This is a genomic window from Streptomyces brasiliensis (assembly GCF_014647875.1).
GTDB classification, from domain to species: domain Bacteria; phylum Actinomycetota; class Actinomycetes; order Streptomycetales; family Streptomycetaceae; genus Streptomyces; species Streptomyces brasiliensis.
This window is the reverse complement of record NZ_BMQA01000011.1, coordinates 170,072-227,061: the sequence shown is the minus strand read 5'-3', so window position 1 is coordinate 227,061 and position 56,990 is coordinate 170,072. Positions and strand designations below refer to the sequence as shown.

47 protein-coding genes and 6 pseudogenes (2 of these 53 running past the window's edge) are annotated in these 56,990 nt (G+C 71.3%); 22 read left to right on the top strand and 31 right to left on the bottom strand.

Annotated features, from left to right (window positions below):
• The 3 genes from IEZ19_RS19765 to IEZ19_RS19755 form a co-directional block, all read right to left on the bottom strand.
• Positions 1-928, bottom strand: partial view of a DUF5719 family protein gene (locus IEZ19_RS19765; RefSeq protein ID WP_189312535.1) — the 5' portion only. 599 nt of this gene lie to the left of the window's left edge; 928 of the gene's 1,527 nt are visible here — the first part of the coding sequence; it begins with the start codon at positions 926-928; the stop codon falls past the left edge of the window.
• Positions 925-4,620 carry a glycosyltransferase family 2 protein gene (locus IEZ19_RS19760; RefSeq protein ID WP_189312534.1) on the bottom strand — a complete coding sequence of 1,232 codons (3,696 nt, stop codon included), beginning with the start codon at positions 4,618-4,620 and terminating at the stop codon, positions 925-927. The genes IEZ19_RS19765 and IEZ19_RS19760 overlap by 4 nt, the downstream gene beginning before the upstream one ends.
• 268 nt (positions 4,621-4,888) lie before the next feature.
• Positions 4,889-5,152, bottom strand: coding sequence for a WhiB family transcriptional regulator (locus IEZ19_RS19755; RefSeq protein ID WP_003975777.1), 264 nt, complete (start codon positions 5,150-5,152; stop codon positions 4,889-4,891).
• A gap of 690 nt (positions 5,153-5,842) precedes the next feature.
• On the opposite strand from IEZ19_RS19755, the gene IEZ19_RS19750 reads away from it, so the two are divergent.
• From IEZ19_RS19750 to IEZ19_RS19735, 4 genes are all read left to right on the top strand, one after another.
• Entirely contained in the window at positions 5,843-6,361 is a 519-nt protein-coding gene (locus IEZ19_RS19750) for a cysteine dioxygenase (protein WP_189312533.1), read from the top strand.
• A 58-nt stretch (positions 6,362-6,419) separates the two neighbouring features.
• Positions 6,420-7,379 carry a 2-phospho-L-lactate transferase gene (gene cofD, locus IEZ19_RS19745; RefSeq protein WP_189312532.1) on the top strand — a complete coding sequence of 320 codons (960 nt, stop codon included), beginning with the start codon at positions 6,420-6,422 and terminating at the stop codon, positions 7,377-7,379.
• A complete protein-coding gene (locus tag IEZ19_RS19740; RefSeq protein WP_189312531.1) occupies positions 7,376-8,683 on the top strand; it encodes a coenzyme F420-0:L-glutamate ligase in 1,308 nt (435 codons plus the stop codon). Before cofD ends, IEZ19_RS19740 begins: the two co-directional genes overlap by 4 nt.
• 188 nt (positions 8,684-8,871) lie before the next feature.
• Positions 8,872-9,918, top strand: a complete 1,047-nt coding sequence (locus IEZ19_RS19735; protein ID WP_373297010.1) for a DNA-3-methyladenine glycosylase family protein — start codon at positions 8,872-8,874, stop codon at positions 9,916-9,918.
• 338 nt (positions 9,919-10,256) lie between these two features.
• Here the strand turns inward: IEZ19_RS19735 and manB are convergent, their stop codons facing one another.
• Both manB and IEZ19_RS19725 read right to left on the bottom strand, forming a co-directional pair.
• On the bottom strand, positions 10,257-11,339 hold the full coding sequence (gene manB, locus IEZ19_RS19730) for a mannose-1-phosphate guanylyltransferase (RefSeq protein WP_189312529.1): 1,083 nt from the start codon (positions 11,337-11,339) through the stop codon (positions 10,257-10,259).
• Positions 11,340-11,508: 169 nt separating this feature from the next.
• Positions 11,509-12,939 carry a peptidoglycan recognition protein family protein gene (locus IEZ19_RS19725; RefSeq protein ID WP_189312528.1) on the bottom strand — a complete coding sequence of 477 codons (1,431 nt, stop codon included), beginning with the start codon at positions 12,937-12,939 and terminating at the stop codon, positions 11,509-11,511.
• Positions 12,940-13,049: 110 nt separating this feature from the next.
• Between IEZ19_RS19725 and IEZ19_RS19720 the strand changes: the two genes are divergently transcribed.
• From IEZ19_RS19720 to IEZ19_RS19705, 4 genes are all read left to right on the top strand, one after another.
• A complete protein-coding gene (locus IEZ19_RS19720; protein WP_189312527.1) occupies positions 13,050-13,805 on the top strand; it encodes a TIGR03089 family protein in 756 nt (251 codons plus the stop codon).
• Positions 13,806-13,993: 188 nt separating this feature from the next.
• On the top strand, positions 13,994-15,157 hold the full coding sequence (locus tag IEZ19_RS19715; RefSeq protein ID WP_189312526.1) for an LCP family protein: 1,164 nt from the start codon (positions 13,994-13,996) through the stop codon (positions 15,155-15,157).
• Positions 15,158-15,390: 233 nt separating this feature from the next.
• A complete protein-coding gene (locus tag IEZ19_RS19710) occupies positions 15,391-17,127 on the top strand; it encodes an LCP family protein (RefSeq protein WP_189312525.1) in 1,737 nt (578 codons plus the stop codon).
• Between the two features lie 132 nt (positions 17,128-17,259).
• Entirely contained in the window at positions 17,260-18,861 is a 1,602-nt protein-coding gene (locus IEZ19_RS19705) for an LCP family protein (RefSeq protein ID WP_189312563.1), read from the top strand.
• Between the two features lie 70 nt (positions 18,862-18,931).
• Here the strand turns inward: IEZ19_RS19705 and IEZ19_RS19700 are convergent, their stop codons facing one another.
• A complete protein-coding gene (locus IEZ19_RS19700; protein ID WP_189312524.1) occupies positions 18,932-19,960 on the bottom strand; it encodes a glycosyltransferase family 2 protein in 1,029 nt (342 codons plus the stop codon).
• Between the two features lie 135 nt (positions 19,961-20,095).
• Here IEZ19_RS19700 and IEZ19_RS19695 point away from each other — a divergent pair, with 135 nt between their 5' ends.
• Positions 20,096-21,595 carry an LCP family protein gene (locus tag IEZ19_RS19695; protein WP_189312523.1) on the top strand — a complete coding sequence of 500 codons (1,500 nt, stop codon included), beginning with the start codon at positions 20,096-20,098 and terminating at the stop codon, positions 21,593-21,595.
• 113 nt (positions 21,596-21,708) lie between these two features.
• Here IEZ19_RS19695 and IEZ19_RS19690 read toward each other — a convergent pair whose 3' ends face one another.
• Positions 21,709-22,257: an acyl-CoA thioesterase gene (locus IEZ19_RS19690; RefSeq protein ID WP_373297009.1), complete on the bottom strand. Its 549-nt coding sequence runs from the start codon at positions 22,255-22,257 to the stop codon at positions 21,709-21,711.
• 119 nt (positions 22,258-22,376) lie between these two features.
• On the opposite strand from IEZ19_RS19690, the gene IEZ19_RS19685 reads away from it, so the two are divergent.
• Positions 22,377-23,726 carry an LCP family protein gene (locus IEZ19_RS19685; protein WP_189312521.1) on the top strand — a complete coding sequence of 450 codons (1,350 nt, stop codon included), beginning with the start codon at positions 22,377-22,379 and terminating at the stop codon, positions 23,724-23,726.
• A 91-nt stretch (positions 23,727-23,817) separates the two neighbouring features.
• On the opposite strand, the gene IEZ19_RS19680 is transcribed toward IEZ19_RS19685, so the two are convergent.
• From IEZ19_RS19680 to IEZ19_RS19670, 3 genes are all read right to left on the bottom strand, one after another.
• Entirely contained in the window at positions 23,818-24,162 is a 345-nt protein-coding gene (locus tag IEZ19_RS19680) for a four-helix bundle copper-binding protein (RefSeq protein ID WP_373297012.1), read from the bottom strand.
• 142 nt (positions 24,163-24,304) lie between these two features.
• Complete coding sequence (locus tag IEZ19_RS19675; protein WP_189312519.1) at positions 24,305-24,967, bottom strand: hypothetical protein; 663 nt, start codon at positions 24,965-24,967, stop codon at positions 24,305-24,307.
• Positions 24,968-25,120: 153 nt separating this feature from the next.
• Positions 25,121-26,278, bottom strand: coding sequence for an acyl-CoA dehydrogenase (locus IEZ19_RS19670; RefSeq protein WP_189312518.1), 1,158 nt, complete (start codon positions 26,276-26,278; stop codon positions 25,121-25,123).
• Between the two features lie 199 nt (positions 26,279-26,477).
• Between IEZ19_RS19670 and IEZ19_RS19665 the strand changes: the two genes are divergently transcribed.
• Positions 26,478-27,821, top strand: coding sequence for a UDP-glucose dehydrogenase family protein (locus tag IEZ19_RS19665; protein WP_189312517.1), 1,344 nt, complete (start codon positions 26,478-26,480; stop codon positions 27,819-27,821).
• 162 nt (positions 27,822-27,983) lie between these two features.
• Here IEZ19_RS19665 and IEZ19_RS19660 read toward each other — a convergent pair whose 3' ends face one another.
• The gene (locus IEZ19_RS19660; RefSeq protein ID WP_189312516.1) at positions 27,984-28,490 is read right to left on the bottom strand and encodes a CGNR zinc finger domain-containing protein; all 507 of its coding nucleotides are present in this window, start codon (positions 28,488-28,490) and stop codon (positions 27,984-27,986) included.
• An 83-nt stretch (positions 28,491-28,573) separates the two neighbouring features.
• On the opposite strand from IEZ19_RS19660, the gene IEZ19_RS19655 reads away from it, so the two are divergent.
• Positions 28,574-28,933, top strand: coding sequence for a VOC family protein (locus IEZ19_RS19655; RefSeq protein ID WP_189312515.1), 360 nt, complete (start codon positions 28,574-28,576; stop codon positions 28,931-28,933).
• A gap of 55 nt (positions 28,934-28,988) precedes the next feature.
• Positions 28,989-29,381, top strand: a complete 393-nt coding sequence (locus tag IEZ19_RS19650) for a VOC family protein (RefSeq protein WP_189312514.1) — start codon at positions 28,989-28,991, stop codon at positions 29,379-29,381.
• A 25-nt stretch (positions 29,382-29,406) separates the two neighbouring features.
• On the opposite strand, the pseudogene IEZ19_RS50775 reads toward IEZ19_RS19650, so the two are convergent.
• The 4 genes and pseudogenes from IEZ19_RS50775 to IEZ19_RS19630 all read right to left on the bottom strand — a co-directional run.
• Positions 29,407-29,556: pseudogene (locus tag IEZ19_RS50775) on the bottom strand (Txe/YoeB family addiction module toxin); the annotation flags it as partial.
• Positions 29,557-30,753, bottom strand: coding sequence for a dipeptidase (locus IEZ19_RS19640; RefSeq protein ID WP_189312513.1), 1,197 nt, complete (start codon positions 30,751-30,753; stop codon positions 29,557-29,559). It lies immediately after the preceding pseudogene.
• Positions 30,754-30,758: 5 nt separating this feature from the next.
• A complete protein-coding gene (purE, locus tag IEZ19_RS19635; protein ID WP_189312562.1) occupies positions 30,759-31,256 on the bottom strand; it encodes a 5-(carboxyamino)imidazole ribonucleotide mutase in 498 nt (165 codons plus the stop codon).
• A 20-nt stretch (positions 31,257-31,276) separates the two neighbouring features.
• Positions 31,277-32,428, bottom strand: a complete 1,152-nt coding sequence (locus IEZ19_RS19630; protein WP_189312512.1) for a 5-(carboxyamino)imidazole ribonucleotide synthase — start codon at positions 32,426-32,428, stop codon at positions 31,277-31,279.
• 217 nt (positions 32,429-32,645) lie between these two features.
• Between IEZ19_RS19630 and IEZ19_RS19625 the strand changes: the two genes are divergently transcribed.
• Complete coding sequence (locus IEZ19_RS19625) at positions 32,646-33,149, top strand: GtrA family protein (RefSeq protein ID WP_189312511.1); 504 nt, start codon at positions 32,646-32,648, stop codon at positions 33,147-33,149.
• Between the two features lie 30 nt (positions 33,150-33,179).
• Here the strand turns inward: IEZ19_RS19625 and IEZ19_RS19620 are convergent, their stop codons facing one another.
• Together IEZ19_RS19620 and IEZ19_RS19615 are read right to left on the bottom strand one after the other, a co-directional pair.
• Positions 33,180-34,457: a sensor histidine kinase gene (locus IEZ19_RS19620; RefSeq protein WP_189312510.1), complete on the bottom strand. Its 1,278-nt coding sequence runs from the start codon at positions 34,455-34,457 to the stop codon at positions 33,180-33,182.
• 150 nt (positions 34,458-34,607) lie between these two features.
• Positions 34,608-35,285, bottom strand: a complete 678-nt coding sequence (locus tag IEZ19_RS19615) for a response regulator transcription factor (RefSeq protein WP_037628240.1) — start codon at positions 35,283-35,285, stop codon at positions 34,608-34,610.
• A 489-nt stretch (positions 35,286-35,774) separates the two neighbouring features.
• Here IEZ19_RS19615 and IEZ19_RS19610 point away from each other — a divergent pair, with 489 nt between their 5' ends.
• Positions 35,775-37,271: an oligopeptide:H+ symporter gene (locus IEZ19_RS19610; protein WP_189312509.1), complete on the top strand. Its 1,497-nt coding sequence runs from the start codon at positions 35,775-35,777 to the stop codon at positions 37,269-37,271.
• A gap of 78 nt (positions 37,272-37,349) precedes the next feature.
• On the opposite strand, the pseudogene IEZ19_RS19605 reads toward IEZ19_RS19610, so the two are convergent.
• The 7 genes and pseudogenes from IEZ19_RS19605 to IEZ19_RS19580 all read right to left on the bottom strand — a co-directional run bounded on the left by IEZ19_RS19605 (position 37,350) and on the right by IEZ19_RS19580 (position 42,484).
• A pseudogene (locus tag IEZ19_RS19605) lies at positions 37,350-38,658 on the bottom strand (hypothetical protein).
• A 2-nt stretch (positions 38,659-38,660) separates the two neighbouring features.
• A complete protein-coding gene (locus IEZ19_RS19600) occupies positions 38,661-39,731 on the bottom strand; it encodes a hypothetical protein (RefSeq protein WP_189312561.1) in 1,071 nt (356 codons plus the stop codon).
• Positions 39,728-39,928, bottom strand: coding sequence for a hypothetical protein (locus IEZ19_RS53080; protein ID WP_308428977.1), 201 nt, complete (start codon positions 39,926-39,928; stop codon positions 39,728-39,730). Before IEZ19_RS53080 ends, IEZ19_RS19600 begins: the two co-directional genes overlap by 4 nt.
• Before the next feature lie 53 nt (positions 39,929-39,981).
• Positions 39,982-40,284, bottom strand: coding sequence for a hypothetical protein (locus tag IEZ19_RS53075; protein ID WP_308428976.1), 303 nt, complete (start codon positions 40,282-40,284; stop codon positions 39,982-39,984).
• A 322-nt stretch (positions 40,285-40,606) separates the two neighbouring features.
• Positions 40,607-41,293, bottom strand: a pseudogene (locus tag IEZ19_RS19590) (LPXTG cell wall anchor domain-containing protein).
• 169 nt (positions 41,294-41,462) lie between these two features.
• Positions 41,463-41,909: an ATP-binding protein gene (locus IEZ19_RS19585; protein WP_189312508.1), complete on the bottom strand. Its 447-nt coding sequence runs from the start codon at positions 41,907-41,909 to the stop codon at positions 41,463-41,465.
• Between the two features lie 197 nt (positions 41,910-42,106).
• The gene (locus tag IEZ19_RS19580; RefSeq protein WP_189312507.1) at positions 42,107-42,484 is read right to left on the bottom strand and encodes an STAS domain-containing protein; all 378 of its coding nucleotides are present in this window, start codon (positions 42,482-42,484) and stop codon (positions 42,107-42,109) included.
• 249 nt (positions 42,485-42,733) lie between these two features.
• Here IEZ19_RS19580 and IEZ19_RS19575 point away from each other — a divergent pair, with 249 nt between their 5' ends.
• Positions 42,734-43,609, top strand: a complete 876-nt coding sequence (locus IEZ19_RS19575) for an RNA polymerase sigma factor SigF (RefSeq protein WP_189312506.1) — start codon at positions 42,734-42,736, stop codon at positions 43,607-43,609.
• Between the two features lie 226 nt (positions 43,610-43,835).
• The gene (locus IEZ19_RS19570) at positions 43,836-45,371 is read left to right on the top strand and encodes a ricin-type beta-trefoil lectin domain protein (RefSeq protein WP_189312505.1); all 1,536 of its coding nucleotides are present in this window, start codon (positions 43,836-43,838) and stop codon (positions 45,369-45,371) included.
• Between the two features lie 108 nt (positions 45,372-45,479).
• Here the strand turns inward: IEZ19_RS19570 and hutI are convergent, their stop codons facing one another.
• From hutI to hutU, 4 genes are all read right to left on the bottom strand, one after another.
• On the bottom strand, positions 45,480-46,655 hold the full coding sequence (gene hutI, locus IEZ19_RS19565) for an imidazolonepropionase (protein WP_189312504.1): 1,176 nt from the start codon (positions 46,653-46,655) through the stop codon (positions 45,480-45,482).
• Between the two features lie 32 nt (positions 46,656-46,687).
• On the bottom strand, positions 46,688-48,031 hold the full coding sequence (locus IEZ19_RS19560; RefSeq protein WP_189312503.1) for a formimidoylglutamate deiminase: 1,344 nt from the start codon (positions 48,029-48,031) through the stop codon (positions 46,688-46,690).
• Positions 48,028-49,227 carry an allantoate amidohydrolase gene (locus tag IEZ19_RS19555; RefSeq protein ID WP_189312502.1) on the bottom strand — a complete coding sequence of 400 codons (1,200 nt, stop codon included), beginning with the start codon at positions 49,225-49,227 and terminating at the stop codon, positions 48,028-48,030. Before IEZ19_RS19555 ends, IEZ19_RS19560 begins: the two co-directional genes overlap by 4 nt.
• A 185-nt stretch (positions 49,228-49,412) precedes the next feature.
• Positions 49,413-51,077 (bottom strand): urocanate hydratase, encoded by a 1,665-nt coding sequence (gene hutU, locus IEZ19_RS19550; RefSeq protein ID WP_189312501.1) that lies wholly within the window; start codon positions 51,075-51,077, stop codon positions 49,413-49,415.
• A 146-nt stretch (positions 51,078-51,223) separates the two neighbouring features.
• Here hutU and IEZ19_RS19545 point away from each other — a divergent pair, with 146 nt between their 5' ends.
• The gene (locus tag IEZ19_RS19545; protein WP_189312500.1) at positions 51,224-52,603 is read left to right on the top strand and encodes a type III PLP-dependent enzyme domain-containing protein; all 1,380 of its coding nucleotides are present in this window, start codon (positions 51,224-51,226) and stop codon (positions 52,601-52,603) included.
• Positions 52,604-52,722: 119 nt separating this feature from the next.
• On the opposite strand, the gene IEZ19_RS19540 is transcribed toward IEZ19_RS19545, so the two are convergent.
• The 3 genes from IEZ19_RS19540 to IEZ19_RS19530 all read right to left on the bottom strand — a co-directional run bounded on the left by IEZ19_RS19540 (position 52,723) and on the right by IEZ19_RS19530 (position 55,742).
• Positions 52,723-53,307, bottom strand: coding sequence for a hypothetical protein (locus IEZ19_RS19540; RefSeq protein ID WP_189312499.1), 585 nt, complete (start codon positions 53,305-53,307; stop codon positions 52,723-52,725).
• Positions 53,308-53,394: 87 nt separating this feature from the next.
• Positions 53,395-54,237 carry a MurR/RpiR family transcriptional regulator gene (locus IEZ19_RS19535; RefSeq protein ID WP_189312498.1) on the bottom strand — a complete coding sequence of 281 codons (843 nt, stop codon included), beginning with the start codon at positions 54,235-54,237 and terminating at the stop codon, positions 53,395-53,397.
• Complete coding sequence (locus IEZ19_RS19530; protein WP_189312497.1) at positions 54,234-55,742, bottom strand: aromatic amino acid ammonia-lyase; 1,509 nt, start codon at positions 55,740-55,742, stop codon at positions 54,234-54,236. The genes IEZ19_RS19535 and IEZ19_RS19530 overlap by 4 nt, the downstream gene beginning before the upstream one ends.
• A 118-nt stretch (positions 55,743-55,860) precedes the next feature.
• On the opposite strand from IEZ19_RS19530, the pseudogene IEZ19_RS19525 reads away from it, so the two are divergent.
• From IEZ19_RS19525 to IEZ19_RS19510, 4 genes and pseudogenes are all read left to right on the top strand, one after another.
• Positions 55,861-56,034 (top strand): annotated as a pseudogene (locus tag IEZ19_RS19525) (ATP-binding cassette domain-containing protein); the annotation flags it as partial.
• Positions 56,028-56,462, top strand: a pseudogene (locus tag IEZ19_RS19520) (glycine betaine ABC transporter substrate-binding protein); the annotation flags it as partial. The pseudogenes IEZ19_RS19525 and IEZ19_RS19520, both read left to right, overlap by 7 nt.
• Positions 56,463-56,627 (top strand): annotated as a pseudogene (locus IEZ19_RS19515) (cytosine permease); the annotation flags it as partial. It abuts the pseudogene before it with no gap.
• A 184-nt stretch (positions 56,628-56,811) separates the two neighbouring features.
• Positions 56,812-56,990, top strand: the 5' portion of a protein-coding gene (locus IEZ19_RS19510; RefSeq protein ID WP_189312566.1) for a hypothetical protein. It continues 22 nt past the right edge of the window; 179 of the gene's 201 nt are visible here — the first part of the coding sequence; the start codon lies at positions 56,812-56,814; its stop codon lies off the right edge, out of view.

The following is a 56,990-nucleotide window of genomic DNA, read 5'->3' as shown; positions in this document are numbered from 1 at the left end:
TCAGATCGGCGTCGGCGTCGCCCGGGGTGAAGGCGACCAGCCGGACGTCCGTGGCGTCCTTCGGGATGCCGGGCAGGATCAGCGAGCCCGCCGGGTCGGTGGACGCGGCCAGCCAGTCGCCGCCCAGCTTGTCGTCGAGGGCCTGCACGGCCGCGCCGACCCGTCCGCTGCGGACGCTGACGTGGACCGTGAGGTCGGTCTGGCGCTCGTCGGTGAGCGTGGACAGCAGGACCGGCTCACTGACGTGGGGCGGCACCGTGATGCCCTCCCCCACCGTGGACTTGATCGCGCCGTCCTTGCCGTGCAGCTCGACGTCGACGACCGCGGCGCTGTCGTCCGGGTTGGTGAGGTGCACGTAGTCGCTGCGGTCGGCGGACGTGCTGGCACCCGGGAACCAGAACTCCGTGTCTGGAGCTGTGCAGTTGACGCCCTGCAGGCCGCGGCCGGTGCCCGCGGCGACCTCGGTGGTCTCCTGGACGGTCCAGCCGGGCGCGAACTTCCCGTCGGCGATGCCGACGAGGGCGGGTGCGTCGCCTCCGGAGTAGTCGCCGGTGGCGGGGGTGCCGGGCTCCTTGGGCGTGAGGACGGGCTTGGCGGCCTTCTTCTTGCCGCCCTTGCTGTCCTTGGCGCCCGCGCTCGGGGAGGGGCTGCTCGTCCCGTCCGCCGACTGCTCCGTGGCGGACTGGAGTTCGGCCTTGCCGCTGCCCGCCGTGCCCTTCGTGACCGGGGTGAAGGACGTGTACGACATCTCGGCGATGTCGGAAAGGCTGGGCGCCGGGCAGAGCAGGCTCGTGCGCTCCACGGGAAGCCGGGCGGCCGCCTTCGCCGTGCCGGCGCCGGACGCGTCCGGCGTGGTGAGCGCGGCGAACCCGGTCACGGCCGCGAGGGCGACCGTGCTGGCGATCAGGGACAGGGTCGTGCGGTTCACTGCTGGCTCCCGTCGGGGCGCTCACTGCCGGTGCCGTGGGAGTGGGGCTGTCCCGGGTCGTAGTCCTGCTGGTACGTCGGGTCGTACACACCCTGCCGGCTCTGGTCGCCGTACCCGTACGGGTCGTACTGGCCGTTCTGGTACGGGTCGGCCTGATACGCCTGCTGGTCGTAACCGCCCTGGTACTGGCCCGCGTTCTCGTACCGGCCGGCGCCTTCGTACTGCTCGCCGCCGTAGGTGCCGTACTCGGCGCCCGCGTAGGTCGCGGCGTCCGTCTCCCGGACTCCGACGTCCTCGCCCGGTGGGACCCCCGTGTCGTACGACTGCTGGTGGGGCACGGCGACCGGAGTCTCCTCCGCGGGAGGAGGCGTGCCGGGGTCGTATGCGTCCGGTTCGGAGGACTCCTCGGCCTCGGCCTCCGCCTGGGCGCGCAGGCGGCGGGCACGGCGGCCCTCCCCTGGGGCGGCCTCGGCGAGGACGGCCTCCTCCTCGGGCAGGTCGTCGTCGATGTCGCGGCGGCGGCCCGGCAGGGCGAGCACGACCAGGACGACGGCGAGCAGGCCCTGGGCGAACAGCCAGCCTGTGTGCCCGATCGGGTCTTCGTAAGCGACGTCCAACGTGCCGCCGTTCGCAGGCAGTTCGAAGCCCTGGGCCCAGCCGTCGACCGTGGTGCGGGTGAGTGGCGTGCCGTCCAGGGTGGCGGTCCAGCCCGCGGCGGCGGTGTCGGCAAGGCGCAGGACGCGGCCGTCGGCGCCGGACGGGATCGTGGTGTGGATCTCGACGGGACCCGCGGCGACGGACTGCGCGCTGCCCGAGCCTCCGGCCGGGACGATGGCGGCGCGCGAGACCTGCTGGTCGACGCGCCACAGAGCGCTTCCGTGCTGCTGGCTGAGCCGGGACAGGCCGGGCGTGGCGTCCAGGACGCGGCTGACCTCGCGCGGCGCGCCCTTGTGGACCAGGACGTAACGCACGGCGAAACCGCCGAGCTGGTTCGCCTGGTCGGCGCCGGAGCCGGCGACAAGGTTGGCGACGACCTTGTCGAGTGTGCCGTTCTCCTCGTCGGACGCGGCGAGTTCGGCGTCACCCATGCGGGCGCCGGAGCCGCGCACCAGCGTGTAGCGCACGTGGGCCTCGGAGTCGCTGTCGAGGATCAGGGTGCGGGCTTGGTCGCGGGTGCTGCTCTCCTCGGCGACGAACGCGGGCACCTGCACGGGGTCGCGCCGCTCCACCGGCCCGTCGGCGCCGCCGATGATCCAGCCGACGGCGACGAGCAGCGGGCCCGCGGCCGAGGCGAAGGCGATCAGCGCGGCCACCGGCTGGCGCCAGCCGAAGCTCTGCTCGGCCACACGTGCGCGTGCCCCGTCGGCGCCGAGCGCGGCTGCGGCCAGCAGCGCGATGCCGTAGACGAGGGTGGCGGGCCCGGCCCACGTGGAGCTGTTGGCCAGGACCGCGAAGACGAGGCCCACCAGGGCGGCGGCCCAGGCGATCCGGATTCCCGGCTGACGCTCGCCGCGCAGCAGTGCGGCCAGCGCGGCCAGGACGATGCCGATGAGCATCAGCCCCTGCACCGTGCCGGGTCCGCCTGGGCTGGCGCCGAGCAGGTCGAGGGCGGAGGCGGCAGAGGAGCCGTACTCCAGTCCCGCCTCCTTGAAGAAGCCGAACGGGAGCAGCGACAGCGACCAGGGCGCCAGGATCAGCAGCGGGGTGCCCAACTGGGCCAGGAACCGCGAGGCGTAGGCGACGATCTCGGCGCGGCGCACGGCCAGCACGCCGATGCCGAGGACCAGCGCGATCGGCCACACGATCGGTGTGAACGCGGTCGTGATGGTCAGCAGCAGCGCGTACGCCCAGGTGGCGCGCCAGCTGCCGCGCGCGCCCGACGAGTTCGCGAGGCCGCTCGCTGCGATGCCCGCGCGCGCGATGAGCGGCAGGAACACGGCGAGGACGGCGGTGCCGATGCGGCCGCCGGCGAGGGCGCCGGTGGCAGCGGGAAGGAAGGCGTAGGCGACGGCCGCCCACGCGCGCAGGAGCCGCGAGGTGACGAGCGGCCGGGAGGCGAAGTACGCGGTGAATCCGGCCAGTGGCACCGAGCCGACCAGCAGGACGGTTACCGCGAGACCGGTCGAGCCGAACAGCGTCGAGGCGAGCATCGCCACGAGCGCGAGGTAGGGCGGCGCGGACGGGGTGCCGCCGGCGCCCACCGGGTGCCAAGCGTCCAGATAGCGCGACCACAGCTCGCCGGAGTCGGCGGGTGCGGGCAGCAGGGCACCGCCCGAGAGCGCGCCGCCGCCCAGGAGGTTGCGGCAGGCGGCGAGCGAGACGAGCAGCAGGACCAGGAAGAGGACCGGGCCGGGCTTGCGGGCGATGCGCTTGAGGCGGGCGAACTGCTCGATCTCCAGGAACTCGGCGTCGTCGCCGCCGGGCCCCGACTCGACCGCTCCGCCGTGCCGTCCGGCCGAGGAGACCTCGGGGTCGGTGCCGCCGAAGAAGTTGCCCGCGACCTGTTCCACGGTGGCCCGCACGGTCGCGCCGGGCGGCGGGAACAGCGGCCGCAGCTCGCCCTTGTCGACGACCGGACGGCCGCGCCTGCGCCGCCCGGCGATGATCCGCTCGGGCCGCAGCAGGACGCCCAGGAGGCCGCGGATCTCGTCGAGGGCCTGGCCGGGGACCTTGCCGACGAGGTAGGCGAAGGTCCGCAGGAGCGTGCCGAGCACGAGGCGCAGCAGGACCCAGGGCAGCGTCGCCGTACGGGTGTTGACGAGGAGGGTGTAGACGGCGCCCGCCTTGTCGACCTTGTGCGGGGAGGCGGCGGTGCGGCCCATGCAGTCGACGGTGCGGCGCTCGCGGGAGGCCGCCTCGGCGTGCCGTACGACGGCATCGGGGGCGATGAGGACGCGGTGCCCGGCGGCGTGGGCGCGCCAGCACAGGTCGACGTCGTCGCGCATCAGCGGCAGCCGGCGGTCGAAGCCGCCGAGTTCCTCGAAGACGTCGCGCCGGATCAGCATGCCGGCGGTGGACACCGACAGCACAGGTCCCACGTGGTCGTGCTGTCCCTGGTCCTGCTCGCGGCGGTCCAGACCGGTCCAGCGGCGGCCGGAGTTGGCGATGGTGACGCCGACCTCCAGGAGCTGGCGCCGGTCGTACCAGCCGCGGAGCTTGGGGCCGACGACCGCGACGTCGTCACGGCCGAGTTCGTGTTCGTTCTCTACGACGCGCAGCAGTTCGGCCAGGGCGTCGGGTTCGGGGGCGCAGTCGTCGTGCAGCAGCCACAGCCACTGGACCGGCTCGCCGTGCGGGAGCTCCGGCATGTCGTACGCGTCGTCGCGCCACGTGCGCGTGACGGGGTCCCAGCCGCTGGGCCGCTTCAGATACGGCAGCTCGTCCGGGGTGAGGAGCGGCGCCGTGCGGTTGGCCTCCTCGACGGCCTGGCCGAAGCCTGTGCGCCTGGCCAGGTGCAGCACGCGGTCGGGACCGAGCACCTCGGTGACCAGCCGGGCGGAGTCGTCCGCGCTGCCGGTGTCGGCGGCCACGGCGTACTGGACGGGGCGCTCCTGGCCGAGCAGCCCGGCGAGCGCATCGGGCAGCCAGCGGGCGCCGTCGTGCGCGACGAGGACCGCGGTCACCACATGACGCGGGAACTCAGGTGTGGCAGCGGTGTCGTGATGGGCTGCCGTATGGCTGTGCACGGACATCGAGGTGCGGACCCCGGTTCGATGGACTGCGGTGGACGCTTGCGCCCACTGGGGGCCGCGTGGCGTCTCGGACGAGCGACCACACTATCGGCTGGGCATGACCACGGCCCGCCGCCTGTGGACAACCCACCTGCAACGGGCCGTTCGTACCGTGTGTACGTGAAGGTTCCGTGCCGTTCGGACGCGAATGGGATGGAACGAGCCAGATCGGATACGTCGGTTCGAACGAGTCGGATCCGTTCGGATCAGGAGTGCCGGGCCGGACGGCTCAGACGGCCGCCTTCTTCAGCCGGCGACGCTCCCGCTCGGACAGACCGCCCCAGATGCCGAAGCGTTCGTCGTTGGCGAGGGCGTACTCGAGGCACTCGGAGCGAACCTCGCAGGCGAGGCAGACCTTCTTGGCCTCTCTGGTCGAGCCGCCCTTCTCGGGGAAGAAGGACTCGGGGTCGGTCTGGGCGCACAGCGCGCGCTCCTGCCAGCCGAGTTCCTCGTCCGCGTCGTCGACCAGCAGTTGCTGCACCAGCTCGGTCATGTGCGCCCCTCGTCTGTCTTTCGCGTCCCCGTGATGTAGCCGTTACCGATTCCGGCTGAACGACACGAGTGAAATTACAAGTGTGCTGCTCCGGGCGAGTCAAGCCGAGATCTGCTATTGGCCCCGTTATTCACCCTCCGGAACCAAGGCCGAGCGGAAAGTGTTCAAATCGCCATAAACCTTGACACGCAGAGATGGCCCGCGAGGGGTACCGACTCCGTACAGGCCCCTCACGGACACCTGTACGGAGAAGGACGCCCAGGAGTTCGATCGCGTTCCGAACGAGGCTCGTGCGCCCGGTTGTGCGCCATGTGTCCGGGGCGGTGGACGCACAAACCTTTCGCCTCGAAGGTCAACCGGATGGGGTGAAACATGTCCCACGATCCGGGACCCGAGTTGACAGTGCGGGTGTGAACCGATGTTCTTGTGGGCATGCTCGCGAACTTGGCGCTCACCTCGACCCGCTCCGCCGGGTCCCTCGGTGCTGCCCGCGCTCGCTGTAGCTGTTGTTGCTGTTCCAGCTGTTGAGCCGACCGCGCTCCGGCTGTCCCCGAGTCCATCCCGACTCGGTGTGCTGCTGCCCTTGCCGGCCCCTCATCCAGGGCCACTCACCCGCTCGTGACCCGGGCGGACGGCGCATGACACCCAGCAAGCCCCCCCACTCTTTCACCGAGGACCGACCACACCCCGATGAACAGCGACAACGACCTCCAGATCGCCGGCGACATCCTCGAAGTCCCGCATCTGCTCCAGCCTCCGCGCGAGCACCCGGCCACCGTCGCCGAGTTCGCCGGCCTGGCCCGCTCCATCGCCGCCGACCGCTCCCAGTGGGAGCACCTCGTCCAGTACGACGCCACGACGCGCTGGTACCACCGGCTGCGCACCGGCCCCGGTTACGAGGTGTGGCTGCTGTCCTGGGTGCCCGGGCAGGGCAGCGGGCCGCACGACCACGGCCGTTCCTCCGGGGTGCTGACCGTCCTGGAGGGCACGCTGACGGAGCGGACCGAACGGGGCACGCGCGTGTTGACCCGGGGCGCGCAGCGGGTGTTCGCCCCGGGGTACGTGCACGAGGTCGTCAACGACGCGCTGGAGCCCGCGGTGAGTCTGCACGTCTACTACCCGGGCCTCACGGAGATGCCCATGCGCACGGCCCCGCACTGCGAGGCACGCACCGAACCGGGTGCCGAGGCACGCCCGGTGACCGCCTGAGGCGCCGTGGTACCCGCCTGCTGACGCGTTGTCGTACCCGCCTGCAAGACTTGGTCCCATGCGCATTGTGGTTCTGGCAGGCGGCATCGGTGGTGCCCGGTTCCTGCGTGGCCTGAAGAAGGCCGCGCCGGACGCGGACGTCACGGTCATCGGCAACACCGGCGACGACATCCACCTCTTCGGGCTGAAGGTCTGCCCGGACCTCGACACGGTGATGTACACGCTCGGCGGCGGCATCAACGAGGAGCAGGGGTGGGGGCGGGCCGACGAGACCTTCCACCTCAAGGAGGAGCTCGCGGCGTACGGCGTCGGGCCCGAGTGGTTCGGGCTCGGCGACCGGGACTTCGCGACCCACATCGTGCGGACGCAGATGCTGGGCGCCGGGTATCCGCTGAGCGCGGTGACGGAGGCCCTGTGCGACCGGTGGAAGCCGGGCGTCCGTCTCATTCCCATGACCGACGACCGTGTCGAGACGCATGTGGCGGTCGAGCTGGACGGCGAGCGCAAGGCGATCCATTTCCAGGAGTACTGGGTGCGGCTGCGGGCCTCCGTCCCGGCCGAGGCGGTCGTGCCGGTCGGCGCCGAGCAGTCCAAGCCGGCGCCGGGTGTCCTGGAGGCGATCGCCGAGGCGGACGTCGTCCTCTTCCCGCCGTCCAACCCGGTCGTCTCCGTCGGCACGATCCTCGCCGTGCCCGGCATCCGGGAGGCGATCGCCGACGCCGGGGTGCCGGTGGTGGGTCTCTCCCCCATCGTCGGGGACGCGCCCGTGCGCGGGATGGCCGACAAGGTGCTCGCGGCGGTGGGCGTGGAGTCCACGGCGGCGGCGGTGGCCGAGCACTACGGCTCGGGGCTGCTCGACGGCTGGCTCGTCGACACCGTCGACGCGGGCTCGGTCGAGCGGGTCGAGGCGGCCGGCATCCGCTGCCGAGCCGTACCGCTGATGATGACGGACGAGGACGCGGCGGCCCGGATGGCCCGCGAGGCGCTGGCGCTGGCGGAGGAGGTGCGAGGGGGTTGAGCGACGGGGCACCCGAGTACCGGACCTGGGCCATCGCCGGGATCCCCGAGGTCCGGCAGGGAGACGATCTCGCGAAGCTGATCGCCACCGCCGAACCGGGGCTGGTCGACGGTGATGTACTGCTGGTCACCTCCAAGATCGTGTCCAAGGCGGAGGGGCGGGTCGTCGAGGCGTCCGACCGGGAGGCCGCGATCGACGCCGAGACCGTACGGGTCGTGGCGCGGCGCGGACCGCTGCGGATCGTGGAGAACCGGCAGGGTCTGGTGATGGCCGCCGCCGGAGTCGACGCCTCCAACACCCCTTCGGGCACAGTGCTGTTGCTGCCCGAGGACCCGGACGCGTCCGCGCGCGCGATACGGCAGGGACTGCGCGACACCCTCGGTGTGGACGTCGGGGTCGTCGTCACCGACACCTTCGGACGGCCTTGGCGCGCGGGGCTCACGGACGTCGCTATCGGCGCGGCGGGCATACGCGTGCTGGACGACCTGCGCGGCGGCACGGACGCGTACGGCAATCCGCTCAGCGCGACGGTCGTGGCGACGGCGGACGAACTGGCCGCGGCCGGTGACCTGGTGAAGGGCAAGGCGGCCGGGCTGCCCGTCGCCGTGGTGCGTGGACTGCCGCACGTCGTCGCAGGGGAGGACGAGCCGGGCGCGAGAGCCCTGGTGCGGGACGCCCGCGACGACATGTTCCGGCTCGGCACCTCGGAGGCGGTGCGGGAGGCCGTGACCCAGCGGCGTACCGTACGGGCCTTCACCGACGAACCCGTCGACCCGGGCGCCGTTCGGCGGGCGGTGGCCGCGGCGGTCACCGCGCCGGCGCCGCACCACACGACGCCGTGGCGGTTCGTGCTGCTGGAGTCGGCGGAATCGCGGGCCCGGCTGCTCGACGCCATGCGGGACGCCTGGATCGCCGACCTGCGGCGGGACGGCAAGACCGAGGAGTCGATCGCCAAGCGGGTCCGGCGTGGAGAGGTGCTGCGGGGAGCGCCGTATCTGGTCGTGCCGTGTCTCGTGATGGACGGCTCGCACACCTACGGGGACGCCCGGCGGGACCGGGCCGAGCGGGAGATGTTCGTGGTCGCCACGGGGGCCGGGGTGCAGAACTTCCTGGTCGCGCTGGCCGGGGAGCGGCTGGGGTCCGCCTGGGTGTCGTCGACGATGTTCTGCCGTGACGTGGTGCGCGAGGTCCTCGGTCTGCCGGACGACTGGGACCCGATGGGGGCGGTGGCGGTCGGCCATCCGGCGGAGGCGCCGCGGCCCCGGCCGGAGCGGGAGGCGGGGGCGTTCATCGAGGTCAGGTGAGGGTTTCGGCCGCGGGCGTTTCGGGTGGTGAACGGTGTCCACTCGGCTCGTTCGTGCGGGGAGTGGTGACCTCTCGGGCGGAAACGCGGTGGCCGTTTCGTACGACCGTCTAGTCTCGTAGGACCGCAAGAACCAATCAGGACCACCACCAGGACCGCACCGACTCTGGCAGCCCAGGGACACCATTCGTGGCAGGACGTTTCGCTCCTCGGCCCACCCTCCCCCACAGCCGTGAGGGCGTGGGAGGGGCCCCCAAGCCCGTGCGCGCCGGGTACGCCGCCGTACCCACGGGGGTGCCTCGGCAGGTTGATGCCGGGCCCGGGCGGACGCGGACCTGGGCGCCGGACGGGCCGCTCGACCTCGGTCTCGTGCTCGGGCCGCTGCGGCGCGGGCCGGCCGATCCGACGTTCCGGGCGCTGCCCGACGGGTCCGTGTGGCGGTCCACTCGGACACCCGCCGGGCCCGGGACGCTGCGGGTTTCGTCGTATGGCGGTGAGGTGCGCGGCGAGGCGTGGGGGCCTGGGGCCGAGTGGCTGCTCGAACAGTTGCCGGAGATGCTCGGGGCGGGTGACGATCCCGACGCGTTCGCGCCGCGGCACCGGGTGGTGGCGCTGGCGCGGCATCGGCGGCCGGGGCTGCGGCTGACGCGGACCGGGCTGGTGCTGGAGTCGTTGATTCCGTCGATCCTCGAGCAGAAGGTGACGACGGACGAGGCGTATCGGGCGTGGCGGTTGCTGGTGCGGAAGTACGGAGAGCCTGCGCCGGGGCCCGCGTCCGTGGTGGGCGGGCGGATGTGGGTCATGCCGGCGCCTCGGACATGGGCGCTGATTCCGTCCTGGGAGTGGCATCGGGCCGGGGTCGACAACAAGCGGGCGTCGACGATTCTGCGAGCCGTGCGGGTCGCTGCGCGGCTGGAGCAGGCGGTGGGGATGGCGCCGGAGGCTGCGCAGGCTCGGCTGGAGGTTGTGCCGGGGATCGGGCCTTGGACGTCCGCGGAGACCGTGCAGCGTAGTCATGGGGCTGCGGATGCGGTGACCGTGGGGGATCTGCATCTGCCGGGGATCGTGGGGTGGGCGCTCGCCGGGGATCGGGATGCGGACGACTCCGTGATGCTGTCGTTGCTGGAGCCGTATGCGGGGCAGCGGCATCGGGCGGCGCGGTTGATTCTGCTGAGCGGGAAGGTGCCGGCGCGGCGCGCTCCGCGGATGCCGCGGGGGGATATCGGGCGGTTGTAGGTTGCGCGGGGTATCGGTGGGCGCCGGTGGTTTCGTCAGCCGGCGTCGCCCAGGCACTCGGCGTTGCCCTGCGGGGGTGGGCCGCGCAACCCGGCGCTCGCGGGGTGCCGCTGCGCCCACCCGTGCCGCCCTGCGGCACGACTGCCCGCAGCCAGGGCGGTTACGGCGAGTGCCGGCTGCCGGGTCGGCGCCGCCCCAGCGGCACGACCACCCGCAGCCGGGACAGGTACAGCAAGTCCCACTGCCGGGTCGGCGCCGCCCCAGCGGCTCGACCGCTCAGCGCTGTGTGGGTGGGATGGGGCGCAGTTCCTTTGAACTGCGCCCCTGTGTGGCCCCAGTTACTGGTCCGAAGAGAAGCGAAGTGCCCCCGCTGGGATTTGGGCGTCGCACCACACCCTTGCTCCCTCTCGGAGTTCGTTGTCCGGGCCGATGACGGCGCCGTCTCCGATGACCGTGCCGGTGAGGATCGAGCGTTCGCCCACTCGGGCTCGGGTGCCGATCAGGGAGTCCGTGATGACCGCTCCCGGTTCGATGACCGCGCCAGGGAGGATCGTGCTGCCGGAGACGCGCGCGCCCTCCGCCACGAACGCGCCCTCGCCCACCACCGTGCCGCCCGTCAGTTTCGCGTCGGGCGCGACCCGGGCCGTGGGCAGGACGAGGCGGTCGCCGCAGCGGCCGGGGACCGCGGGGGACGGGGCGCGGCCCAGGACCAGGTCCGCCGAGCCGCGGACGAAGGCGGCCGGGGTGCCCAGGTCCAGCCAGTACGTGGAGTCGACCATGCCCTGGAGGTGGGCGCCGGCCGCGAGCAGGTCCGGGAACGTCTCGCGCTCAACCGACACCGGGCGGCCCACGGGAATCGTGTCGATCACCGAGCGGCGGAAGACGTACGCCCCCGCGTTGATCTGGTCGGTGACGATCTCCTCCGGGGTCTGGGGTTTTTCGAGGAAGGCCAGGACCCGGCCTGCTCCGTCCGTGGGGACCAGGCCGTAGGCGCGCGGGTCCGGCACCTGGGTGAGGTGCAGGGAGACGTCCGCGCCCGTGGACTCGTGTGTGTCCACCAGCGCCCCGATGTCGAGGCCGGTCAGGATGTCACCGTTGAAGACGAGGACCGGTTCCTCGGGCCCGGAATGGAGGTGCGCGGCCGCGTTGCGGATGGCGCCGCCCGTGCCGAGGGGCTCCTCCTCCGTGACGTACTCCATGCGCAGGCCCAGCGCGGAGCCGTCACCGAAGTACGGTTCGAAGACCTCGGCGAGATAGCTCGTCGCAAGGACGATGTGGTCGACGCCCGCCGCTCTCGCTCTCGCCAACTGGTGCGTGAGGAACGGGACCCCGGCCGCCCGGACCATCGGCTTGGGCGTGTACACCGTGAGCGGACGCAGCCGGGTGCCTTTGCCGCCGACCAGGAGGATCGCTTCTGTCACCTGTCGTCTCTGCTTCCTGCCGGGACCGGCCGAACTGTATTTCGGCCGGCCAGTGTATGCAGACCGTCCGACGGCGCCCTCGACGGCCGCGCGGTGTCCCGCGATGTCACGCGATTGCCGCGCGCGGTTCCCCCGGTTGTCTCCCGACGGCGATGAACGCGCCCCGGTCTCAGCGCCCCTGGTAGCGCGCCGCGGTGGAACGGGCCGATCCGAGCTTGGAGTAGAGCTTCTTGCCCGGGCAGTCCGTGGCGTAGCCGTCCCGATGACCGGAGATCACGTTCAGTCGTACGTTCTTCCCCTTTGGGTAGAGATTGCCACCGCCCGACTTCAGATATGTCTTGCCCTTCGGATTGGCGCCGAAGAGCCCGAGCTTCCACGCGGTGAGCTTGGCGATGGCCGTCACGGAGGCGGCAGGCGGCTTGGCCGAGTTGAACGTGCCGATCACCGCGATGCCCATGCTGTCCGAGTTGAAGCCGAGGGTGTGGGCGCCCATGACCGCCTTGGTCACGCCACCGGCCCGGCCCTCGTAGATGTTTCCGCACTTGTCGACAACGAAGTTGTAGCCGATGTCCCGCCAGCCCATGCTCTTGACGTGGTAGCGGTAGATACCGCGGATGACGGACGGGGCCTGGGAACAGGTGTACTTGTTGCCCGAGGCCGTGTGGTGCACGAAGGCCGCCTTGACCGTCTTGGTGTAGACGAAGCCCCGTTCGCGCAGCTTCTCGTCCGCGCCCCAGCCACGCCGCGTCACGATGCGCGGACGCGGTCCGATGTACGGCTTCGCCTGCTGGGCCCCGGACACCTGGTCGGCACGCAGGGTGAGCAACTCCCGTTCCGTGCCCTTCTTGTCGAGGGCCTGGATCTCGGCGGCGCCGAGGGGCGCGAGGTCGGCGTTGACGGCCGAGACGGAGAGCTCGGCCTCGTCCATGCCGCCGCCGGTGCGGGAGGCGTCGGCCGGTGAGCCGGCGGGCGGACGCTCCGCGCCGGGGTCGACGAGTTCCAGCCGCAGACCCGAGGGGAGGGGTGCGGACGTGGGGGTCGTACGGCCGTCTCCGGTGGTGACTTCGGTGTCGGCGCGGACGCGGACCTCCACGCCGTCCGACTCGCCGACCCACAGCGGCGCGGTCGCGCCGCGCACGCGGCCCGAGGTGCTCTCCGCCGTGCCGGGGTCGGCCCCGTGGTCGGCGTTGTGCGTCTCGACGTCCTGCCAGCCGGACCACTTGCCGGTGGCGACGGAGCGGGTGCGGACCTGGACCTGGCCGTGGAGTTGCGTACCGGGGTTGTCCCAGATGACGCCGACGAGGGAGAAGTGGCGAACGCCCTGGCGGTACAGGCCCTGTTCGGGAGCGACGCCGTGGACGCGCTCATGGGTGAGGGGGACGAGGGGCAGTGACCGGGTACTGCCGGCGAGGGCTGGCGCGGCGCCGAGTCCGACGCTGTTCGTGGCCCGGTCCGTGGCCGGCGCCGGCCGTACGGGCACGGCGGCTGCGGGCAGGGCCAGTGGGAGTGCCAGGGCGGCCGCGCACGTGACACCGACCGAGGAAGCACCGATCGAGGAAGTAAGGAATCCGAATCCACGCATGCCACTGATCTTGGGCATATACATGCATGCCTGCCATCGGGGAGTTGACGGACCGTCGGCTGCCGTTCCGCCGAACCGGTGGCCCCGCCGCCCGGTGCTCGGCCCCCCGGCGGCGTACGCTTGCGCGGGTGAACGCCACCGATCGCACCCCTGCCGACCTGCTGCGTTCCGCGCTCGCCGCGGATCCCGCACGCCCCCTGGTGACCTTCTACGACGACGCCACGGGCGAACGTGTCGAATTGTCCGTGGCCACCTTCGCCAATTGGGTGGCCAAGACGGCGAACCTGCTCCAGGACGAGGCGTCCGCCCAGCCCGGCGACCGGCTCGCGCTGCTGCTGCCCGCGCACTGGCAGACGGCGGTGTGGCTGCTGGCGTGCTCCTCGGTGGGCGTGGTCGCGGACGTGGCCGGCGACCCCGCTCACGCGGACTTCGTCGTGGCCGGGCCGGGGCAGTTCGACGCGGGGCTGGCCAGCCACGGGGACCGGTACGCGCTGTCGCTGGCCCCGCTCGGCCGCCGCTTCCCGGCCCCGCCGGCGGGCTACACCGACTACGCCGTCGCGGTCCCGAGCCACGGCGACCGCTTCACTCCGTACACGCCGGTCGACCCGGAGGCACCGGCGCTGATCGTGGCCGGGGCGGAGTACACGGGAGCGGAGGTCGTCGACCGGGCGCGCGCGGATGCGCCGTCGCTGGACTTGACCGGGCCCGGGTCCAGGTTGCTCTCCGCGCTGCCGTACGACACGTGGGAGGGGCTGAGCGCGGGGTTGTTCTCGCCGCTCGCCGTCGGGGGGTCGGTGGTGTTGTGCCGGCATCTTGCGCAGTTGGGTGAGGATGCGCTGGCCAAGCGGGTGGAGAGTGAGCGGGTTACGTCTGTGCGCCGGTGAAGGGCGTGCCGGGTGGCGGCTGCGGGTTCCTTGTGGTTGCTCGCGCCACGCGGCTGAGCCGCACATCGATACAGCCCCGCGTCGCCGACAGTCACCCGAATGGAGTAACACCAGCCGCCCTCCCTCCCCCTTTCGGGTCATCGTCGTAGGAGCAGGACGACCCGCTTGTACGCCATGGGGGTACCGCCATGAACGCCACCTCGGGTGCGGGCGCCTCCGCCACGGGTGACGGGCTCATACGGCGGCGTCGGGGGCGGTGGACACGCGGGGCCGCCCTCGGGGCCGGCGCGCTCGTTCTCCTGACCGGGGGGGCCGGGTGGGCCGTGTACGCGAAGCTCAGTGGGAACATCACCGCCGACGAGGCCGCCGCGGCCGAGCTCGCACGGTATGAGCGGGAGCGGCCCACGGCCCTGGTGCGCGGGGCGCAGAACATCCTGCTGATCGGGTCCGACACCCGTGCGGGCACCGGCAACCGCAAGTACGGGAAGGACTCGGGCACCGAGCGGTCCGACACCACGATCCTGCTGCACCTGGCCGCCAACCGGCGCAGCGCCACCGCGGTCTCCCTCCCCCGCGATCTCATGGTCGACGTGCCGAGCTGCCGGCGGCCGGACGGCAGCCGCAGCGAGCCCACGTTCGCCATGCTCAACTACGCCTTCGAGACGGGCGGTTCGGCATGCACCATCCGTACCGTCGAGAAGCTGACGAACGTACGGGTCGACCATCACGTCGTGGTCGACTTCAGCGGCTTCAAGCAGATGGTCGACTCCGTCGACGGGGTCGAGGTGTGTCTGGCCAAGCCCGTCAACGACAAGGCCGCCAAGCTGAGGCTGCCCGCGGGGCGGGTCACGCTCGACGGCGAACAGGCGCTCGGCTATGTACGGGCCCGGGAGACGCTCGGCAACGGCAGCGACACCGATCGCATGGACCGGCAGCAGCGGCTCCTCGGCGCGCTCGTCGACAAGGTGCGCAGTGAGGACGTTCTGCTGAACCCGATGCGGCTCTATCCGGTGCTGAACGCGGCCACCTCGTCGCTCACGACTGATCCGGACCTGGCCAGTCTGCGCGGCTTGTACCAGTTGGTACGGGGGCTGCGGAACATCCCCACGAACCATGTGCAGTTCCTCACGGTTCCGCGGGAGTCGTACGTCTACAACGCGAATCGCGACCAGCTCGTGGAGCCCGAGGCCGAGAAACTGTTCGCACTGCTGCGCGCCGACAAGCCGGTGAAGGTCACGAATGCCACTGAGCGGGAATCAGGCAGTAAAAGCGGCAATTCAGGCCACAAGAACGACCCTTCGTCTGCCCTTACGTTCCGCGGCAACACCGCCGCCGACGACAACTGCCGGTAAAGCGCACCTCAAGCCGACGAACTTCCGTTCAGGAATATGAGGGGGATTGCCCAGTTGTAGGGACGTGGAATTTGTCACGGGCGTCGCTTGACGCTGAACTGGGCGGATAGTGTGAGCGATCCGGTGCACCACGCCACGAGGTTCCTTCCTGGGGCCGTGCACTGTTTCACCGTGATCCGAGCGCCTTTGAGGGGGAAGGCGCCGCGTGGCCCCGACGGAGGATTCGGACAACCGTGGACGCGCAAGGCCGTGGGCGGGCGGACAACATCGACCCCGCAGACCAGTGGGTGCTCAATCCGAACACCGGCGAATACGAACTGCGACTGAGTCCCTCCGTACCGCAATCGCCGGTCCCCGGGCCGCGCAGATCCCGCCCCCGGAATCCCGGCGGCGCCCCGCGCGACCGTGCGGGAGCACCCGGACGTGAGACGGGCCGGACACCGGGCCGGGAGGTGCCGGCGCAGCGCAGGCGCCGGGTGGAGCCGGAGCCCCCGCCGGGGCGGCGTGGCCGGCGGCCGGTGAAGAAGAACACGAAGGCGAAGAAGGTGCTGCTGTGGACCGGCGGGACCATGGCTTTCGTGCTGGTCGCGGTCTCGGCGGCCGGTTACCTCTACATCAAGCACCTCAACGACAACATCAGTTCCGTCTCCGACGACGGCGCGAGCACCGGTGGCTTCCGCAAGGACCATGCGATCAACATCCTGCTGATCGGCACCGACAAGCGCACCGGCAAGGGCAACGAGGGCTACGGCGACCAGGGCAGCGTCGGACACGCCGACACCAACATCCTGCTGCACGTTTCCAAGGACCGGTCGAACGCCACGGCGCTGAGCATCCCGCGCGACCTGATCGTGGATGTCCCGGACTGCCCCACACAGCAGGAGGACGGCACCACGAAGGTCATCCCCGGCACGAGCGGCGTCCGCTTCAACACCAGCCTCGGCCAGGACGGCCGTACGCCGAGCTGCACCGCGCGCACGGTCACCGAGCTGACCGGCATCAAGCCGGACGACTTCATGGTGGCCGACTTCAATGCGGTCAAGACGCTCACCTCGGCGGTCGGCGGTGTCGACGTCTGTCTGGCCAAGGACATCGACGACCGGGACTCCCATCTGAAGCTGTCGAAGGGCACCCACAACATCTCCGGTGAACAGGCACTCGCCTTCGTCCGCACCCGGCACTCCGTCGGTTTCGGCGGCGACCTGAGCCGGATCGCCTTGCAACAGCAGTTCCTGAGCGCACTGATGCGCAAGCTGAAGTCCAACGACACGCTCAGCAGCCCCTCGAAGATGCTGAAGCTGGCGGAGGCAGGCACGAAGGCGCTGACCGTCGACTCACAGATCGACAGCATCGGCAAGCTGAAGGACCTCGGCCTGGAGCTGGGCAAGCTCAACACCAAGAACCTGACCTTCACCACGGTGCCGGTGATAGACAACCCCGCGGAGAAGGTCAAGGCGACCGTCGTCCTCAACGAGACGAAGGCGCCCGCGGTCTTCGACGCCATCAAGAACGACGTGTCCTTCACCGACGTGAAGAAGAAGGCCAAGGCATCGAAGGACGCGGCGGCCGCCCGTCTCAAGGGCACCAAGGCCGACGCCTCCGAGGTGCGCGTCCGCATCCTCAACGGCGGGGCCCCCGCAGGCAGCGCACAGGAGACGCTCCAGTGGCTGCAGAACGACGAGGGCGTCCTCAAGTCGGAGAACGGGGGTAACGCCGACGCGGAACTCGCCAAGACGACGCTCGAGTACGCGCCCGACCAGGCGGACCAGGCACGCAGGCTGGCCGCGATCATGGGGCTCGCGGGATCGGCGCTGAAGCCGGGCGAAAGCGTGACCAACTCCCAGGGGCTGCCGGCGATGACGCTGACCCTGGGCAAGGACTTCAAGGGCGCGGGGGTGTCCTTGACCGCTCCGACGAAGGCGCCGGATGTGGACAAGTCCACGGCAGACAAGGTGAAGTGCGCCTCTTGAGGCAGGTAACCCCACGGGCCCCTCAAGCGTCTAACAGACGCGGGAGGGGCCCGTGTGAGGCGCAGGGTGGGGAGGCTGGGGAATTTGGCGCAGAGCAGTGTGCGGGGGGAGGCACCGGCGGTCGACGACACGATGTCGCTGGTGCCGCGGGACCGGAAGACGGCCGAGGGGGACGGGCGGCCCGGCGGCAAAGGACGCGGAGGCGGTCCGAAGGGCGACCGGCGACGGCGCAGACGGCGCGTCCTGCGCTGGTCGGCGACGGTTCTGGCGGTGGTGATACTGGGTACGGCGGGGGCCGGCTATCTCTACTACCGGCACCTCAACGGCAACATCCAGAAGGGCCAGCGCAGCATCGGCGACTCCAAGGCGAGGAAGGCCCGGCCCAACGCCGCCGGGCAGACGCCGGTGAACATCCTGCTGATCGGCTCCGACAGCCGTAACTCCGACGAGAACGTGAAGCTGGGCGGCAGCAGGGACAACCGCGGCAACCCGCCCCTCGGCGACGTGCAGATGCTCATCCACCTGTCCGCGGACCGCAAGAGCGCCGCCGTGGTGAGCATCCCGCGCGACACCCGGGTCGACATCCCCAAGTGCACGGATCCTGTCAGCAAGCAGACGTACGCGGCGACCAACAACATCATCAACGAGTCGCTGGCACGCGGCGGGGCGGGCTGCACACTGACCACCTGGGAGAACCTCACCGGGGTCTACATCGACCACTGGATGACGATCGACTTCGCGGGTGTCGTGGATATGGCGGACGCCATCGGCGGCGTCGACGTGTGCGTGAACCAGAACGTGTGGGACCGGCCGCTGCCCGGCGTGCCCGGCGGCTCGGGCCTGAAGCTGAAGGCCGGAACGACGAACATCAAGGGCAAGCAGGCCCTCCAGTGGCTGCGCACCCGGCACGCCTGGGGCAGCGACCCGCTGCGGGCACGGGCCCAGCACATGTACCTGAACTCGATGATCCGGACGCTGAAGCGGCAGAACGTCTTCACCGACAGCGGGCGGCTGATGGGCCTGGCCGAGGCGGCCACGAAGTCCCTGTCGGTGTCCGATGAGATCGGCACGGTCAAGAAGCTGTACGACCTGAGCATGCAGCTCAAGTCGGTGCCGACGGACCGGATCACAATGACGACGATGCCCTGGGTCGAGGACAGCCAGAACCGGAACCACGTCGTACCCGACGGTGCCAATGCCGAGAAGATGTGGCAGATGCTCCGCGACGACGTGCCGTTCGACAAGAACGGCGACGCGAACCCGTCGGGCAAGAAGAAGACGGACACCGTCGAGACGGCGGCCAAGTCCCCCTCCACGCCGGCCGACAGGCTCGGCGTGCTGGTGCAGAACGCCACCCGCAGCTCCACCCAGCCCCCCGTCCCCGGGCGGGCGAAAGCGATCAGCCAGGTGCTCGTGCGGCAGGGCTACGCGCGTGCGGCGGCCGACACGACGGCGGCGCTGGCCGAGGACCGGACCGTCGTGCGGTACCCGAGCGCGGATCTGGAAGGTGACGCCCAGGCCGTCGCCAAGTCGCTGGGGATTCCGCTGGGTTCGGTGAAGCAGTCGACCGACGTGTCGGGGGTCACCGTCGTCGTGGGCGCCGACTGGCGCGAGGGCACGGCCTATCCGAAGGAGTCGGCGCCGAAGGCCGGGGACCTGCCCGGCAACGCGGACGCCATCAACGGCTCGGACAAGAACCAGTGCATGGACGTGTACAAGCCGTACCAGTGGTAGCGAGGAACGAGAACCGAGAACGGGCCCCTCCCGCGCGGGAGGGGCCCGTTCTCGTTCGGCCGGACCCGCGTCAGCGGGCGGCGACCACCGCGGGCCGCCGCGACGCGATGACCTTCCTCGCCAGCGACTTCGGGCTCGTCAGGAAGCCCCAGCCCCACGACATGTGCATCGTCGCGAGGGCGACCGGGATCCGGAGGCGGGCCTTGAGGGGCAGCCCCTTGCCCGCGGGGACCGAACCGGCGGCGATCGCCGCGAGGTAGAGGCCCGGGACGACGAAGCCCCACGGCGTCAGTGCGGCTCCGACCACGATGCCGGCGGCCATCGCGCACACCGCCGTCGGCGGGGCGAGGTAGCGGAGGTTGATGGAGCCCTCGTGGTAGCGGGCGACGACGTGCCGCCAGCGGCCGTAGTCCTTGTACTGCTTGGCGAGGGCGCGCACGGAGGGCCTCGGGCGGTACGACACCTTCAGCTCCGGCGAGAACCAGATCAGCCCGCCCGCCTCACGGATGCGGAAGTTCAGCTCCCAGTCCTGGGCGCGGATGAACTCCTCGTTGTAGCCGCCCTGTTGTTCAAGGGCCTCGCGGCGGAAGACGCCCAGGTACACGGTCTCGGCCTCGCCCGCCCCGCCGCCCGTGTGGAAGGCCGCGTTGCCGACGCCGATCTTCGAGGTCATCGCGGCGGCGACCGCGTGCTCCCAGTCGTTCTCGCCCTCGGCGTGCATGATGCCGCCGACGTTCTGCGCGCCGGTCTCCTCCAGGAGCCGTACCGCGGTGGCGATGTAGTTCGGCGAGAGCATGCCGTGGCCGTCGACGCGGACGACGACCGGGTGCCGGGACGCCTTGATCGCGGCGTTCAGCGCGGCGGGCGTACGGCCGGTCGGATTGGGGACGGTGTGCACGCGGGGGTCTTCGGCCACGAGCTGGGCGGCGATCTCGTCCGTGTGGTCCGTGGACGGACCGAGGGCGATCACGACCTCCATGTCGCCGGCGTACTCCTGCGCGAGGATCGCTTGGACGGCGCCGCGCAGATGCCGCTCCTCGTTGAGGACGGGCATGATCACAGAAACAGCGGGGAGCCGCACGTCGGGCTTGGCGTTCATAGGGCGCCCACGTTACCGCGAACGGGGGACACTGGTGCGCCCCGCCGGGCCGCTGCCGCGGGCTGGAGATCGTATGGGCCTACGGTGCTCACGATCCCACGTACGGCCCCAGGGGCCCCAGGCCCGGAGGTTGCCATGCCCGCCACGCCGCCCCGCTCCCCCGCCCGGCCGCAGCGCCGCCCCCGGCCGCCGCAGCCACGGAGAGCACAGCGGCCGCCCGTACCCGTACGGCGCAAACGGCCGCGCTGGGCCATGCGGGCGGTGACCACGCTGTCGGTGGTGGTGCTGGCCTCGGCCGGGATCGGGCACGCGGTCGTGACGAGCCTGGACGCCGACATCGCCCGGATCGATCCCTTCAAGGACATGAAGAACCGCCCGCAGGCGGGCCACGGCATGAACGTCCTGCTGGTCGGCACCGACGGCCGGGACCGGATCAACGAGCGGGAGCGGCGGAAGTACCGGCTGGGCGGGGCGCCCTGCCACTGCACCGACACGATGATGATCGTGCACATCTCGGAGGACCGGGAGCGGGCCAGCGTGGTGAGCCTGCCGCGCGACTCGTACGCCGAGGTGCCCGAGCACGTCGACGAGACGACCGGAGCACACCACGGACCGCACCCGATCAAGATCAACGCGGCGTACGCGGAGGGCGGGCCGCAGCTGACCGTGCGGACGGTCGAGAACATGACCCATGTGAAGATCGACCACTATCTGGAGGTCGACTTCATCAGCTTCATGAAGACCGTGGACGTGCTCGGCGGCGTCAGGATCTGCACCGTCGCGCCGATGAAGGACTCCTACACCGGTCTCGACCTCCCGGCGGGCACGCACACGCTGATGGGCGGCGAGGCGCTGCAGTTCGTCCGCTCGCGGCACGTCGACGGAGCGAGCGACCTGGGCCGGATGAAGCGCCAGCAGCGGTTCCTGGCGGCGCTGATCGACCGGGCGACGTCGTCCGGGATGCTGTTCAACCCGATGCGGTTCCGGGACGTGACGCGGGCGGTGCTCGGGTCGGTGCGTGCGGACAAGGGCTTCGGCACGGACGAACTGCTGGACCTCGGTCGGGCGATGCGGAACTTCTCCCCCTCCTCGTCCGAGTTCACGACGGTCCCGATCGGCAAGATGGGATACGCGGTGAAGGGCATCGGTTCCACGCTGAAGTGGGACCCGGTCAAGTCGGCGAAGCTCTTCGAAGCCCTGCGCGACGACCGGCCGCTGACCGTGAAGCGCCCGCCGCGCGCCCCGGCCGTACCCGTGGACGTGGCGCCGCAGCAGGTCCGGGTGCAGGTCGAGAACGGCACCGGCACGTCGGGCCTCGCCAGGCGCATCGACTCGGCCCTGGCCGCGGCCGGCTTCGCCACCACCCAGCAGCCGACGACGTCTGAGGACCGCGACGTACGGCGGACGGTCATCCTCTACGACCCCCGCTGGGACCGCTCGGCCAAGACTCTGGAGGCGGCCCTGCCGGGCAGCGAACTGCGCGCGGCACGCGGTCAGGGGCCGCTGCTCAAGGTGATCGCGGGCTCGGACTTCCACGCGGTACGCAAGGTCAAGGCCGAGGACCCACCGGAGAGCCAGGCCACGGTGATGCGGGGGGACGAGGCGGTGTGCCGGGGAAACACGGCGGCGGGTTGAGCGCCGAAGGGGCGCGGGGCTGTATCGACAGGCGGCTCCGCCGCGCCGGCGCGACCGGCCACGACGGACCCGCAGCGAACCGGTGGCCCATCACGGCGCCCGCAGCGGAGCGCCTACTCCTCCTGGCCGTTCGCCGCGCGCTTCTCGCGCAGTTCGCGGATGGCCCGACGGCGGGCCAGGCGGTGGGTGCGGCGGATCTGGGCCTCCTGGCAGCGGCGTTCGTCACGTTCCGTCTCGGGCATGACCGGAGGGACCCGGCGCGGCTTGCCGTCGGCGTCCACCGCCGTGAAGACCAGGTAGGCCGAGCCGACCTGGGTCGCGGGGGCCGACTCGTTCCAGCGTTCGGCGAGGACTCGTACGCCGATCTCCATCGAGGTCCGGCCGGTCCAGTTGACCTGTGCCTTCACATGGACCAGGTCGCCCACCCGGACCGGCTCCAGGAACGCCATCTCGTCCATGGACGCGGTCACGGCGGGCCCTCCGCTGTGCCGGCCGGCCACCGCGCCCGCCGCGTCGTCGACCAGTTTCATGATCACGCCGCCGTGCACCGTGCCCAGAAGATTGGTGTCGCTGTGGGTCATGATGTGGCTGAGAGTGGTACGCGAGGCGGACGTCGGCTTGCCCGGAATATCGGACTCCGCTGCGAGCTCCTGGTCTGTCATGGCCTCCACCTTATGTCGAAGCGACATTCGAGGACTTTGTGTCGGGTTCGCAACAGCGGCGCTCTGATTTTCCGACGGCTCTTGTAAGACACACGGCCTCGCCCTGCACACTGGGCCACATGAATGAATGGCCCGAGGGATGGTCCGACGACAACCGCGGCAACCGTTACGGCCGCGGCAGCGCCAGCGCGCAGCCCGAGGGCGCCCGCGTGATGCGACAGGTACGACGCGGTCCGGGAGCCGCGCCCGGACAGGGTGGCGGGTACGGGCAGGGCGGCGGCTACGGCAACGGCCGTCCGTCGGCGCCGCCGTACGGCGGGGTACCGCAGCAGCCCGGTTACGGCGGTGGCCAGGGCTACGACGACTACGGCGACGCACAGGGGTACGACAGCGGGTACAGCGACGGCCAGGTCTACGGCGGTGGCCGGGGCGGCGGCTTCGTACCCAACGACGACGACCCCGATCCGGAGTACGCGGGCTACCGGGCGCGCCCCAACTGGCGGCGCCGGATAAAGGTGACGGTGCTCACTCTCGTCACCGTGTTGATCGTCACATCCGTCGCGACCTACTTCTGGGCCGACTCCAAGCTCCATCGCGACGTCGACCTGTCCAAGGTCATCGACCGCCCTGAGACCGGTCAGGGCACCAACTACCTGATCGTCGGCTCCGACAGCCGCAAGGGCATGTCGGCCGAGGACAAGAAGAAGCTGCACACCGGCTCCGCCGAGGGCCAGCGCACCGACTCGATGATGATCCTGCACGTCGGCGGCAACGGGGACACGCTGATCTCGCTGCCACGCGACTCGGACGTGGAGATCCCGTCGTACAAGGGGTCGACGTCCGGGAAGGTCTACCCGGGCCAGGGCCGGCACACGAAGCTCAACGCGGCGTACGCCGAGGACGGTCCGACCCTCCTCGTGCGCACCGTCGAGTTCAACACCGGCCTGCACATCGACCACTACGTCGAGATCGGCTTCGCGGGCTTCGCGAACATCGTGGACGCGGTCGGCGGGGTCGACATGACTCTCGACCAGGGCTTCAAGGACAAGTACTCGGGCGCCGACTTCAAGGCGGGCAAGCAGACGCTGAACGGTGAGCAGGCGCTGGCCTTCGTCCGTACGCGGCACGCCTTCGCCACGTCCGACCTGCAGCGTACGAAGAACCAGCAGAAGTTCCTGTCGGCCCTGGCCCATCAGGTGGCCACGCCGTCGACGGTCCTGAACCCCTTCAAGCTCTACCCGACGATGAGCGCGGGCCTGGACTCGCTGACCGTCGACAAGGACATGTCCCTGTGGGACCTGGCGTCCATGTTCTGGGCGATGAAGGGCGTCAGCGGTGGCGACGGCAAGTCCATGAACATGCCGGTCTCCGGCTCCGCCGGCGGCAACCTCATCTGGGACAAGGCGAAGGTCAAGACGCTGGTGAACGAGCTGAAGAACGACGAGACGGTCACGGTCTCCGGCAACTAGGCCGTCGCGGCGGCCAGTACCGCCGAGGCCCGGCACACGGTCGAGGGCACCCCCGAGGACGGGGGTGCCCTCGAGTGCCGTCAGGCAGGCGTCACATCCTCGCGCCCGCCATCGCGCGGCACATCTCAGCGCCGCGGCGACAGGAGTCCGCGCAGCGCATCAGCTGGGGGTCGTCGGGTACGGACATACACGCCTCCGCGCACATGTCACAGACCTTGGCGCACATCGCGCACATCTCGGCCGACATCGGCGAGCGCCGCATCATCATGTCGGCGCACATCCGCGTCATGTCGGAACAGTCCATGAGCGCGCGCATGATCTGCATCTGGGGCTGACCGCCCATGGACATGCAGGCGCTCATGGTCTCTTCGCACGTCGTGTGGCAGGTCATGCACGCCTGGACGGCGTCCTGCATCTCCTTACTCATGGCGCTCATGGTTCCGGGCTGGGTCACGGCTCCTCCTGAGAGGGAGAGGGGCCCTGGGCGGGCCCCGTGTGCTTCCGTCCTACGCCGGTCCGCCGGGACCTGCCATCCGGGGAGCACGGAGACCGCCCCCGCCTCGTGGCATGCCGGTCCGCTACGGCCTGCCGTCGGCGCGGGGCGTGCCGTACCAGCGCCACGAGGTGAGACGCGGCCGACCGGGGAGTTCCGCGCGGCCGGTGGCCCAGAGGAGGGTCGGCCAGCGGTCGGTGCCGGCCGGAGCGTCGGGGAAGAGCCGGGTCAGCACTCGGTCGCACAAGTCGGCGGGCGGCGTCCAGTCGAGGCCCAGGCCCTCGGCGACGTCGTGGATGTGCACCAGGGTCTCCACGACGCCCATCGCGGCGAAGCCCTCGGGGTCGGCCCGGCCGAAGACGTGGTGTGCCCGGGCCGTGGGCGGGGTCGTACGGACGATCGCGGCGAGCAGGCCGCCACTGGCATCCAGTACCTGGAGCAGACCGGCGGGACCGGCGTCGCGGTCCGCGAAGACGGCGTTCGCCGGGCCGCCGGGCCTCTTACGGCTCCACGCGAACGGGACGTGGGTGTCGAGCGGCGGGTTCGCCGGGCTCAGTTGGGCGGCGTACGAGAGCAGGTCGTCGGCGAGGTGCTCGACGGTCTCCCAGCAGTCCCACTCCAGGGAACCGGCCCTGACACCCCAGTCCGCGGCGGCCGCCCCGCGCAGGGTGGCGAGCGCCAACCGCACGGCGTGCTCCACATCGGCCGCGGTGACCGGGCCACTCGACGATCCCTGCGCTTCAGCCATGCCGGGACCGTATCAATGATCGCCGGATGCCGAGGAACCTTTGTTCGAGCAACCGCCGAGCCCTCCTCGACGGACGGCAACAGCCCCCGGCATTCTGTGCCGAGGGCTGTACCCGAGACGGCTTCACGTCGTCTCTGACCTGCAAAGACCCCGCTAGGGGAGGTTCCGGGCCATCACGATGCGCTGGACCTGGTTCGTGCCCTCGTAGATCTGCGTGATCTTGGCGTCGCGCATCATGCGTTCGACCGGGTAGTCACGGGTGTAGCCGTAGCCGCCGAGGAGCTGGACCGCGTCCGTGGTGACCTCCATCGCCACGTCGGAGGCGAAGCACTTGGCCGCCGCGCCCTGGAAGGTCAGGTCGCTGTCGCCGCGTTCGGACTTGGCCGCCGCCGCGTAGGTCAGCTGCCGGGCCGCCTCGATCTTCATCGCCATGTCGGCGAGCATGAACTGGATGCCCTGGAAGTCCGCGATCGGCTTGCCGAACTGCTTTCGCTCCTGGACGTATCCCTTCGCGTAGTCGAAGGCGCCCTGCGCCACGCCCAGCGCCTGGGCGGCGATCGTGATGCGGGTGTGGTCCAGCGTCTTCATCGCCGTGGCGAAGCCGGTGCCCTCCGCGCCGATCATCCGGTCGGCCGGGATGCGCACGTTGTCGAAGTAGACCTCACGGGTCGGCGAGCCCTTGACGCCGAGCTTCTTCTCCGGGGCGCCGAAGGAGACGCCCGCGTCCGACTTCTCGACGACGAAGGCGCTGATGCCCTTCGAGCGCTTCTCGGGGTCGGTCACGGCCATCACCGTGTAGTACTCGGAGACGCCGGCGTTCGTGATCCAGCGCTTCACGCCGTTGAGTATCCAGTGGTCGCCGTCGCGCACCGCCCTCGTCCTCATGCCGGCCGCGTCCGAGCCCGCCTCCGGCTCCGAGAGGCAGTACGAGAACAGCCCGTCGCCCTTGGCCAGCGGCGCCAGGTACTTCTTCTTCAGGTCCTCGGAGCCGGACAGGATCACCGGCAGCGAGCCCAGCTTGTTCACCGCAGGGATGAGGGACGAGGAGACGCAGACGCGCGCCACCTCCTCGATCACGATCACCGTGGCCAGCGCGTCCGCGCCCGCGCCGCCGTACTCCTCGGGCACGTGCACGGCGTGCAGGTCGTTCGCGACCAGCGCGTCCAGCGCCTCCTGCGGGAAGCGCGCCTCCTCGTCCACCGCGGCGGCGTACGGCGCGATCTTCGCCTCGGCCAGCGAGCGGACGGCGTCGCGGAGCATGTCGTGCTCCTCGGCGGGGCGGTACAGGTCGAAGTCAGCCGATCCGGCCAAGGTCTCTCACGCTCCAAAAACGCAGTGATTCCGACGCGGCAATGACGCTAATTACCGTTAAGTAACTCAAATTTTAGAGGCCTGCCCACGGCAGGCCTCTGTGAGCTTGGCGACAGCGGGAAAGTTGCCCGCCAGAAGGCCGCGGCATGCCCCGACTATGCTCTGCCTCGCATCCCCGTCGTATCCCCTTGGAGCACCCATGAGCCTCAAGATCACCGTGATCGGCACCGGCTATCTCGGCGCCACGCACGCCGCGGCCATGGCCGAGCTGGGGTTCGAGGTGCTGGGCCTGGACGTCGTACCCGAGAAGATCGCGATGCTCAAGCGGGGCGAGGTCCCGATGTACGAGCCCGGGCTGGAGGAGCTGCTGAGCCGGCACGTGGAAGGGCTCGAGGGTTCCTCGGGACGGCTGCGGTTCACCCTGGACTGGGCCGAGGCGGCCGAGTTCGGCGACGTGCACTTCGTGTGCGTGAACACTCCGCAGAAGCACGGCGAGTACGCGGCGGACATGTCGTACGTCGACGCCGCCTTCGCCTCGCTGGCCCCCCATCTGACCGGTCCCGCGCTGGTCGTCGGCAAGTCCACCGTGCCCGTCGGCTCCGCGGACCGGCTGGCCGCCTGCCTGGCCGAGCACGCGCCCGCCGGGACCGACGCCGAGCTGGCCTGGAACCCGGAGTTCCTGCGCGAGGGCTTCGCCGTCGAGGACACGCTGCACCCGGACCGGATCGTGGTCGGCGTCCGCAGCGAGCGGGCGGAGAAGCTGCTGCGCGAGGTGTACGCGACACCAGTCGGTGAGGGCACGCCGTTCGTGGTGACCGACTTCCCGACGGCCGAGCTGGTGAAGACGTCCGCCAACTCCTTCCTGGCCACCAAGATCTCCTTCATCAACGCGATGGCGGAGGTGTGCGAGGCCGCGGGCGGCGACGTCGCCAAGCTGGCCGAGGCGATCGGCTACGACGACCGGATCGGCAAGAAGTTCCTGCGGGCCGGGATCGGTTTCGGCGGCGGCTGTCTGCCGAAGGACATCCGGGCGTTCATGGCGCGGGCGGGCGAGCTGGGCGCGGACCAGGCGCTGACCTTTCTGCGCGAGATCGACTCCATCAACATGCGCCGCCGCGGCCAGATGGTCGAGATGGCCCGCGAGGCGCTGGGCGGCGGCTCGTTCCTGGGCAAGCGGGTCGCGGTCCTCGGCGCCGCCTTCAAGCCGGACTCGGACGACGTGCGTGACTCGCCCGCGCTCAACGTGGCGGGCCAGATACACCTCCAGGGTGGCCAGGTCACGGTGTACGACCCGAAGGGCATGGACAACGCCCGCCGCGTCTTCCCGACCCTCGGTTACGCGCCCACGGCCCTCGACGCCGTCCGCGGCGCCGACGTGGTCCTGCATCTCACCGAGTGGCGGGAGTTCCGCGAGCTGGACCCGGCGGTGCTGGGCGAGGAGGCGGCGGCGAAGCTGATCCTCGACGGCCGCAACGCCCTCGACCCGGAGGTCTGGCGCCGGGCGGGCTGGACGTACCGCGCGATGGGCCGCCCGACCGCCTGAGCCGGAGGGTGCGCCGAAGGGCCGCACGGCCGGGCTCCCGGCACCGGCCGAGGCACCCGGGGCTTGACCCCGAGAAGGCGACACCGGTTCGGCCGAGGCTCAGTCGGCCGAACCGGTGTCCTGTCGCATTCTGCCCCACCCGGGTGCCGAACCAGGCGCGCCTTACGCTTCCTTGGCCCGGTAGCGGCGCATCTTCGCCCGGGCACCGCACACCTGCATCGAGCACCAGCGACCCCGGCCGGCCGGGCTGCGGTCGTAGTACGCCCAGTGGCAGGTGACCGCCTCGCACGCCTTCAGCCGCTGCCAGGTCCCGGCGACCAGCGCCTCGGCGACGGCGGCGGCGACGCGGAAGAGCAGGGGGCCGTCCTCGGTGGGCGTGAGCGTCGCCGAGCCGTCGCCCTCGTCGACGGACACGTACAGCGGGGCGCCGGACAGCAGTCGGCCCAGCGGGGTCACCGAACGGTGCGGGGGATGGCCCGCGTGCGCGAGCAGCGCGGCGCGCAGCGACTCGCGCAGTTCGCGGGCGTACGGCACTTCGTCCGCGGTGAGTCCGAAGCGCGCCCGGCCGTCCGCCGTGTCGAGCGTGTCGGCGCCGGACTCGAGGTCCAGCGTGTTCACCAGGGACTCGACCAGGGCCAGCCCTCCCGGTGCGGGCGATCTCTCACTCATGCTTGCGACGTTACCTCCAGTGCGGGAACATGCAGTAACCGTTACCGTCTGCACCCTCTTATGGGTAACCCGAGGAGGAAGTCATGGCTCTCGCCAAGCTCGGCGTCGTCGTCCTGGACTGTCCCGACCCGCGCGCGCTCGCGGCCTTCTACGCCGGGGTACTGGGCGGCACCGTCGAGGGCGACGCGGAGTGGGTCGACCTGCGGGTGCCCGGCGGCCAGTCGCTCGCCTTCCAGGCCGCACGCGGGTTCGTACCGCCGAAGTGGCCCGCGCCCGACGGCTCGCAGCAGTTCCACCTGGACCTGACCGTGGCGGATCTGGACGCGGCGGAGAAGGGAGTGCTGGAACTGGGCGCGCGGCCGCTGGACACGGCAGACCGCTCGCGCACCTGGCGTGTGTACGCGGACCCGGCGGGGCATCCGTTCTGCCTGTGCGCCTGCTGAACAGACCTGCGTGCCCGTGAACAGATCCACGCGCCCGCTGAACCGAGGAGGACCCATGGCACCCGTGGCCCGTTTCCGTTCGGTCGTGCTCGACTGCCCCGACCCGCTCGCGCTCGCCGGCTTCTACGCAGCGGTCGCGGGCGGTGTCCCCAAGGCCGAGGACGACGACTGGGTCGTCCTCGAGATCCCGGACGGGCCGCGGCTCGCCTTCAACCGGGAGCCCGGCTATCGCCCGCCCGCCTGGCCGCGCGCGGGCGACAACGCCCAGCAGTTCCACCTCGACTTCAACGCCGGCGCGACCTGGGACGAGATCGACGCGGCCCACGCGCGCGTGCTGGCCCTGGGCGCGCGCCCGCTGGACCTGGAGGACCGGGAGGAGAAGGACTTCCAGGTGTACGCGGACCCGGCCGGGCACCCGTTCTGCCTGTGCCGGATCGCGCATCCGTGAAGTGAGGCGGCCGGCGGCAGTCGTGGTAGCGGTACCGGGCCTTGAGGATCTTCACTTCCCTGTCGTCCGCCCGGTACACGAGCCGGTACTCGTCGTCGATCCGCCGGGACCAGCAGCCGGACAGATTCCCCTTCAACGGTTCCGGCTTGCCGACGCCTGTCCACAAAGGGTCCTGTCAGCCGTCCAGTGATTCCAGCGTCGCGTTGGACGGACCCCGGGTCGCCCGCAGGTCGCGGGCCACGTCCTCCGCCGCGCCCAGGACCCGTACCGCGTTCTGCCAGGTCAGCTTGGCCAGGTCGGGCTTCGACCAGCCGCGGTCGAGGAGTTCCGCGATCAGGTTCGGATAGCCGGAGACGTCGTTCAGGCCGTCCGGGGTGAAGGCCGTGCCGTCGTAGTCGCCGCCGATGCCGAGGTGGTCGATGCCCGCGACCTCGCGCATGTGGTCGAGGTGGTCGGCCACCGTCGACACCGTCGCGACCGGGCGCGGGTTCTCCTCCTCGAAGGCGCGGTGGACCTTCATCGCCTCGGCGGTCGTGTCGAGGTGGTGGAAGCCGCGCGCGCGCATGTTGTCGTCGGCTGCGGCCGTCCAGTCCACGGCCGCCTGGAGCACGAACTTCGGTACGAAGGTCACCATCGCCATGCCGTCGTTGGCGGGCAGGCGCTCCAGTACGTCGTCCGGGATGTTGCGCGGGTGGTCGCACACCGCGCGGGACGAGGAGTGCGAGAAGATCACCGGCGCGGACGTGGTGTCGAGGGCATCGCGCATCGTCGTCGCCGCCACGTGCGAGAGGTCGACGAGCATGCCGAGGCGGTTCATCTCGCGGACGACCTCGCGGCCGAACGCCGACAGGCCCCCGACGTTCGCTACGTCCGTCGCCGAGTCCGCCCAGGCGATGTTGTCGTTGTGGGTGAGCGTCATGTAGCGGACGCCCAGCTCGTACAGACCGCGCAGCGTGGCCAGGGAGTTCGCGATCGAGTGGCCGCCCTCCGCGCCCATCAGCGAGGCGATACGGCCCTCCGCGCGCGCCGCCTCCATGTCGCCGGCGGTCAGCGCGGCCCGCAGGTCTGCGGGGTAGCGGGCGATCAACTGCCGTACGCAGTCGATCTGTTCGAGGGTCGCCGGGACCGCGTCGGGCAGGTCCGAACGGACGTACACCGACCAGTACTGCGCCCCGACGCCGCCCTCGCGCAGCCGCGGGATGTCGGTGTGGAGATGGGCGTTCTGGTGGGTGGCGATGTCGCGGGCGTCGAGGTCGTAGCGGACCTGTTCGCGCAGTGCCCAGGGAAGGTCGTTGTGCCCGTCGACGACCGGGAACTCGCCCAGCAGGGCGCGGGCTTCATCGAGAGGGGCTGGTGAGGTCCGAGGAGTCATACCCGTCACTTCCCGAATCCGAAGCCGTTCGACCCCTCCACCTTGGAGCGCAGCCGGCGCCCCTTCTCGGTGGCCTGGTCGTTCAGCTCCTGCTGGAAGTCGCGCATCCGGGCGAGGAGTTCCTCGTCGTGCGCGGCGAGGATGCGGGCCGCGAGCAGACCGGCGTTGCGGGCACCGCCGACGGAGACCGTGGCGACGGGGACTCCGGCCGGCATCTGCACGATGGAGAGGAGCGAGTCCATGCCGTCCAGGTACTTCAGCGGCACGGGGACGCCGATCACCGGCAGGGGGGTCACGGAGGCGAGCATGCCCGGCAGGTGCGCGGCGCCGCCGGCGCCCGCGATGATCGCCTTCAGGCCGCGCTCGGCGGCCTGCTCGCCGTACGCGATCATCTCGCGCGGCATGCGGTGCGCGGAGACGACGTCGACCTCGTACGCGATCTCGAACTCGTCGAGGGCCTGGGCGGCGGCCTCCATGACGGGCCAGTCGGAGTCCGACCCCATGACGATGCCTACAACTGGGCTCATTCGGTGATCGTGCCTCTCAGATAACCGGCAGCGTGACGTGCGCGCTCGAGGACGTCGTCCAGGTCGTCGCCGTAGGTGTTGACGTGGCCGACCTTGCGGCCGGGCTTCACGTCCTTGCCGTACATGTGGATCTTGAGCTTGGGATCGCGGGCCATGCAGTGCAGGTACGCGGAGTACATGTCGGGGTAGTCGCCGCCGAGGACGTTGACCATGACGGTCCACGGGGCGCGCGGGCGCGGGTCGCCGAGCGGGAGGTCGAGGACGGCGCGGACGTGGTTGGCGAACTGCGAGGTGATCGCGCCGTCCTGGGTCCAGTGGCCGGAGTTGTGCGGGCGCATCGCGAGTTCGTTGACGAGGACACCAGAAGATCCGTCGTCATTGCGGATCTCGAACAGCTCGACGGCGAGATGGCCGACGACGCCCAGTTCCTTGGCTATGCGCAGCGCCATCTCCTCGGCCCTGAGGGCGAGGTCCTCGTCCAGGCCGGGGGCGGGTGCGATCACGGTGTCGCAGACGCCGTTCACCTGCTGGGACTCGACGACCGGATAGGCGACGGCCTGGCCGTGCGGCGAGCGTACGACGTTGGCCGCGAGCTCGCGGACGTAGTCGATCTTCTCCTCGGCGAGCACCGGGACCCCGGCCCGGAACGGGTCGCTGGCCTCCTCCGCGGTCTCCACGACCCACACGCCCTTGCCGTCGTAGCCGCCGCGGACGGTCTTGAGGACGACCGGGAAGCCGTCGCCCTCGGCCGCGAAGCGGACCACGTCCTCGGGGTCGGCGACGATCCGGTGCCGTGGGCACGGCACACCGATCGCGTCGAGCTTCGCGCGCATCACGCCCTTGTCCTGGGCGTGCACGAGCGCGTCGGGGCCCGGGCGGACGGGGATTCCGTCCGCCTCCAGGGCGCGGAGGTGCTCGGTGGGTACGTGTTCGTGATCGAAGGTGATCACGTCACAACCGCGCGCGAACTCGCGCAGCGTGTCGAGGTCGCGATAGTCGCCGACGACGACATCGCTGACGACCTGCGCCGCGGAATCCTGAGGGGTGTCACTGAGGAGCTTGAACCTGATGCCCAACGGGATGCCCGCCTCGTGTGTCATACGAGCGAGCTGACCCCCGCCGACCATGCCGACTACCGGGAACGTCACGCCCCCAGGGTATCGGCCACGCCGGGTCGGCCGGATTCCATGCCTTAGAGCAGGGTTCTTACCGGTTCTTACTACGGTTTCACCCTCTCTTGCCCCGCTTTTCCGCTGCTCTTTCCGACTTGTTCCCGATCTGTGAGCCCGCGCACAGGCGCGTCGGAAGCCGGATGGATAGCATGACTGGGTTGGACAAAACCTACGGACGGGGGACTGCACGACCATGGAACGTGGTTCCTCGGGGTTGCGAAAGCTGGTCCACGAGATCGCCAAGTTCGGCGCGGTGGGCGCAGTGGGTACCGTCGTCAATTTCGGTGTCTCCAATCTGCTGTGGCACCTGACCACCCTGCAGGCCGTCCGTGCCAACGTGATCGCCACCGTCGTCGCCATCGCCTGCAACTACGTGGGCTTCCGTTACTTCACGTACCGGGACCGTGACAAGAGCGCGCGGACCCGCGAGCTGACGCTCTTCCTGGTCTTCAGCGTGATCGGCCTGGTCATCGAGAACGGCATCCTGTTCGTCGCGATCTACGGCCTGCACTGGGAGAGTTCCCTGCAGCGCAACGTCTTCAAGGTGGTGGGCATCGGCCTCGCGACCCTGTTCCGGTTCTGGTCGTACCGCACCTGGGTGTTCCGCACGCTGCCCGGCCGGGAGGCAGTCACCCGTGCCGAGCCCTGTCCGGCGGCGGAGCCCGAGCGGGCGAGCGCGCAGCAGCGGGTCCTGTAACCCCTGAGGCGGGGGACGGGGCGGGGGGCCTCAGCGCACCATCGGTGCGTCGTCGTCGCCCTGCTGCTTCCTGAGCGGTGGTGTCCGCGACAGGAACAGGCCGAACACCGGGGGCTGAGCCTGGAGCAGCTCCAGCCGGCCGCCGTCCGCCTCCGCGAGGTCCCGGGCGACGGCGAGGCCGATGCCCGTCGAGTTGCGCCCGCTGATCGTCCGCTCGAAGATCCGGGCGCCCAGGTCGGCCGGGACGCCGGGCCCCTCGTCGGTGACCTCGACGACGGACTGGTTGCCGGTGACACGGGTGCGCAGGGCGACCGTGCCACCGCCGTGCATCAGCGAGTTCTCGATCAGCGCCGCCAGCACCTGCGCCACCGCGCCGGGCGTGCCCACGGCCTGCAGATGCCGCTTGCCGGAGCTGACGATCGCGCGGCCCGCGCTGCGGTAGGCCGGGCGCCACTCGGCGAGCTGCTGCTGGATGACCTCGTCGAGGTCGAAGGAGACGGCGGAGCCGGTGCGTGGGTCGCGGGCGTTCGTCAGCAGCCGTTCAACGACGTCCGTGAGCCGCTCCACCTGCGTCAGCGCGACGTTCGCCTCGTCCTTCACGGTGTCCGGGTCGTCGGTGAGGGTGATCTCCTCGAGGCGCATCGACAGCGCGGTGAGGGGCGTGCGCAGCTGGTGGGAGGCGTCGGCGGCCAGTCTGCGCTCGGCGGTGAGCATGCGGGCGATGCGCTCGGCGGAGGAGTCCAGGACGTCGGCGACCCGGTCCAGCTCGGGAACGCCGTAGCGCTTGTGGCGGGGGCGCGGGTCGCCGGAGCCGAGGCGTTCGGCGGTCTCGGCGAGGTCGGTCAGCGGGGAGGCGAGACGGTTCGCCTGGCGTACGGCGAGCAGGACGGCGGCGACCACCGCGAGCAGCGCGACCGCGCCGATGATCAGCAGGGTGCGGCCGACCTCACGGGTCACGGACGAGCGCGGTTCCTCGACGGTGACCCCCTCGCCTTCCTCTCCGTCGGCGCTGGAGCGGATGACGTCCCCCTCCGGCCTGGTGCCGAGCTCGATGGGCGGGCGGCCGGACATGCGGATGACGGCGTACTGGTTCTCGCCGACCTGGCTGCGCAGTATCTCGGCGGTGATGTTCTCGTCGCCGAGGATCCGGCTGTCCACGATGCTGGCGAGCCGCAACGCCTCCGAGTCGACCCGCTCCTGCGCGCTGTTGCTGATCGTCCGCGTCTCGACGATGACGAGCGACACACCGAACACGGCGATCACGACGAGAACGACGGCGAGGGTGGACTGGATCAGACGACGGCGCACGGGGCCCTCCGGGCGATGGCATTACGACGACCAGTGTGCCTCGGGCACCTGGAAACCCCGGCCGGCGCAGCGCCCCGAAGGGGCGCGGCCACCTGCGCGACCAGCCACAACGAACTCGCGGCCGCACCTGCGCGCCAGCCCCCGCGGCGCCTAGCTCTTCTCGAACCGGAAGCCGACTCCCCGCACCGTCGCGATGTAGCGGGGGTTCGCCGCGTCGTCGCCGAGCTTCTTGCGGAGCCAGGAGATGTGCATGTCGAGCGTCTTGGTGGACGACCACCACGTGGTGTCCCACACCTCGCGCATCAGCTGGTCCCGCGTCACAACACGGCCGGCGTCGCGCACGAGCACCCGCAGCAGGTCGAACTCCTTCGCCGTGAGCTGGAGTTCCTCGTCGCCCATCCACGCGCGATGCGACTCGACGTCGATGCGCACGCCGTGCGTGGCCGGGGGCTGCTGGGGCTCGGCGGAGCCGCGCCGGAGCAGGGCCCGGACCCGGGCCAGGAGTTCGGCGAGCCGGAACGGCTTGGTGACGTAGTCGTCGGCGCCCGCGTCGAGGCCGACGACGGTGTCCACCTCGTCGGCGCGCGCGGTCAGGATGAGGATCGGCACGGTGTGCCCCTCGGCACGCAGCCGGCGGGCGACCTCCAGGCCGTCCATGCCGGGCAGCCCCAGGTCCAGCACGACCAGATCGACGCCGCCCTGCATTCCGGCGTCGAGTGCGGTGGGTCCGTCCTCGCGCACTTCGACCTCGTAACCCTCCCGGCGCAGGGCGCGGGCCAGCGGCTCCGAGATGGAAGCGTCGTCCTCGGCGAGCAGTACACGGGTCATGAGGTGATGGTAGACCGCCCGCGCGCGGAGCTGGGGTGTGATCGCGACCAGGGATTCTTACCTTGGGGCACAGTAGTACGAACCTATGGGCGAGAGGTGCGATGGTAGGAGAGACCTTCGAAACCGGTCCTGAGGTTCCGCCGACACCTGTGATCCGTGTCTCAAGTCCTTTCATATCCGGCAGTGTCCTGCCGTATGGTGACCTGAGCGCCTGTAGTACACCGGTGACCTTCCGCGTCGATCCACGCTGAAGGTCTCTTTCGTGTGCGGGCCGGCCCGTGCCGGCCTTGAAAGGAATGACCTCTGGCCGGGCTCCCGACGCACCGTCGCGTCGCGGGGCGTGGATCCCGGTGGTCGCCGTCCGCCGCCCCGCGATCCGGGGCGGGCTCCCTCCGGGCGTGGGGTGGACGTACCGACCCCGCCGGTGCCGGCCCCTCCCCCCACGGGCGCGCAACGCTCCACGCGCGTCCCGACCAGCAAGGAACGACCATGGCGTCCAGCCTGACGAAGGACTCGGTCCGACCGGGCACCCCCGGTTCCGAGAAGACCTTCTTCGGCCACCCCCGCGGACTGGCCACTCTCTTCATGACCGAGATGTGGGAGCGATTCTCCTACTACGGCATGAAGGCCCTGCTCCCGCTGTACCTGGTGGCACCGGGCGGCCTGCACATGAACGCGGCCACGGCGACCGCGATCTACTCGGTGTACCTGTCCCTCGTGTACCTGCTGGCCCTGCCGGGCGGCTGGTTCGCGGACCGCGTCCTCGGCCCCCGCAAGACGGTCGCCGTCGCGGGCGCGATCATCATGCTCGGCCACCTGACGCTGGCTCTGCCCAGCGCCGGTACGTTCTTCGCGGGGCTCGGCCTGGTCGCGATCGGCTCCGGTCTGCTGAAGGCCAACATCTCCACGATGGTCGGCCACCTCTACAACGGTCCGGACGACCCGCGCCGTGACGGTGGTTTCACGCTCTTCTACATCGGCATCAACCTGGGCGCCTTCGCCGCGCCGCTGATCATCGGCACCGTCGGCGAGAACTACAACTGGCACCTGGGCTTCGCGCTCGCCGCGCTCGGCATGGCGCTGGGTCTGGCCCAGTTCCTGCTCGGTACCCGCCACCTGAGCTCGCGTTCGGACATCGTGCCCACCCCGCTGACCGCCGCGGAGAAGAAGGCCACCCTGACCAAGGCCGGCCTGTGGGCCGCCGTTGCGGTCGTCTTCTACGCCGTCATCGGCTTCTCCGGCGTCTACACGCTGAACTGGCTGCTGGTCCCGATCACCATCGCCGGTCTGCTGATCCCGGTCGTGGTCATCGCCCGCATCAAGCGGGACAAGGACCTGAACCGCGCCGAGCAGTCCAAGATGAGCGCTTACATCTGGTTCTTCGTCGCCGCGGCCGTGTTCTGGATGATCTACGACCAGGGTGGCTCGACGGTGTCCCTGTTCGCCGACTCCTCGGCGAAGAACACGATCTTCGGCTGGAATTTCCCGGTCTCCTGGTACCAGTCCGTGAACCCGGTCATGATCATGGCGTTGGCGCCGGTCTTCGCCTGGGCGTGGCTGGCGCTCGCCCGGCGCGGCAAGGAGCCCAGCACCGCGGTGAAGTTCGCGGGCGGTCTGGTGCTGATCGGCGCCTCGTTCTTCCTCTTCCTCGCCCCGTTGTCGATCGCCGACGGCGGTCACAAGGCGGCGGCGATGTGGCTGGTCGGGATCTACTTCGTGCAGACCGTCGGTGAGCTTCTGCTCTCCCCGGTCGGCCTGTCGGTCACCACGAAGATGGCACCGGCGAAGTATGCCTCCCAGATGATGGGCGTCTGGTTCCTGGCCGTCACCGCCGGTGACGCCACGACCGGTCTGCTCTCCATCGCCGGCGTCGACCTGAACAAGACGGGCATCGTGGCCATGCAGGCGGTGCTCGCCGTGCTGGCCGGTGTGGCGGTGTGGATGTACCGCAACAAGGTCAAGGAACTCATGGGCGACGTCCGCTGACGCACGTCCTGGCCGAGCGGGGGCCATCGCATCGTCGGGATGCGATGGCCCCCGTTCGCCTGTGCCGACACACCAGGGTCAGCGTGTCCGCCTTCCCGGCAGGAATGTGAATACCGCCGCACCCAGCAGGATCGTCGTGCCGGCCACCAGGCCCAGGGCCTTCAGGGCCGCGTGGTCGTTCGCGCCCGTTGCTGCCAGGCCGCCCGATGCGGAGCCGTCCGTGCCGCCCGTCGATGTGCCGCCCGAGGTCGATGTGCCGCCCGACGCGCCGCCCGGCTGCTGTGTGGTGTCGAGGGTCAGGGAGACCTCCGTCTTCTCCGGGGTGCACGTGGTCGTCGTGCCCAGGGCCTTGACCGTGAGGACACCCGGGGACAGCGTCGACGTGCCGCTCGCGCCCGGCTTGTACGTGCCGGTCAGGTCGGGGATCTCGATCGGGTCGCCCGACTTGATGTCGTTCGCGTTCGTCGGCCCCTCCACATGCACCGTGCCCTTGTCGGCGCCGCCCAGCACCACCTCCATCGACGGCTTCACGGAGTCCTCGGGGATGTCGGCCGGGCTGTCCATCACCGACTTCTTGAACTGCACGGTGAGGTCGTAACTCCCGCCGCTCTTCTTCGCACCGATCTGCACCGGCGAGGTCGCGCTCTTGTCGCCGATCGGCGTCTTGCAGGCGTACGGCACCTGGACCTCCTTGCCGGTGAAGTCCGTCCGGCCGGTGTCGCCGCCCCCGGAGGCGGAGGGCGACGTGGACGCGCCGGGGTCGGCCGACGGCGGTGGCGACGGTGAGGCCGAGCCGCTCGGATCCGGGATCGTGCTCGGCGTACCGCCGTCCCCCGGCGTCACCTGGATCGTCGCCGCCTTCTGCACCGTCTCCGTCGGCGTGCACTTCGTGTCCGTCGACATGGCGTTGACGGTGTACGCGTCCGGAGTGAGCGTCAGCTCCCCCGGCGTCGTCAGCTTCACCGAGCCCTTCATCGCGGACAGCACCATGGCGGCGCCCTTGGGGATCGCCGGGTTCTCCCGCGGCCCCTGCATCGCGATGTCACCGGTCTGCGCGCCGGTCGCCTTGAGGACTCCGGACGGCTGGACCGAGTTGGCGGGCAGGTCGATGATGTCGGGGTTCTTGGACGCGGCCTGCACGAACGTCCACACGACGTCGACCGTGTCGCCCACCTTGGCCGCGGACCGGCGCGGTGACCGCGACCGTGGTGGTGCCGTCGACGGGCTCGATGCCCGCGGGCGGCACGCAGTGCGTGGCGAACGACACCTCGGCCGCCTGCGCAGGCACCGCGGCCACCCCCAGCAGGACGCCCGCCCCGCCGAGTACCAGTGCGGCCGCAGCCGCGCCCGCTCTGCGTCCGCCGGTCGGTGTGACTCTCCTTCGCATGCTCACGTGGGTCCCTTCCTGCTGGGAGTCGTAGGGCTCGTCGGGCTGTCGTCGTGCGGTGCGGAGAGCCGACCGGCCGTGCCCGGATCGCTGTCCGGGGTGAACCACGGCAGGGTCGAGGTCGGAGGCGGAGGGGCCTCCGACCTGCGGAACTTCGGGAATTCGAGCGTGAGTCGGGGCAGCCCTCGGTGCCTGGCGCCCGAAGCCCCGCGCGGTCGTACGCGGTCCACCACCACCATCCCGGCGCGGAAGACCGCGGCCGGTACCACCAGGCAGAGCAGGATCCAGAACAGCGTCACGCCCCAGGGCCGGCCCACGCCCCACGGCTGCTCGGCGAGCACCTTGCCGCCGTATCCCAGCGAGACGGTGTAGTCCCCGTGCGCCCCCGCAGCCAGTTCCACCGGCAGCTTGATCTGCGTCTTCCGACCGGGCTCGAGGGTGCCGCGCCACTGCTGGTCGTCCCACTGCGGGGCGAACACGCCGTGCCCGGTGCCGATCCGGAAGACGGGGTTGTGGACGGTGGAGGTGCCCACGTTGCCGACCGTGAAGACCGGGCTGCGGGACGGCGGCGCGCCGAACCAGGTGAGCAGTCCGCTGGAGCCGGTGAGCCGGGTGTCGCTGAGGACGGACAGGCGGCCGTCGGCGGATTCGGCGGGCAGCGGCTTCACCGCGTGCCCCGCGACCTGGAAGACGGCGTCCGCGTCGGCCCTGGCACCGGTGACGGTGGCCACGTGGACGACACAGGGGCAGGGCACCGGCGGTTCGGCGACGGGGAGTTGCCGGTGGAAGCTCCCGTCCGCATCGGTGGTGACGGCCCTGCCGTCACCGTTGGCACAGGAGTTGGTGCCGCCGATCACGCCCCGGGACGGGGTGGCCCGGCCGCAGATCAGCATCATCAGCAGGGTGTGCGGCCGCCAGCCGGCGCCGCGCACGGTGATCGAACCGCCGGTCCCCGCCTCGGACTTCGACAGCTCGACGGTGGGCCGGGCGGCCGCCGACGCCGTGCCCGCGAGCGGCGCCAGGAGCAGCGCGAGGGCTGCCACCAGCACCGTGATCCGCAGCTTGCCGCTCAGGTCACCGCTCCCGTCAACTCGACTTCCTTGTCCGGTCGTTCGACCGCGGCATCGGCCGTACGACGCCTGCGCAGCCGTACGACGACGACCGCCGCGGCCGTGCCCGCCGCCACGGCGAGCCCCGCACCCACCGCGACCCATGGCACGAACCGCACCGACGTCCCCGCCGTGCCGTGCGCACCGCCCGCCGCGGTCACGGTCAGCCGTACGTCGACCGCGTCCAGAGAGGGCCGGCCGGGCCAGGGCTCGCTCAGGCGGAGCCGGCGGCCGGGGGCAGCCGGACCGGCAGGGTGCGCGGGGCGCGGTCCAGGACCGGCCCGAAGACACCGTCCGCGTGCACGGCGAGCCGCGGCACGAGGACGGTCGTACCGCGGTTGACCAGCTCGTACGCGATGCGGTCGCCGTGCACGGCGACGTGTTCGACCGTCAGCGCGGACAGCCGGGGGCCGCCGACCCGCAGCCGGACCCGGAGGGTGTGCGTACGGCCATCGGTGTCGCGGGCCGTGATCGTGCCGGGGCGGTCGCCGGGCCCGGCACCGTCGGGGAGGGCCACCGTGAAGGGGACGTCGGCGCGCGTGCGGGCGGGGACGCGGATCGAGGTGCCGGCGAAGGTGACCCGGACGCCGGTCCCTGCGCAGCCGTGCCGTGACGGGCTTTCCGCTTCGGTTGGTCACGGGCACCGTGTCCTGCAGGACGGACCCGGGCACGCCCTCGGCGTAGAACGACGGGCGGCCGCCGCCGGACGGCGCGAGCGACCAGCCCTCGGCCCCGGCCGCGGCCGGGGCGGCGCCCAGCAGGAGCAGCAGAGAGACACGGCGGGCTCAGGACTCGGGCGACGGACGGCATCGGCGGCTCCAGCGGTCGGGCCCGGACACTCAGCGGCGTACGGGCTGGTTCCGTCGCGTCAGCCACAGCGCGCCCGCAGCGCCCGCGAGCAGGACCGTTCCGCCGAGCGTGCCGAGGGCGATGGCCGAGTCCGCCGGGCCGGTCTGCGGAAGCTGTCCGCCGGAGTCGGTGCCGCTCTGCGAGGTCGATCCGCTCGCGCCGCCGCCCGCCGCGGTCACGTCGAGAGTCAGCGAGGGCTTGGGATCGTCGGCCGGGGTGCAGGTCGTCGTCGTGCCGAGCGCCTTGATGGTGAGGACGTCCGCGGTGAAGGTGACCTTGCCCGACTTCTTCGGGGTGTACGTGCCGCTCAAGTCGCTGATCCTGATCGGGGTGTTGGCGGGGATCGCGGCCTGGTTGGGCGGACCCGTCACGTTCATCGTGCCGCCGTCCGCTCCGCCGAGCTTGATGGTCGCGCTCGGGTTCATCGCGCCCTTGCCCAGCTCGACCGGGCTGGACGAGACGCCCTTCTGTCAGGACATGGTGATCTTGTAACCGTTGCCGCTCTTCACGCCCTTGATGTCGATGGGCGACACCGCGCTCTTGTCCCCGATCGGAGTCTTGCAGTGGTAGTTGAGGTCGACGACCTCGGCATGGGCCGCCGGCGCGGCCAGCAGCACCGCCGAGCCGGCCAGCGCGGCGGCGGACGCGAGCGCGGCGGTTCGCTTCGGGTACGACACGGCGGTCCACCTCATTCCTGACGGCACATCAGATCGGCCGTCAAGGTACGCCCGGGGCCGTGAGGAGGGAAGACACGGAGCACGCCCGAAGTTGTGACGATCCGACGTGCGCGTGCAGGGGTTCGAGTGGAGAGGGTGACCGCGGGTAACCAGAGCTGGAATGATGGCGCTAGGCCGGGGCTCCCAGCTCCGCCCAGACCGTCTTGCCCGAGACACCGGGAGTGCGCACGACCCCCCAGTCCAGGCACAGCCGCTGCACGATGAACATCCCGTGACCGCCGGGGCGCCCGGCGCGGTGCGGGGTGCGCGGGGCGGGCTGGCCGGTGCCGCGGTCGGAGACCTCGATACGGATCACCTTGTTGTCGCAGGACAGGAACAGCGCGTCGGGCCCCTCGGCGTGCAGACAGGCGTTGGTGACCAGCTCGGAGACGACGAGCAGCACATCCTCGGCGGCGGCCCGCTGGTCGGCGGTGGCGGCGGGCAGCCAGCCCCAGGCGTACAGCGCCTGACGGGTGAAGTCGCGGGCGAGCGGTACGACCCCGCTCTCGCCGTCGAGGCGCAGCCTGCGGACCTGCCGCCCCTCCGACGGCACGGCCGTCGCCCCCTCGGTGCCCATCAGCGCTTCACCTCACCGATCCGCCGGTTCGCGATTCAGTAGTCAGTACGTCAGTACAGGTCGGTACGTACGTCGTACGCAGGTCGTTCGTGGTTCACCCGGGGCTGTGGAGGCCGACGGGCTCAGGTTGTCTCCTGCCCGGCGGATCCGGCGGAACACCCCCTTGTGCGGCGATGTGGCCGGGGCGCGGCGCGGGCTTATCCGGCCTCGTCGGCCAGGGCGTCCTCGACGGAGTCGTGGACGGTGAAGACCGCCCCCGCACCTGTGATTTCGAACACACGGGCCACCACGGGGAGCATCCCCGCCAGATGCACCCCGCCACCGGCGGCCTCCGCCTTCAGGCGTGTGCCGAGAAGCACATTCAGCCCCGTGGAGTCACAGAACTCGAGCCGTGAACAGTCCACGACGAGTCGCGAGAACCCCTTCGCGAGGAGAGCGTCGAGCGGTTCGCGCAACAGATCGGCGGTGTGGTGATCGAGCTCACCCGCCGGTGTCACCACGGCGCTGGAGCCCTCTTCCCGCACCTCCACCAGAAGCCGGCCCGACTGTGCGCTGCCGACCGTCCCGCGGTCCATGCGTCTCTCTCTCCCGAGGTCGTGGCTGCTGACTGATGCCCTCGAACACTACGCCTTCCGTACGCACTCCGACAGCCGAACAACCGCCCAGAATCGGACATATAGCCACAGAACGCACTTGCGACGGACTTGGTGAAGCGGGTAGGGCTAGTAGGGACAAGAAACCGACACGGCCGGCTTTGGAGGCGCCGCACACCGCAGTGCACGCATGGCTTCGGCAGCCTTATGCCGAGAACGATGGAGGACACCATGTCACCCCGGCTCGACGCATCGCCTACCCACAACGCGACGTCGACACCCCCACCGGAACAACTGGATCCCATCGAGGGGCTCCCCGAGATCCCCCCGTACGACGAGGTCGACGCCGTCGACGCGCGGGCTCTGTCCAAGACCCTCTTCGCGCGGCTCGAGTCGCTCGAGGAAGGCACCCACGAGCACGCGTACGTGCGCAACACCCTCGTCGAGCTCAACCTGGCGCTGGTCAAGTTCGCCGCCTCCCGCTTCCGCTCCCGCAGCGAACCGATGGAGGACATCATCCAGGTCGGCACGATCGGCCTGATCAAGGCGATCGACCGCTTCGAGCTGTCCCGCGGTGTGGAGTTCCCCACCTTCGCCATGCCGACCATCATCGGCGAGATCAAGCGCTTCTTCCGCGACACCTCCTGGTCCGTGCGCGTACCGCGCCGGCTGCAGGAGCTGCGCCTCGACCTGGCCAAGGCCGGTGACGAACTGGCGCAGAAGCTGGACCGCGCACCTACGGTGCCGGAACTCGCCGAACGTCTTGGCCTGTCCAACGACGAGGTGGTCGAGGGCATGGCCGCGTCGAACGCGTACACCGCGGCGTCGCTGGACGCCCAGCCCGAGGAGGACGACACCGAGGGCGCGCTGGCGGACCGCATCGGCTACGAGGACCACGGACTCGAAGGCATCGAGTACGTCGAGTCGTTGAAGCCGCTGATCGCCGAACTCCCGTCCCGGGACCGGAAGATCCTCTCCCTGCGGTTCGTGGCGGGCATGACCCAGTCCGAGATCGGCGACGAGCTGGGCATCTCGCAGATGCACGTGTCGCGCCTGCTGTCCCGCACGCTGGTGCGGCTGCGCAGGGGGCTGACGCTGGAGGAGTGAGGCCCGGGACGACCCCCGCCTCCGCCAGGAGACTTGGTGAGCGGTCCGGCAGACGGTGCCGGACCGCTCTCACCTCTCCGCGCCGTGCCACGAGTCCCGTGGGTTACCCCGGGAAACGTCTTTCCCGACGGGTCTCCCTCCATCACTATGGGCACCCCGAACCGGCCGGTAGGTCGGAAGCGGGAGCGCGGACGGACGGCCGCGGCGGGTGCGAGGAGGCTCGGGAATGGCTCAGGGCGACCTGGCCGAGGGCGGCGGCGACAACGCGCGGGCCTCGGACGCGCGGCTGACGGAGCTGCTGCGCACCAGCACCGCGACCGCGTACCCGGCCCTGCGGGAACTGCGCGTGCGCCATCACTCGAGGGTCCTCGACTACGCACGGCTGTGCACGGCGACCGAGTCGGCGGCACGGCAGCTGGCGGCTCAGACCCACACGACCGCCGCCCGCGAGACGGCACGCGGCGTCGAACCGCGCGTCCCGCTGCGTCACCAACTCCTGCTGCTGACGGCCCGATCGGCCGCGACCTGGGCCGCGGACGAGCGCGTCGCGGGGGTGGACCCCGGTCTGCTCCTGGTCCTGAACTCGTCCGGCAACCCCGGCGGCCCGCCCCCGCCCCTGCTCCCGGCGTTCCGTACGCTGCCCTCCCGCACCCAGGGCCTCATCCGGTACGGCGTGGTGGAACGCGAACCGGCCGAGCGCACCGCCGTCTTCCTCGGCCTGACCCGCGAGGACGTGACGTACGGCACCCCGCAGGCCCTCCAGGCCATGGCGCAGGCCGTCCTCCGCTCCCGGCTCGCCGCCTCCGACGACCCGCGCTGCGGCGACTTCCGCCGGCTGATCGAGGAGTCGGTCCGGCCCGGCAACCCCCGCTACAGCCCCGACCTGCAGGCCCACATGGGGCACTGCCCGCACTGCACGGGCGCGTACGAGGACCTCACCGCCCTGCGGGACGACCCCCGCACGGTGCTGGCCGAGGGGTTGCTGCCGTGGAGCGGCACGGCGTACGTTCGCGACGAGGGCGCCGTCACCGTCCCCGAGTCCCGTACGGCGCACCGGAGTTGGCCGCCGTCCCGCCGGCTGGTGCTGGCCTCGGCGGCGCTGGGCGTGGCCCTGGCCCCGCTGCTGGTGTTCCTGCTGACCCGGCCCGGCTCGTCCGGACCGGGATCGGCGGCCGCGACCGTACTGCCCTCGAGCCCGCCGGTCACGGTGACGACGACGGCGACCGTCTCCCCGTCCCCGTCCCCGTCCACCGCGTCCCCCTCGCCCTCACCCTCACCGACCCGTACGTCCCACCCGCCGCGGACGTCGGCGCCGCCGAAGCCGACGCCCACCCCGAAGCCGGCGCCCCGGCCCCCGGGCGGCTCCTACGCCCAAGTGGTGAACGTTGCCACGGGCCGCTGCCTGGACGTCCGCGACGGCGACTTCGCGAAGGGCACGGACGTGATCACAGCCTCCTGCTCCTCCTCTCCCACCCAGCGCTGGCGCGTGGACACCGACCGCGGCGTCCTCCGGTCCGCCGCCGACCCCGACTTCTGCCTGGACAGCCGCGGCGCCGTGGACCGGGGTGTCGGCATCTGGGAGTGCGCCTCGGTGGACGGCCGCAACGGCCAGAACCTGCGCTTCACCGTCGGCTCCGGCGGCGTGATCCGGCCGGCGATCGCCATCGGGACGGGGGTGACGCCGGACGGGGGCGGCGACGGGGTGGCGCTGGAGCCGCTGGACGGCGGGGCGCGGCAGCAGTGGCGGGCAGGCGCGGCCTGACCGGTCCTCCAGAAGCCGCGCGACCGCGCCCCGCCCGGCGGAGCCGGCGACGCGGCTTGACCAGTCCTCCGGGGGGCGATCGCACCACCGCCGGGGGCTGGAGGTGGCTCAGACCTCGCGTACGCCCCGTCGCCACACGCCCGTGACCAGGGGAACGCCCGGCCGGTAGGCCAGGTGGACGTGGCTCGGGGCGTCCAGGAGTGCCAGGTCCGCGTACGCGCCCGGCGTGAGGCGGCCGATGTCGTCACGGCGCAGGGCCGCCGCACCGCCCGCCGTCGCCGACCAGACCGCCTCGTCCGGCGTCATGCCCATGTCCCGTACCGCCAGCGCGACGCAGAACGGGACGGAGGACGTGAACGACGAGCCCGGGTTGCAGTCGGTGGAGAGGGCGACGGTGACGCCCGCGTCCAGGAGCCGGCGGGCGTTCGGCCACTCGGCGCGGGTGGAGAACTCGGCGCCGGGCAGCAGGGTCGCGACCGTACGGCCGCTCGCCAGCGCGTCGACGTCCGCGTCCGTGAGGTGGGTGCAGTGGTCGGCGCTGGCCGCGTCCAGCTCGACGGCCAGCTGGACGCCCGGGCCGCAGGAGAGCTGGTTGGCGTGGATGCGGGGGTGCAGGCCCCTGGCCTTGCCCGCGGTGAGGATCGCGCGGGCCTGGTCACCGTCGAAGGCGCCCTTCTCGCAGAAGACGTCGATCCAACGGGCGTACGGAGCACAGGCGTCCAGCATCTCGCCGGTGACGAGGGCGACATAGGCCGCCGGGTCGTCGGCGTAGTCGGGCGACACGATGTGGGCGCCGAGGTAGGTGACCTCGTCGGTGTGCGCGGCGGCGATGCGCAGGGCGCGGGCCTCGTCCTCGACGGTCAGGCCGTAGCCGGACTTGGTCTCGAAGGTGGTGGTGCCCTGGCGCAGCGCCTCGGCGAGATAGCGGGTGAGGTTGGCCTCCAGGTCCGCGTCGCTCGCCGCGCGCGTCGCCGCGACCGTCGTGCGGATGCCGCCCGCGCTGTACGAGCGGCCCGACATACGGGCGTTGAACTCCTGGGTGCGGTCGCCCGCGAAGACCAGGTGCGAGTGCGAGTCGACGAAGCCCGGCAGCACCGCCCGGCCGCCCGCGTCGACCCGGTTGTCAGTGGCGGGTGCTTTGCTTGATTCACCGGTCCACGCGACGCGGTCGCCGTCGATGACGACGGCCGCGTCCTGGATCAGACCGAGGGGGGAGCTGTCCCCCAGGGAGGGGTCGTTGGTGACCAGCGTGGCGATGTTGGTGATGACGGTGCTGCTGCTCATGGCGTCCTCGTGGGTGGCTGCTGCGGGGGGCGTCAGGCGCGCAGGGCTTCGACGGCCCGCGCCAGGGCTTGGGGCACATCGGGTACGAGCGTGTGCGCCCCGTCGCGTACGACGTGCCGGCCTGCGACGATCGTGTGCCGTACGTCCGCTGCCGTCGCGGCGAATACGGCCGTCTCGGCGCCCAGGCGCGGCAGCGGCCCCGCTGTTCTGACCGAGTCGAGCGCGATCGTCGTGAGGTCGGCGAGCGCGCCGGTCTCGATCGTGCCCGCCTCGTCCCAGCCGAGGGCGGCGTGGCCGTCGGCGGTGGCGGCCCGCAGCAGTGCCGCGGCCGTCCAGTGACCCCGGGCCTGGGTGCGCAGCCGCTCGTTCAGCTCCATGGCGCGTGCCTCTTCGAGCAGGTCGGTCACGGCGTGACTGTCGGAGCCGAGGGACAGCGGGGAGCCCGCGCGCTGGAGGGCGACGGCGGGTCCGATGCCGTCGGCCAGGTCGCGCTCGGTCGTCGGGCACATGCAGGTGCCGGTGCGGGAGCCGCCGAGCAGGGCGATGTCCTCGTCGGTGAGGTGCGTGTTGTGCACGCCGGTGGTCCGCGGCCCGAGGACACCGTGGTCGGCGAGGAGCCGGGTGGGGGTGACGCCGTGCGCCTCTCGGCAGGCGTCGTTCTCGGCGGTCTGCTCGGACAGGTGCACATGGAGCGGGGCCCGCCGCTCCTCGGCCCACAGCGCCACCGTCGCCAACTGGCCTGCGGGCACGGCCCGTACGGAGTGGATCGCGGCCCCGATCCGTGCGTGATCCCGGTCCTTGAGAACTGAACAGCGTTCGGCCCAGGCCTCCGCGCTCCCGTCGGAGAAGCGGCGCTGGTGGGTGTTGGGCGGTTGTCCGAAGCCGGAGGACAGATAGCAGGTGTCGAGGAGGGTGATGCGGATACCGGCTTCGGCGGCGGCGTCGAGGAGCGCCTCGCCCATGGCGTTCGGGTCGGCGTAGGGGGTGCCGTCGGGCGCGTGGTGCACGTAGTGGAACTCGCCGACGGCCGTGATCCCCGCCAGCGCCATCTCCGCGTACACCGCGCGGGCGAGGGCGTGGTAGGTCTCCGGGGTCAGCCGGTCTGCGACGGAGTACATGACCTCGCGCCAGGTCCAGAAGGTGCCGGAGCCGACCTGGACGGTGCCGCGCAGGGCGCGGTGGAAGGCGTGGCTGTGCGCGTTCGCGAGCCCGGGAAGGGTGAGTCCGCGCAGCACCTCGGCGCCGGGCGGCGGAGCGGGGACACCGGTGCGGACGCCGGCGATCCGGCCGCCGCTCGTGTCCATGTCCACGGCCACGCCCGGTTCGACGTGGGTGTCGAGCCAGGCGTGCTCCAGCCAGTACGTCCGCTTCGTCACGTGGCCAGCCCTTCCAGTACGTCGGTGAGCGCGTGCACCCCGGCCAGGCAGTCGTCCTCGGCCGCGAACTCGGCCGGGGAGTGCGAGACTCCGGTGGGGTTGCGCACGAACAGCATGGCGGTCGGGATGCTCGTGGAGAGGATCCCGGCGTCGTGTCCGGCACCGGTCTCCAGGACGGGGACCGTCAGGTCCGTGTCCTTGCCGAGGATGCGGGCGAGTTCGTCGCGCAGGGCGTGGTCGAACTCCACGACGGGCGTGAAGGACTCCCGGACGACGTCGAGGTCGACGCCATGGGCGGCGGCGTAGTCGCGCGCGGCGCTCTCGACCGCGCCGACCACTCGGTCCAGGGCCTCTTGATCGGCGGCACGGGAGTCGAGCCAGCCGCGCACCAGGGAGGGGATGGCGTTGACGCCGTTCGGCTCGACGGCGATCTTGCCGAAGGTGGCGACGGCACCGGCGAGCCGGGCCTCCCGGCGGGCGGCGAGCACGGTCTCGGCGTAGGGCAGCATCGGGTCGTGCCGGTCCACCAGCCGGGTCGTCCCGGCATGGTTGGCCTCCCCACGGAAGTCGAACCGCCACCGCCCGTGCGGCCAGATGGCACTGGCGACACCGACCGCGTCCCCGGTGAGGTCGAGGGCCCGCCCTTGCTCGACGTGCAGTTCGACGAAGGCACCGATCCGGGCGAGCCGCTCGGGGTCGGCCCCGATCCCGTCGGGGTCGTACCCGGCGGCCTCCATGGCCCGCGGCAGCGTGACGCCGTCGCCGTCGGTGAGCCGATGGGCCTGCTCGACGGTCAACTGCCCGCCGGCGAGCCGCGACCCGACACAGGCGAGCCCGAACCGGGCCCCTTCCTCGTCACCGAAGTTGACGATGCCGAGGGGCTTGGCGAACTGCACTCCCCTGCGACGCAGTTCATCAAGAGCGGCGAAGGAGGACACGACCCCGAGGGGCCCGTCGAAGGCACCGCCATCGGGCACGGAGTCAAGATGCGACCCGGTGACGACGGCGTCCCCCTGGGAGGGATCCCCGAGCCAGGCCCACTGATTCCCGTTCCGATCGACTTCATGGACCAGACCACGAGCTTCGGCCTGCTCCTCGAACCAGGCCCGGCACTCGGCATCGGCCCCTGTCCAGGCGTAGCGCCGGTAGCCGCCTGAGCCGGAGTCACGCCCGACGGGAAGCAACTCACGCCACATCTCATGAAAGGAACCGCCCACAGGCTCGGGCCGTACGGGCTGTGGGCAGTCGTTCCGCAGGGCGATGGGGGTCCCCCCGGTCGAGCGAAGCCGAGACCGGGGGCGGGTGGGCACAGCCGGACCCGCACCCGGCGACGAGACCTCGGACTGCACCGGAGAGTCACCGTGCCCGCCCTCACGAACCGTCACGCGTCGTCACCCTCGCGCATCGGCACCCGGACCCCGCGCTCCTGCGCCACGGTCTCCGCGATGTCGTACCCCGCGTCCACATGCCGAATGACACCCATCCCGGGGTCATTCGTCAGCACCCGGCGGATCTTCTCCCCGGAGAGCTTCGTCCCGTCGGCCACCGTGACCTGACCCGCGTGGATGGACCGCCCCATGCCCACGCCCCCGCCGTGGTGGATGGACACCCACGACGCACCGGACGCCACGTTCACCATGGCATTCAGCAGCGGCCAGTCGGCGATCGCGTCGGACCCGTCCAGCATCGCCTCGGTCTCCCGGTACGGCGACGCGACGGACCCGCAGTCGAGATGGTCACGCCCGATGGCCAACGGTGCCGCCAGCTCCCCGCTCGCCACCATGTCGTTGAACCGCTCGCCGGCCTTGTCACGCTCGCCGTACCCGAGCCAGCAGATACGCGCGGGCAGGCCCTGGAAGTGGACGCGCTCACTGGCCATCTTGATCCAGCGGGCCAGGGGCTCGTTCTCCGGGAAGAGCTCGAGGATCGCCTTGTCGGTCTTGGCGATGTCGGCCGGGTCGCCGGACAGCGCCGCCCAGCGGAAGGGGCCCTTGCCCTCGCTGAACAGCGGCCGGATGTAGGCGGGGACGAAGCCGGGGAAGGCGAACGCCCGCTCGTACCCGGCGAGTTTGGCCTCGCCACGGATCGAGTTGCCGTAGTCGAAGACCTCGGCGTCGGCGTCCTGGAAGCCGACCATGGCCTCGACGTGCTTCGCCATGGACTCACGCGCACGCGTGGTGAACCCGGCCGGGTCCTTGGCGGCGGCGTCGGCCATGTCCTCGAAGGCCACACCCAGCGGCAGGTACGACAGCGGGTCGTGGGCCGAGGTCTGGTCGGTGACGATGTCGATGGGCGCGTTCATCGCGAGCAGCTGCGGCACCAGCTCGGCGGCGTTGCCGAGGACGCCGATGGACAGCGGGCGACGGGCGTCACGGGCCTCGACGGCCAGCTGGAGTGCGTGGTCGAGGCTGTCGGCCTTCACGTCCAGGTAGCGGTGCTCGATACGGCGCTCGATGGCGCGCGGGTCGCAGTCGATACAGAGGGCGACGCCGTCGTTCATGGTCACGGCCAGCGGCTGGGCGCCGCCCATGCCACCGAGGCCGGCGGTCAGCGTGATGGTCCCGGCGAGCGTGCCGTTGAACTTCTTCGCGGCGACGGCGGCGAAGGTCTCGTAGGTGCCCTGGAGGATGCCCTGGGTGCCGATGTAGATCCAGGAGCCGGCGGTCATCTGGCCGTACATGGTCAGGCCGAGGGCCTCCAGGCGGCGGAACTCTTCCCAGTTGGCCCAGTCGCCGACCAGGTTGGAGTTGGCGATGAGGACGCGCGGGGCCCATTCGTGGGTCTGCATGACGCCGACCGGGCGACCGGACTGGACGAGCATGGTCTCGTCCTGCTTGAGGGTGCGAAGCGTGCGCACCATCGCGTCGAAGGAGCGCCAGTCGCGGGCGGCCTTGCCGGTGCCGCCGTAGACGACGAGCTTGTCGGGGTGCTCGGCGACCTCGGGGTCGAGGTTGTTCTGGAGCATCCGGAGGGCGGCCTCCTGCTGCCATCCCAGGGCGCTCAGTTCCGTACCTCGGGGAGCTCGTACGGGGCGGGGTCCTGACATGGTCTGCCTCCTGGCGGATTGCTCCCAAGGGATTGTTACTGGACTATTCACATCCTGACGCTATGAATAGAGCTAGTCAATACGGCGGTACACCCCTGTCTGCGCTGTACAGGTGCTTCGCTGGACGTATGCATTGGAGTGATGAGATGACAGGGGGCGTCGTGAGCGACGCGAAGTCGGCTTACGCGGAGCAGTCCGAGCGGGCGGCACGCCGGGACGAAGCGGTGCGGGCCGCCGTGGAGCAGGGGCTGCTGGGGCCCGGCAGTCCGGTCGTGGGACTGCTCGACGTCACCGGCATCAGGGAGGCCGCGGCCGGACTCCGCGCGGCGTTCGAGGCGGTGACGGCCCCTGGCACGCCCGTGCTGCACGCCTTCGCGGTGAAGGCGTCGCCGCTGGTGCCGGTGGTGCGGCTGCTGCACGAGGAGGGCATCGGCGCGGAGGTGGCGAGCCCGGGCGAGCTGGCGCTGGCGCGCGCGGCGGGGCTGCCCGGGGAGCACATCGTGCTGGACGCGCCCGCGAAGACTACGGCCGAACTGCGGGAGGCGCTGGACCTCGGGGCCACGCTCCACGCCGACAATCCGCAGGAGCTGGACCGCCTCGACGGTCTCATGCGCTCGTCCGGCAGCCGTTCGCCGATCGGGATCCGGGTGAATCCGCAGGTCGGCGCGGGCTCCATCGAGGCGCTGTCGACGGCGACGGCAACCTCGAAGTTCGGAGTGGCGCTGCGCGACGAGGGGGCCAGGGAGTGGGTCGTGCGGGCCTATCTGGACCGGCCGTGGCTGACCCGGCTGCATGTGCACGCGGGGTCCCAGGGGGTTCCGTTGTCCGTGATGGCCCAGGGCATCGCGGAGACCTACCGGCTCGCCGAGGAGATCAACGAGCGCGCGGGCCACCGTCGGATCGACACGCTCGACATCGGCGGCGGGCTGGCGGTGAACTTCGGTTCGGACGAGACCACGCCGACGTACGCGCAGTACGCGCGGCTGCTCAGCGAGGCGGTGCCGGGGCTGTTCGACGGGCGGTACGGACTCGTGACCGAGTTCGGGCGGTCACTGCTGGCCAAGCAGGGGACAGTGGTCGCGCGCGTGGAGTACGCGAAGAGCGCCGGCGGGCGGGCGGTCGCGGTGACGCACGCAGGCGTGCAGGTGGCGACGCGGACGGTCTACGCGCCCGGGACATGGCCGCTGAGGATCGCGGCGTACGACGCGAAGGGGCGGCCCAAGACGGGTCCCGAGGTGGTGCAGGACGTGGCGGGCCCGGCCTGCTTCGCGGGCGACCTGCTGGCGGAGGGTCGGGCGCTGCCGCTGCTGGAGCAGGGGGACTATGCCGCTGCGCTGGACACCGGGGCGTATTACTTCGCGCATCACTATGCGTACAACTCGCTTGCGCGGCCAGGAGTTTATGGGTTCGTGCCGGACGGGGCCGGGGGCGTGACCTTCGCTACGGTGCGCGAGCCGCAGACGATCGCGGAGATCGTTGCGGAGTCCGGGGGTTCGTTTGCCTCTTCGTTGACGGAGTTGGGGTAGCTACGCGCCGTGGGGGATCTGGTGGGTGCGCGGCTGCCGGTTCGTCGTGGCTTGTCGCGCCCACGCGGCGGAGCCGCACATCGATACAGCCCCGCCCCTTCAGGTCCGCCGCAGTCCCCTCAGACCAGCACCGCCGAGCGCCTCCGAGCTCCGCCCGGGGCCGCGTCCCCCGCCGCGATGCCTGTGCCCCGGTAGGCCTTGACGGGCTTGCCCGCGGGCCGGCCGCCACGCCGGTCGAGCCAGTCGACGCGCACCCACAGCAGCGTGTCCTCGGCGCGTTCGCGCCGCCCGAGCCAGGCCGCCTTCAGCCGCAGCCCGGTGCCGGTCCCGGCGAGCAGCATGCCACCGGCCGCGGGCACGGCGAAGGAGCTGCCGAGGGCCAGGACGAAGGCGAGCAGCAGCCACCAGCGGTGACCCCGGCGCCAGGTGCGCACGCTGACCGCGCGGTCCTGGAGCACATCGTGCTTGCTCGCGCGGGCGGCGGCATGGGCGAGGTCGGCGTACCGGCGGCGACGGGTGTACGCCACGGCACCTGCTGCCAGGATGAACAGCGCCGCCCCGGCCAGCACACCGATCCGACGCCCCGTCACCCCCGGCGGCACCACCCCGACACCCGCCGCGAACACCCCGGCCCACCACAGCGGCGCCGCCCCGGCCCGCACGACGACGGCCACCCGGGCCAGCCCCTGTCCTCCGCGCGCCACGCCGACCTCCCGCGTCACGTCCGTACGTACAACGTCTGCGGGCGGCACGTTAACGACTCAACGTGAGACCAGTCTGAGAGCGGCGGATCACTCCACGAACAGCCCCCGCACCGCCGCCTTCGCGTCGAACTCCTCCAGGCGGGCCTGGGCGTCCGGGAGGTCGTCGCACATGGCCTCGAGCAGCACGCGGCCGAGCAGCATCGGCGCGCAGGCCGTGTCGAAGGCGAGGCCCGTGCCGACCGCGGCCGGGAGCAGAAGGTCGGAGTACTTGGCGACGGGCGCGAACGCCGAATCGGCGACCGTGACCACCGACAGGCCGGCCTCCTTGGCGTAGGCGAGGGTGTCGACGACCTCGCGCGGGTGCCGGGGCAGGGCGAAGCACAGCAGGGTCGAGGCGCCCGCGTGGACGGCCGCGTCGATGCGGTCGTGGATCATGGTGCCGCCCTCGTTGAGCAGCCGTACGTCCGGGTGGACCTTGGCGGCGAAGTACGCGAAGCCGTACGCCTGGGAGGCGGCGGCGCGCAGCCCCAGCACCGCGAGCGGACGGGAGGCGGCCAGCATCCGGCCCGCCCGCTGCACCGGGCGCAGGTCGGCCAGCACCTCGGCCAGGTGCCGCAGGTTCTCGATCTCGGCCTCGACGGCCTGCTGGTACTCGTTGTGCGTGGCCGAGTCCGCGGCGGGTTCGGCGGGCACGACGTCGCGCAGGTGCTTGCGCAGGGCGGGGTAGCCGTCGAAGCCGAGGGCGACCGCGAAGCGGGTCACGGACGGCTGGCTGACCCCGGCCAGTTCGGCCAGCTCCACGCTGGACAGGAACGGCACGTCGGACGCCCGCCGCACCATGCTGTGCGCGATGCGCCGCTGGGTCGGCGTGAGCCGGTGCCCCTCGAAGAGCGCCTGCAGTCGAGTCGCAGGGCTGTCGGTCACGCTCATGACGTGCTCCCCCTCCAGATGTCCGTGAACCGGTCGAGCAGTGCGGCGGCGGCCGTCACGTCGTCCGTGAGCGGCCGGTCGGCCGGGTCGTCGTCGAGCACCGCCTCGGCGAGCGCCACCGCCCGGCCCGCCGGAAGCTCCGGGTCGGGCCTGAGGCCGCGCTGGCGCAGCGCCCGTACGGCGGCGACGAGTTCGCAGCCGGCCACCAGACGGTACGCAGCGCAGGCGCGCAGCGTCTGCCGGGCGGCGAGCGAGGCGAAGCTGGCCTGTTCCTCGACGCCCCGGGAGAGTACAGCGTGGCCGAGCGACGCGGGGGCCGAGAACGCGCGCAGATCGCCGAGGGCGGCGCCGGCGGCGTACTCGAGGATCATCACGCCGGAGGACGCGGGCTCGTGGTCGGCGAGGAAGGGGCGCAGCCGGGTGTAGGCGGGCTCGTTGAGGGTGGACAGGCGGGACGTGGACAGCCGGGCGACCTGGGTGACCGCGAGCCTGAAGTGATCCAGGGCGAGGGCGAGTTGCGCCTGGTAGAAGCCGCCGTGGTGGTAGGCGGCCATGTCCTCGACGGAGATGAGGGGGTTCTCGGCGGCCGCGTTGATCTCCACGGTGAGCACCTCTTCGAGGGCGTCCGCCGCGTCGTGCGCGGGACCGTGGATCTGGGGCAGGCAGCGGAAGCCGTACGGGTCCTGGATCCGGCCGAGCGGCGGGGTGGGCCGGTCGGCGGCGCCGATCAGCTCCCGCATGCGGCGTGCGACTTCGGCACTTCCCCGGTGACGGCGGGCGGCGTGGACGGGCGCGGCGTACGCCTCGTGCGACCCGTCGACGGCCAGCAGGGAGAGCGCGGCCACGACCTGGGTGGCTCCGATGAGCCCCCGCAGCTCGTGCAGGGCGAGGGCGGCCTGGCCGAGGGTGAGCGCGTTGCTGCTGATCAGGGCGAGGGCGTCGTTGTTGTCCAGGGGCTGCGGCTCGGGGGCGGCCGGGCCCCGCCAGGGATGCTCCCCGGCCAGCGCGAGCCCCAGCTGGGCCAGCGGCGCGATGTCGCCGGTGCCGACCGAGCCGAACTCGTTGACCACCGGGTACGCGCCCGTCTCCAGCGCCTCGCACAGGGCCGTGATCACGCTGGGGCGCAGACCGGCACCGCCCGCGAGGAGCTGGTTGGCCCGCACGGCGAGCATCGCCCGGACCTGCCGCGCGGGCAGCTCCTCGCCGATCGCGCCCGCGTGGCTGCGCAGCAGGCGCAGGCCGTGTCCGGCGGCTGCCTCGGTCGGCACGTCCGCGTTCCGGTTGGCGCCCACGCCGGTCGAGCGGCCGTACACGCGCCCGGTGGCCGCGATCTTCCGCGCCGCGTCCCAGGACTCCTCCGCCCGGCGCATCGCGTCGGTCCCGGGAACCGGCCGCGCGGCGCCGTCGGCAAGGCGTACGACGTCCTCGACGCCCATACCGATCCCGTCGAGGACGACCAGGCCGCCGTGCACGGACTCCGGGGCGTCCACGATTCGAGACGACATCACACAAAAACTCCCCTCAAACCAGGACATCCGATCTTGTTCCTCGGTCACCAGTTATCTCGGATCAACACCGGAGCATTGACAACCTATTCAGACACCAAAAACTCTGCATGACGTTATACAGCCAGGCAAGGGACACCTCGTGATCCAGTTCGATGCGGTCCACAAGCGTCTCCCGAACGGCACGACAGCAGTCCACGATCTCTCCCTGGAGATGCCGGAGGGCGGCGTGACCGTCCTGGTCGGATCCTCCGGTTGCGGCAAGACGACCACCCTGCGGATGAGAAGCAGAGCGGCAGGCTCGCCATCGGCGCCACACCTGGGGTCAAGAAGCGCCAGGCCGGCACGGTCGGCCTGAGGGGCGTGTACAGCGTCGAGTTCAAGGGGTTCAACTCGCTGGACTCCGACGGCCCGCTGGTCAAGGGCGCCCCGAAGAAGAGCGACGTCGACGTGGCGAACCTCTTCACCACCGACACCGACATCGAGGCCAACGGCCGGGTGGTACTGGCCGACCCGAAGCATCTGATCCCGAGCCAGCACATCGTGCCGCTCATCGCCGACCGCAAGGCCGACGACACGGTCCGCAAGGCGCCGCCCCGGCTCGGCAACACCCTGACCACCGCCGACCTCACCGAACTCAACCGCCAGGTGAACAAGGACAAGAAGGACCCCGAGGACGTGGCGAACGCGTACGCGCGGCACAAGGGACCGGTGAAGTAGATGGCAGGGCTCGTCGAACTCCGCTCCATCGACGTCGCCCCCGACGAGGAGCGCCACGGCACGGCGTTCAGCCAGTTCACCCTGCGGCTCGGCGCCGACCTCCAGATCACCGCGGTCGTCACCGGCGCCCTCACGGTCGTCTTCGGCGGGGATGCCGTCCGGTCACGACACTTCGCGACCCGCGCGCCGGAGCGGACGGCCCTCGCGCCGGACGCCGATCAAGAGGCGGTATCGCGTCAGCGATGATCTGACGACGAATCAGCCAAGTGTCGTTAAATGGACACCCAGGGTGACGGTCCGGGTGCTTACGGTGAGTGCGCGCCACAAGCAGTACCCCTGAGGAAGCGTCATGGCCTCCAACCGCAGGACCTTCCTGACGGTCACAGCCGCCGGTGCGCTGACCGCCGCCCCCCTGACCCCGGGGGCGGCGGCAGCGCCCGGTTCCCCTCCCCACCCGCCGCGCACCGCCCGCACCGAACTCCTCACGGGCAACCGGCGCTACACCCTCGGCCACTCCCGGCACCCGCA

Bases quoted from the DNA above. Each gene is read 5' to 3' on its own strand.
- IEZ19_RS19760 (WP_189312534.1), bottom strand. From the start codon at position 4,620: ATGTCCGTGCACAGCCATACGGCAGCCCATCACGACACCGCTGCCACA.
- IEZ19_RS19755 (WP_003975777.1), bottom strand. From the start codon at position 5,152: ATGACCGAGCTGGTGCAGCAACTGCTGGTCGACGACGCGGACGAGGAA.
- IEZ19_RS19750 (WP_189312533.1), top strand. From the start codon at position 5,843: ATGAACAGCGACAACGACCTCCAGATCGCCGGCGACATCCTCGAAGTC.
- cofD (WP_189312532.1), top strand. From the start codon at position 6,420: ATGCGCATTGTGGTTCTGGCAGGCGGCATCGGTGGTGCCCGGTTCCTG.
- IEZ19_RS19725 (WP_189312528.1), bottom strand. From the start codon at position 12,939: ATGCCCAAGATCAGTGGCATGCGTGGATTCGGATTCCTTACTTCCTCG.
- IEZ19_RS19715 (WP_189312526.1), top strand. From the start codon at position 13,994: ATGAACGCCACCTCGGGTGCGGGCGCCTCCGCCACGGGTGACGGGCTC.
- IEZ19_RS19705 (WP_189312563.1), top strand. From the start codon at position 17,260: ATGTCGCTGGTGCCGCGGGACCGGAAGACGGCCGAGGGGGACGGGCGG.
- IEZ19_RS19700 (WP_189312524.1), bottom strand. From the start codon at position 19,960: ATGAACGCCAAGCCCGACGTGCGGCTCCCCGCTGTTTCTGTGATCATG.
- IEZ19_RS19695 (WP_189312523.1), top strand. From the start codon at position 20,096: ATGCCCGCCACGCCGCCCCGCTCCCCCGCCCGGCCGCAGCGCCGCCCC.
- IEZ19_RS19690 (WP_373297009.1), bottom strand. From the start codon at position 22,257: ATGACAGACCAGGAGCTCGCAGCGGAGTCCGATATTCCGGGCAAGCCG.
- IEZ19_RS19685 (WP_189312521.1), top strand. From the start codon at position 22,377: ATGAATGAATGGCCCGAGGGATGGTCCGACGACAACCGCGGCAACCGT.
- IEZ19_RS19680 (WP_373297012.1), bottom strand. From the start codon at position 24,162: ATGAGCGCCATGAGTAAGGAGATGCAGGACGCCGTCCAGGCGTGCATG.
- IEZ19_RS19675 (WP_189312519.1), bottom strand. From the start codon at position 24,967: ATGGCTGAAGCGCAGGGATCGTCGAGTGGCCCGGTCACCGCGGCCGAT.
- IEZ19_RS19665 (WP_189312517.1), top strand. From the start codon at position 26,478: ATGAGCCTCAAGATCACCGTGATCGGCACCGGCTATCTCGGCGCCACG.
- IEZ19_RS19660 (WP_189312516.1), bottom strand. From the start codon at position 28,490: ATGAGTGAGAGATCGCCCGCACCGGGAGGGCTGGCCCTGGTCGAGTCC.
- IEZ19_RS19655 (WP_189312515.1), top strand. From the start codon at position 28,574: ATGGCTCTCGCCAAGCTCGGCGTCGTCGTCCTGGACTGTCCCGACCCG.
- IEZ19_RS19650 (WP_189312514.1), top strand. From the start codon at position 28,989: ATGGCACCCGTGGCCCGTTTCCGTTCGGTCGTGCTCGACTGCCCCGAC.
- IEZ19_RS19640 (WP_189312513.1), bottom strand. From the start codon at position 30,753: ATGACTCCTCGGACCTCACCAGCCCCTCTCGATGAAGCCCGCGCCCTG.
- purE (WP_189312562.1), bottom strand. From the start codon at position 31,256: ATGGGGTCGGACTCCGACTGGCCCGTCATGGAGGCCGCCGCCCAGGCC.
- IEZ19_RS19625 (WP_189312511.1), top strand. From the start codon at position 32,646: ATGGAACGTGGTTCCTCGGGGTTGCGAAAGCTGGTCCACGAGATCGCC.
- IEZ19_RS19615 (WP_037628240.1), bottom strand. From the start codon at position 35,285: ATGACCCGTGTACTGCTCGCCGAGGACGACGCTTCCATCTCGGAGCCG.
- IEZ19_RS19610 (WP_189312509.1), top strand. From the start codon at position 35,775: ATGGCGTCCAGCCTGACGAAGGACTCGGTCCGACCGGGCACCCCCGGT.
- IEZ19_RS19585 (WP_189312508.1), bottom strand. From the start codon at position 41,909: ATGGGCACCGAGGGGGCGACGGCCGTGCCGTCGGAGGGGCGGCAGGTC.
- IEZ19_RS19580 (WP_189312507.1), bottom strand. From the start codon at position 42,484: ATGGACCGCGGGACGGTCGGCAGCGCACAGTCGGGCCGGCTTCTGGTG.
- IEZ19_RS19575 (WP_189312506.1), top strand. From the start codon at position 42,734: ATGTCACCCCGGCTCGACGCATCGCCTACCCACAACGCGACGTCGACA.
- IEZ19_RS19570 (WP_189312505.1), top strand. From the start codon at position 43,836: ATGGCTCAGGGCGACCTGGCCGAGGGCGGCGGCGACAACGCGCGGGCC.
- hutI (WP_189312504.1), bottom strand. From the start codon at position 46,655: ATGAGCAGCAGCACCGTCATCACCAACATCGCCACGCTGGTCACCAAC.
- IEZ19_RS19555 (WP_189312502.1), bottom strand. From the start codon at position 49,227: ATGTGGCGTGAGTTGCTTCCCGTCGGGCGTGACTCCGGCTCAGGCGGC.
- hutU (WP_189312501.1), bottom strand. From the start codon at position 51,077: ATGTCAGGACCCCGCCCCGTACGAGCTCCCCGAGGTACGGAACTGAGC.
- IEZ19_RS19545 (WP_189312500.1), top strand. From the start codon at position 51,224: ATGACAGGGGGCGTCGTGAGCGACGCGAAGTCGGCTTACGCGGAGCAG.
- IEZ19_RS19535 (WP_189312498.1), bottom strand. From the start codon at position 54,237: ATGAGCGTGACCGACAGCCCTGCGACTCGACTGCAGGCGCTCTTCGAG.
- IEZ19_RS19530 (WP_189312497.1), bottom strand. From the start codon at position 55,742: ATGTCGTCTCGAATCGTGGACGCCCCGGAGTCCGTGCACGGCGGCCTG.